Source organism: Pseudomonas sp. 18173 (assembly GCF_050432945.1).
Lineage (GTDB): Bacteria > Pseudomonadota > Gammaproteobacteria > Pseudomonadales > Pseudomonadaceae > Aquipseudomonas.
In genome coordinates, this window is record NZ_JBKFTN010000012.1 from 111,354 (window position 1) to 167,808 (window position 56,455).

A 56,455-nucleotide genomic window follows, 5' to 3' on the forward strand; every position below is an offset into this window, starting at 1 on the left:
CCATGCTGGGAACTGTAACGGAGCTGGATCTGCGTCTGATCCGGGTATTTCTGACCGTCGTCGAAGCAGGCGGCATCTCGGCGGCACAAACCGCCCTCAACACCACGCAACCCACGATCAGCGCGCAACTGGCAACGCTGGAAGCACGGGTCGGTTTCCGCCTGTGCGAACGCGGACGCGGCGGGTTTTCGGTCACGCCCAAAGGCACTCAATTCATCGAGGCGGCCCGACGCCTGCTGGCGGCGGCCGAGGGTTTCCGGGTTGAAGTGCAGCACATCAACCGCAAGGTCTCGGGCAGTATCAACATCGGTTTGCTGGGGCAGATCGACCCGGTGGCGAACAAGAAAATCGGCCAGGCCATTGCCCGTTTGCGGGCTCGGCACGAGGGGTTGTACTTCCACTTCACCGAGCTGTCGTCGTCCCTGCTGGAAGAAAAAATCATCAACGGCCATATCGACCTGGCCATCGGTTACTTCTGGCACCGCTTGCCCAACATCGACTATTTCCCGCTGTTCCCGGAAACCCAGATTGCCTACTGCGCGCCCTCGCATCCGCTGTTCGGTCAGGTCGGCGCGCTGACCCGCGAAGATGTCAGCGGCTTTGACTGGGTCTGGCCGAGCCATCCGCTGCCGGAAATGCCGGCCCCCACCTCCATCGAGCGCCTGACCGTGCTCACCGACAGCATGGACGGCGCGGCCCTGCTGATTCTGTCCGGCCAGCACCTGGGGTTTCTGCCGCAGCACTACGCGACCCGCCATGAACAACTGGGGCAGTTGCACCCGCTGAACCCGGACCTGCTGCGCTATGAAGTGAGTTTTCATGCGGCGGTGCGGCATTCCTCGCGGCAGCGGGACCTGGTGAGTGCGTTCCTGAACGAGCTGATCGAGATTTTCGCACCGATGTAGAGCAATCGTCGCCGAGCGGTGTGCTCAACGCTGGCTCTAGCGCTATATAGTTTTGTATATTGCGAAACTTATTTTTCCCAGATCGCCCCATGAGCCGTATCCGCCAGCACAATCTGCACCTCATCCTGCAAGCCGCCAGCGCCGAGTTCGCCGCCAAAGGCTTCGACGGCACGCAAACCCGCGATATCGCGTCCCGGGCCGGGGTGCCAAAAGCCAATCTGTACTACTACTTCCAGAGTAAAGAGAACCTCTACGCCCAGGTCCTGCTCGGCTTCGTCAAGCCGTTGCTGCAAGCGTCTGCCGTCCTGCGCGAGAGCGACGACCCGGCGTCGGGTCTGCAGGCCTACATCAGCGCCCGCATCCGCATTGCCCGGGAGCATCCGCACATTGCCAAGGTGTTCAGTGGCGAGTTGTTGCTGGGGGGCAAGCAGTTGCCCGAAGAATGCCGCGACCTGCTGTATGCCGAGGCCCGGCGCAATGTCGAATGCCTGCGCAGCTGGATCGATCGGGGCTTGATCGCACCGGTCGACCCGCAGCACCTGATGTTGTTTATCTGGTCAGCGACCCGGACCTACACCAATCTGGGCTGGCAGATGGCGCACATCACGGGGTGCGCGACGCCACAGGATGAGGATTACGACAACGCAGCAGCCACCATTACCCGACTGGTGCTGGACGGCGTGGCCCCGGCTGCGGTGCGCGAGGACAGGGTCTGGCTGTTTGCGACTTGAGGTGGCCTCATCGCGGGCAAGCCTGCTCCCACAGGGTTAACCTGCAAGCTACCGAAAATACTGTAGGAGCGAGCCTGCTCGCGATGGACTTCCGGGCACCGCTGGGTATCTGGCCCCCCGCGTTATCGTTAACGTCCATCGCGAGCGGGCTCGCTCCTGCAAGGGAGCGCAAAGGTGTTATCAGAAGCGGATTGCAGCAGCCGGGACCACATCGATCCGCGCCACCGAACCGCTCAGGTCGGCCCAATCCCTGTTGTGTTCGGCAATGATGTCTTCGGCAGTGGTATTGCCATTGTCGACGGTGGAATGCGCGTCGGCGGCCAGCACCACGTCGTAGCCCAGTTGATGCGCCTGGCGCAGGGTTGCATTCACGCAGTAATCGGTTTGCAGGCCACAGATGACGAGGCGTTCGAAGTCCTGCACCGGCACCAGGTTTTGCAGGTTTGTCTGATAGAACGAATCACCGGTGGTTTTACGTACGCGATGATCGTCGGGTGAAGTGTGCAGTCCTTCGGCCAATTGCCAGCCTGGAGCGCCGTGTTTCAGGAGATCGCCCTCTTCTTCGTGCTGGATCAGCACCACCGGAACGCCGGCCTTGCGCGCCCGGGCAGAAAGGTCATTGATGGTGTCGATGACCCGTCCGATCTCGAAGCACTCGTACTCACCGGAACACAATGCCTGCTGGACATCGATGATTAACAACGCAGTGGTCATGATTTCCTTCCTTGAAGTGTCGAGGGATCAGGGGACGAACATAAGCCCGTCCCCCGCCAGATACAACCCTCAATAACCCAGCGACAACCCGGTATTGCGCCGTGGATCGTTGGCCCCGTAGAAACGGTTCTTGCCTACCGGCTTGCCACCCAGGGATGGCGCGCCGACCAGGATCGCCGCCAGGTGGTTGGCGTCCTGGGGACCGGTAAACTTGTGCCCCCAGCTTTCGAGGATCTTCACCGTGTCCGGGCTGGTGGTGAAGGCTTCCAGGTTGGTCTCTTCCGGCAGCCACTGTTGGTGGAAACGCGGCGCATCCACCGCTTCCTGGATGTTCATGCCGTAGTCGATCACGTTGAGCATGGTCAGCAAGGTCGCGGTGATGATGCGGCTACCGCCCGGCGTGCCGACCACCATCACCACTTTGCCGTCCTTGGTGACGATGGTCGGGCTCATGGACGACAGCGGCGCCTTGCCGGGTGCGATGGCATTGGCCTCGCCCTGCACCAGGCCGTACATGTTCGGTACGCCGATCTTCGAGGTGAAGTCGTCCATTTCATCGTTGAGGATGACCCCGGTCTTGCTCGCCATCACACCGGCACCGAACCAGTCGTTGAGGGTGTAGGTCACCGACACCGCGTTGCCCCACTTGTCGACGATGGAGTAATGCGTGGTGTTGTTGCCTTCATGGGGCGCCACGCCCGGCTTGAGTTCACTGGATACCGCGGCCTTTTGTGGCTTGATCGCTTCGCGCAGCTTGGTCGCGTAGTTTTTATCCAGCAGGTGGGCAATCGGGTTCTTCACGAAGTCCGGGTCGCCCAGGTAGCTGTTGCGGTCCACATAGGCATGGCGCATCGCTTCGATCTGGTAGTGCATGCCCTGGGCCGAGTGATAGCCCAAATCCTTCATCGGATAACCTTCGAGGATGTTCATGATCTCGCAGATCACCACGCCACCGGAGCTTGGCGGCGGTGCCGAGACCACGTGGTAGCCACGGTAGTCGCACTCGATGGGCGCCAGTTCGCGGGTCTTGTATTTGTCGAGGTCGGCCTGGGTGATGATGCCCTTGTTGGCCTGGCTGGAGGTGACGATGGCGTCGGCCACCCAACCTTTATAGAAACCGTCGGCGCCTTTCTCGGAGATTTCCCGCAGGGTCTTGCTCAGGTCCTTTTGCACCAGTTTCTGGCCGACCTGCATCGGCTCGCCGTTGCTGAGGAAGATCGAGCCGGAATCCTTGATGTCCTTCTTGAACATGTCGGTGGCGTAGTCCAGCAGATCGACGTCACCCTGCTCCAGCACGAAACCGTCTTCGGCCAGCTTGATGGCCGGGGCGATGATTTCCTTGCGCGGTTTGGTGCCGTACTTGGACAGCGCCAGTTCCATGCCCGATACCGTGCCCGGCACACCCACGGCCAGGTGGCCACGGGTACTCAAGTCGGGAACGACGTTGCCTTCCTTGTCCAGGTACATGTTGGCGGTGGCGGCCAGCGGCGCCTTTTCACGGAAGTCGAGGAAGGTCTTGCGCCCGTCCGCCAGTTGAATCGTCATGAAACCGCCGCCACCGAGGTTACCGGCCGCGGGGTAGACCACCGCCAGCGCATAGCCGACCGCGACCGCCGCGTCGACGGCGTTGCCGCCGTTCTTGAGCACATCCACACCCACATGGCTGGCCAGGTGCTGGGCGGTGACCACCATGCCGTTTTCCCCGGTCGCCGGGGCCACGGAGGCGGCATGGGCGGTCAGGCAGCTGAGTGCCAATGAGGTCGCTATCAGCGATTTGGCAAAAGGTTCGTACTTCATGAGTCGGTCTCTTCTTGTTATTTCGTAGGAAAACGCTTCAAAAGCCGTAGCCAAGTATGGTCGGGATTACGTATTGCGCCTCCCCATCGAGACAGTATCCTTAACGCCTGTTCAGCAATTTCGCACGAGCCCTGACATGACCTATACCTGCATCACCGTGGCGTCCCCGGTCGGCCAGTTGAAGCTGGTCGCGAACGGTTCACGACTGGCGGCCATCCTCTGGGAAAACGACAAACCCGGCCGGGTGCGCCTCGGACCGATGAGCGAAGCGCCGGACAACCCGATCCTGGTGCGCACGGCTGCGCAGTTGCGCGAATATTTTGCCGGCCGCCGCGAACGCTTCGAACTGGACCTGGATTTTGCCGGCACGGAATTTCAGAAGCAGGTTTGGGCGGCGCTGCTGACCATCCCGTTCGGCGAGACCCGCAGCTACAGCCAGATCGCCGAACAGATCGGCAACCCGACCGCGGTCAGGGCCGTGGGTGCGGCGAATGGCAAGAACCCGATCTCGATCGTGGCACCCTGTCACCGGGTGATAGGCGCGTCGGGCAAGCTCACCGGGTTTGCCGGTGGGCTTGAGGCCAAGGAGCTGTTGCTGACCCTGGAAGGTGGGCAATGGCCCGGCACGGCACGCCTGCCAGGCTTTTGATCATGCCTGGGCGAAGAGGTTTTTCATCGCCGCATACTGCAACAGCATGATGGTCTTGGCGTCGCAGATCTCGCCGCGGTAAAACGCTTCGAGCGCGTCCTCGAATGCCCACTCCAGCACTTCGAGCTCCTCGGTTTCCGCCTCCAGCCCACCGCCGTCGCTGACCTTGGACTTCGCGTCGTATTCGGCAATGAAGAAGTGCAGCTTTTCCGTCACCGACCCCGGGCTCATGTACGCCTCGAATACCTTCTGCACATGGTGCACGCGATATCCCGTCTCTTCCTCCGCTTCATCGCGGATGCGATCTTCAGGCGTCGCGCCTTCCAGCAGCCCCGCCGCCACTTCGATCAACAGCCCGTCGTGACCGTTGACGAACACCGGCAGGCGAAATTGCCGGGTCAGTACCACGGTTCGCTTTTCGCGGTTGTACAGCAGAATCGCCGCGCCATTGCCACGGTCGTAGACTTCGCGGGTCTGGCGTTGCCACTCGCCGTTGTTGCGTTGGTAATCGAAGGTGATTTTCTTGAGCAGGTACCAGTCGTGGGACAACACCTGAGACTCGACGATGTTGACCCGTTCGGCTGTGTTCGACATGACAACGCGTCCTGTTACTGGTCTGAGAGGGCGCATGATAATTGAAAAGGAACAGCGCTTGCCCCCCCTCAAGCAAGCTGCGCGTTGGCGACGGTTCAACTTTTCCGGGGATGGAACAATCGCTGCAACCGGGATAGGCTGCGGCTTCAATGCCATAAGGACATAGCCATGAACCTGCGTATCGAACTGTCGCAAAACCCCACGGAAGAACAACGCCAGGCCATCCTCAAGCCACTGCGCGCCTACAACGGCTCGAAGGCCGAAGGCAACGTGCCCGAGCACATCGCCTTGCTGGTGCGCGACGACAACGACGAAATCCTCGGCGGCCTGCATGGCCGGTTGTTTTACCAGTGGCTGTACATCGACTTGCTGGTGGTGCCGGAACAGGCGCGGGGACAGGGGATGGGTTCGAAACTGATGCAGATGGCCGAGGACCTGGCGCGGGAACGGCGCTGCGTCGGGCTGTGGCTCGACACCTTTGAATTCCAGGCGCCGGATTTCTACAAGAAGTGTGGCTACTGCGAGATCGGGCACATTGCCGACTATCCACCGGGCCACAAGCATTTCTTCTTCCAGAAGCGCCTGAGCTACTGACCCATACCGCCCCCCCCCCTGTAGGAGCGAGCTTGCTCGCGATGGTCGTCAACGAAAACGCTGGATGCCTGACACCCCGCGGCGTTCCGATTTTTTTCGCGAGCAAGCTCGCTCCTACAGGGGGAACAGCGTCAGATCACAGGCAAGTCGCCAACGCCGCCAGCCGGCGCTTGGCCACGAAATCATCCTTCTGTGCGTAGTAGCTCAACACCGTGCCCGAGGCATCGGTGGTCACGTCGACGAAAGACTCCGCCGAGCGGGTATAGACTGTCGTGCCGCCCTTCTCGCCAGCTTGCAGATAGGCAGCGGCATCGACGCCGAACACGGCCTCGTCCTGCCAGGAAAACTGCACGCACTGGGCGACGTCTTTTCCCGGTTTTTCCGACTTCAGGGTCTTGTAGGGGGCCTTGGTGCGGGCATCGTTCATTGCCGAGCCGGCGCATCCCGCCAGCAACGTCACGGCCAGCGCCACCATCAGAATTCGCATTGCATTCACTCATCAGGAAAAAGCGGACTTTATCACCCTGGCAGCCCGTATCGTTCTGCTTTACTTCATTTATACCGCGACACCGCGCAACGATTCGCGCACCCTGTCGCGCCAATACCGCCGCATCGCGCCTATCACTGGAATTCTGATGACACCCAATGCCGAGTTTTACAAACCGACCGCTGAATACGCCGACAAGCTGATCAGCCAGATCGGCCAGACGCCTTCCTGGATCGCCAAGCGAATCGGCGTCACCGACAAGCGGATTCGTTACATCCTCAACGGCGAAAGAACCGTCAAAGGCGAAACCACGCCGATCCAGATGACCTACACCGAACAGTTCGCCCTCGAATGCCTGGCGGCCGCCGCCAAGGCCAGCAAGCAGAAGTCTTCGTAACCATTCTCAAGGAGTGACCATGGCGACAACCGAACTGCAGCATGAGCAAGCACTGAAGCGGTTTCTTGATGCGCGCCCCGAATTGCGCGAAGAGCTCGACCACCTCAACCCGCTGTTGGCTCAGGCCAAGGGTGAAACGGCGGCACAGTATCGTGAGGAACGACTGCACGAAGCCTTTGAAGCTGAAGCAGAACGCCAGCAATTGTTCGCTTGGGAACTGACGTTGCAGTTAACTGCCGCCACGCCCTTGGACTACGAAGCGCAACGCCTGGAAGTGCACCGGGAAGTGGCGGAAATGGCCGGCATGGACTGGCTGGAATATTGCGAGTTGAACGGGATAAAACCCTAAGCACTGTTCAGGGAAACCATCACCGATGCTGCCCAACACCGCCAGGACCCACGCCAGCCCCGGTCACTTGCACACGCAGAAATGGCGCGGGCGCATAGGCCTGAGCCTGGTGGCCATGCTCTCGGTACTCGCCGGCATGACCGACGCCATCGGCTTCATGGCCAGCGGCGACTTCGTTTCGTTCATGAGCGGCAATACCACCCGGATGGCAGTCGCCATCAGTGCTGGTGACCTTGGGTTGACCCTGCGCCTGGTGATCCTCGTCGCCACTTTCATCGTCGGCAACGCGCTGGGCATTATCGTCAGCCGGCTGGGTGGCCGCCGGGCCCTGCCTCTGCTGTTGTGCATCGCCACCCTGCTGTGCGCCGCCGCGGCCTGGCCCTATGACGCGCAACTGCCGGCCCTGCTGGCGGCGATCATCGCAATGGGCATGCTCAATGCCGCGGTGGAAGAAGTGAACGGCCTGCCGGTTGGCCTGACTTACGTTACCGGCGCCCTGTCGCGTTTCGGCCGCGGGCTGGGCCGCTGGATGCTCGGCGAGCGTCGTAACGGCTGGCGCGTGCAACTGATCCCCTGGACCGGCATGTTCGCCGGCGCGGTACTCGGTGCCGTGCTGGAACATCACCTGGGGCTCAAGGCGTTGTTTGCCAGTGGCCTGCTGGCTGCCGGGCTCGGGGTGTTGTCGTTGAAGATCCCGCGGCGCTGGCAGTTGGGGTATATGCCGCGCTGAGTGTTGCATCGCCTGTACGACCGCCTTCGCGGGCAAGCCCGCTCCCACAGGTTTTGTGGTCATACCGCAATCTTTGGCATGGCACAGATCACTGTGGGAGCGGGCTTGCCCGCGAAGAGGTCCGCGCAGACAACATCACTTTAGCCGACCCGCCGATAAAGCATTATCATGGCCGCAGTTTCGCTGATCGAGTCCGTCATGAAGTTCGCCATCGCCGTGTTTTCCGCCGCCCATGCGCCCTCCTCGCGCCGCGCCCTGCTGTTCGCCCAAGCGGCGCTGGCCGGCGGGCACGAGATTGTCCGGCTGTTTTTCTATCAGGACGGCGTCTACAACGCGTCCGCCAGCGTGGTCACGCCCCAGGATGAAGCGGACTTGCCCAGGCAATGGCGCACCTTTGTCAGCGACCATCAACTTGATGGCGTGGTGTGCATCGCCGCCGCCCTGCGTCGTGGCGTGTTGAACGAGGAAGAAGCCAGGCGCTATCAGCGCGAGGCTGTTGCCGTCGGTGCGCCGTGGGAATTGTCCGGACTCGGCCAGTTGCATGACGCGGCGCAGGATGCCGACCGCCTGATCTGTTTCGGAGGCGCATGACATGGCCAAATCCTTGTTGATCATCAGCCGTCAGTCGCCATGGTCCGGCCCGGGCGCGCGCGAAGCGCTGGATATCGTACTGGCCGGTGGCGCCTTCGATCTGCCGATTGGCCTGTTGTTTCTCGATGACGGCGTGTTCCAGTTGGCCGCCAATCAGAACGCCAGGGCCTTGCAACAGAAAGACCTGAGCGCCAACCTGCAAGCCCTGCCGATGTTCGGTGTCGAGGAGTTGTTCGCCTGCGGCGACAGCATCAGCCAGCGTGGCCTGGACCCGGACGGTCTGTCGCTGGAAGAAGCCCGGGTATTGGCCGCCGACGAAATCACTGCCCTCATTGACCGTTACGACCAGGTGATCACCCTCTGATGTCGACTTTGCATGTGTTGTCTCATTCCCCGTTCGGCGACGATCGCCTGACCAGTTGCCTGCGCGTGATCGGCGCCAACGACGGCTTGCTGCTGTCCGGTGATGCGGCCTATGCGTTGCAGCCCGGCACCGCGCCGTTCACCGCGCTCAGCGCCCGTGGCCTGAAGCTGTTCGTCCTCGCCGAAGATGCCCAGGCCCGTGCGCTTGCGGTACCTGACTGGGCCGAGGCCATCGATTACCCGGCCTTCGTCGAACTGTCGATTCACTACGACAAGGTCAACAGTTGGCTATGAATGCATTGACGGTTGGCGCCCGCGCCATCGAGCTGGACAAGGACGGTTTCCTGGTCGAACTCAGTGACTGGTCCGCCGATGTCGCCAGCGCCCTGGCCGCTGCCGAAGACATCGAGTTGACGCCCGAACACTGGGAAGTCCTCGAACTGCTGCGCAGCTTCTACGCCGAGTTCCAGCTGTCACCGGCCACCCGCCCGTTGATCAAGTACACCGCCTTGAAGCTCGGCCCGGAAAAAGGCAACAGCCTGCACCTGAACCGACTGTTCAAAGGCACTCCCGCCAAACTCGCCGCGAAACTGGCGGGCCTGCCCAAACCGACGAATTGCCTATGACCGACTATCCAGCACTGACACTCGAAACACCTGCCGAGCATCCGTTCGCCCAATTCGTGCGGATCCTTGGCAAAGGCAAACGCGGCGCCCGTGACCTGACCCGGGCCGAGGCTCGCGAGGCCATGGGCATGGTGCTCGATGAAAGGATCGAGGAAACCCAGCTCGGCGCCTTCCTCATGCTGTTGCGGCACAAGGAAGAAAGCGCAGAGGAGATGGCGGGCTTCACCGAGGCATTGCGCGACCGCCTGAGTCCTCCGGCGCTGGCGGTAGACCTGGATTGGCCGACCTATGCCGGCAAGAAGCGGCACCTGCCGTGGTATCTGTTGGCGGCCAAGTGCCTGGCACAGAACGGCGTGCGGATTTTCATGCACGGCGGCGGCGCCCACACGGCCGGTCGCCTGTACACAGAGCAACTACTGGGCGAATTGAACATCCCGCTGTGCCGCGACTGGCAACAGGTCGGCTCGGCGCTGGATAACGGCGGCCTGGCCTTCATGCCGCTGGTGGACTGGGCACCGCAGTTGCAACGGATGATCGACCTGCGCAACACCCTCGGCCTACGCTCGCCGATCCACTCGCTGACGCGGATTCTCAATCCGCTGGGCGCACGTTGCGGCCTGCAGAGCATTTTCCACCCTGGCTATCAGGCGGTGCATCGCGATGCCAGCGGGCTGCTCGGTGATACCGCCATCGTGATCAAGGGCGATGGCGGCGAGATCGAGATCAATCCTGACGCCGACAGCCACCTGTACGGCACCACCGGCGGCGAGAGCTGGGATGAGGAATGGCCACAGATGTCCGCGCAGCGTCACGTCAAACCCGCCGCGCTCGATCCCGGGCACCTGAAAGCGGTGTGGCGTGGTGACGTGGTCGACAGCTACCCGCAAATGGCCTTGATTTCGACCATGGCCCTGGCACTTCGCGGCCTCGGACAGAGCCGCGAACAAGCCTTCGAAACCGCCGAGCAATACTGGGCCGCTCGCGACAAATCGATTTAACCGATCATTCGCGCCCGATCTTTGCGCTTTTTGTTCGAACTCATCGGAATAGACTCAACTCCAACGATTATCGGTTTCGGGAGTCTTGAACATGGGTTTGTTAGTGGATGGCCGCTGGCAGGACAAGTGGTACGAAAGCAGCAAGGACGGCGCGTTCCAGCGTGAACAGGCGCAGCGCCGCAACTGGCTGACCGCAGACGGCAAGCCGGGACCGACCGGCGTCGGTGGTTTTGCGGCCGAACCCGGGCGCTATCACCTGTACGTGTCCCTGGCCTGTCCATGGGCCCATCGCACGCTGATCCTGCGCAAACTCAAAGGCCTCGAAAACCTGATCGACGTTTCGGTGGTCAGTTGGTTGATGCTGGAAAACGGCTGGACCTTCGACCAAAACCTGGGTTCGACCGGCGACAAGCTCGACCACTTCGAGTTCATGCACCAGCGCTACACCGCCGACACCGCCGACTACACGGGCCGCGTCACCGTACCGGTACTGTGGGACAAACAGCTCAAGCGCATCGTCAACAATGAATCATCGGAAATCATCCGCATGTTCAATGGTGCCTTCGACGATTTGACCGGTAACGACCTGGACTTCTACCCGGCGCCGCTGCGCGCAGATATCGACGCATTGAACGAGCGGATTTATCCGGCGGTGAACAATGGCGTGTACCGCGCCGGGTTTGCCACGTCGCAACAGGCTTATGAAGAAGCGTTCGATGATGTATTCGCCGAGCTGGACCGACTGGAGCAACTGCTGGGTGCCAATCGCTATCTGGCGGGCGAATACCTGACCGAAGCGGACATCCGCCTGTTCACCACGCTGATTCGCTTCGACGCGGTGTACTACGGGCACTTCAAGTGCAACCTGCGCCGGATTGCCGATTATCCGAACCTGTCGAACTGGCTGCGGGAAATCTATCAGTGGCCGGGGATTGCCGAGACGGTGGACTTCACCCACATCAAGCACCACTACTACGCCAGCCATCGGACCATCAACCCGACTGGAGTGGTGCCGAAAGGTCCGGCACAGGACTTCGACGCGCCCCATGACCGGGAGCGGTTGAGCGGGAAAGGGGTTTGGCGCAAGCGCCGGGTTTGATCCGGATATTGCAGAGCTTTCAAGGGCCTCTTCGCGAGCAAGCCCGCTCCCACATTCGACCGAGTACTTCCTGAAGAACACGGTTAAATGTGGGAGCGGGCTTGCTCGCGAATGGGGGCGACCCGATTTCTAGACCTGCCCCTGAGCCCCTTCGAACCACGCCAGTTTCTCGCGCAATTGCACCACCTCGCCCACGATCACCAAGGTCGGCGCATGCACTTCATGCTCCGCCACCAGTCGCGGCAAGTCCGCCAGGGTGCCGGTAAACACCCGCTGGTTGATCGTGGTGCCCTGCTGGATCAACGCTGCCGGGGTATCTTTGCCGCGACCATGCTTGATCAACTGCTCGCAGATGATCGGCAAACCCACCAACCCCATGTAGAACACCAGAGTCTGTGCGGGTGCGACCAGATCGGCCCAAGGCAAATCGGTGGAACCATCCTTCAGATGCCCGGTGACAAAGCGCACCGATTGCGCGTAATCGCGGTGCGTCAGCGGAATCCCGGCATAGGCCGCGCAACCGCTGGCCGCCGTGATCCCCGGCACCACCTGGAACGGAATGCCCTGGGCCGCCAGTTCCTCGATCTCTTCACCACCACGACCGAAGATGAACGGATCGCCGCCCTTCAGGCGCACCACACGCTTGCCCTGTTTGGCCAGATCCACCAATTGCTGGTTGATCTGATCCTGCGGCACCGCATGATCGGCTCGGCGCTTGCCGACGTAAACCCGCTCGGCGTCGCGACGGCACAACTCGAGAATCGCCGGCGCTACCAAACGGTCGTACAGCACCACGTCGGCTTGCTGCATCAGGCGCAAGGCGCGGAAGGTCAGCAGGTCGGGATCACCTGGGCCGGCGCCCACCAGATAGACTTCGCCGGTGGCAACCGGCGCTTCGCCATCGATCTTCGCTTGCAACAAACGCTCGGCTTCGGCGCCCTGCCCGGCCAGTTGCCGATCGGCAATCGGACCCTGGAAAACATCTTCCCAGAACGCCCGGCGCTGCTGCACATCCGGAAACAGGCCTTTGACCTGATGCCGAAAACGCGCCGCCAACCCGGCCAGATGACCGTAGGTGGAAGGAATCCAGGTTTCGATCTTGGCACGGATCAGGCGTGCCAGCACCGGCGCATCGCCGCCGCTGGACACCGCGATGATCAGCGGAGAACGGTCGACGATCGCCGGGAAGATCACGCTGCACAGGGCCGGCGCATCCACCACGTTGACCGGCACGCAACGCCGATGGGCATCGGCGGAGACTTGCGCGTTCAGCGCCTCGTCGTCGGTGGCGGCAATGATCAGCCCGCAACCGTCCAGGTCCGTTTCGGCGTAGCCACGCAACAGGCACTCGCCACCGCTGCCGGCAACCAGTTCGCGCAGTTGCGCTTCGATTTCAGGTGCAACCACCCGCAGCAGCGCACCGGCATCGGCCAGCAGGCGGGATTTGCGCAAGGCAATCTCCCCCCCACCGACGACCAACACACGACTGCCGCGAAGGTTGTGAAACAGCGGCAGATAGTTCATTTAACCGATGACCTCAAGGCCACCCATGTAAGGCTTGAGAACTTCCGGCACACGGATCGAACCGTCGGCCTGCTGATAGTTCTCCAGCACCGCGACCAGGGTACGACCGACTGCCAGACCAGAGCCGTTCAGGGTGTGCACCAGTTCCGGCTTGCCGGTTTCCGGGTTGCGGAAACGCGCTTGCATGCGACGGGCCTGGAAGTCGCCGCAGTTGGAGCACGACGAGATTTCGCGGTATTTGTCCTGGCTCGGGATCCACACTTCCAGGTCGTAGGTCTTGACCGCGCTGAAGCCCATGTCGCCGGTGCACAGCGCCAGGGTGCGATAAGGCAGTTCCAGCAACTGCAGGACTTTCTCGGCGTTGGCGGTCAGGCCTTCCAGTGCTTCCATCGACTTCGACGGCTCGACGATCTGCACCATTTCAACCTTGTCGAACTGGTGCTGGCGGATCATGCCGCGGGTGTCGCGACCGGATGCACCGGCTTCGCTACGGAAGCACGGGGTATGGGCAACGAACTTGATCGGCAGCAGTTTCGAATCGACGATTTCGCCAGCAACGATGTTGGTCAGCGACACTTCGGCGGTCGGGATCAGGTACAGGTCGGCTTCGCCTTCGCGGGCGATCTTGAACAGGTCTTCTTCGAACTTCGGCAGCTGGCCAGTGCCTTGCAGCGCCGGCGCCTGGACCAGATAAGGCGTGTAGGCCTCTTCGTAGCCGTGCTCGGTGACGTGCAGGTTGATCATGAACTGCGCCAGGGCGCGGTGCAGACGGGCAATCGGGCCGCGCAGCAGGGCGAAACGGGCGCCAGACAGCTTCGCGGCGGTTTCGAAGTCCAGCCAGCCGAACTTCTCGCCCAGGGCCACATGGTCCTGGACCGGGAAGTCAAAAGCCTTCGGCGTGCCCCAGCGGCGCACCTCGACGTTGCCGTCTTCGTCATCGCCTACCGGCACCGATTCATGCGGCAGGTTGGGAATGCCCAGCACGATCGAGTCCAGTTCGGTCTGGATCGCGTCCAGTTCGACTTTACCGGCGCTCAATTCACCCGCCATGCGCTCGACGTCCGCCATCAGCGGCGCGATGTCTTCGCCGCGCTGCTTGGCCTGGCCGATGGATTTGGAGCGCGCATTACGTTCAGCCTGCAGTGCTTCGGTGCGGGTCTGGACGGTCTTGCGCTGTTCTTCCAGCGCTTCGATGCGCGCAACATCCAGCACAAAGCCACGGGATGCCAGGCGGTCCGCTACGTCCTGAAGGTTGCTACGTAACAGTTTGGAATCGAGCATGTCGGTTTCTCGTTTATCAAAGTTTGGTCAAGGACAGGCCGGCCCAGGTGGCAAGCAGCCCGCCGAATACGCTGAGCGCCGCATAGCCCAGGGCCAGCGGCACTTGCCCGCTTTCCAGCAGGCGCACCGTATCCAGTGAAAAGGATGAAAAAGTCGTCAGCCCCCCGAGGAAGCCGACCATCAACCCGGCACGCACCTCGATGGGCACCTCCGGGCGTATCAAAAACAGACCGTATAGAACGCCGATCAGCAAACAGCCCACGATATTAACGGCCAGCGTCGCGGTATAGAAGTGCCGCGGCCAATTCGCGTTGACCCAATTGCCGGTGGCGAAGCGCAACAATGTACCGGCTATCCCGCCGGCGGATACCGCAACGATCAAAGGAAGCACTATTTTCTCCGCTGCCTTGGGCTTAAACGGTCGAGTTTCGCCAGGTGATTGAGTTTTTCGCCGATTTTCAGCTCCAGGCCACGGGGCACCGGCTGGTAAAACGGAATCGGCTCGAGCTCTTCCGGGAAGTAATCTTCCCCGGCGGCATAGGCGTCCGGTTCATCGTGGGCATAACGGTATTCATCGCCATAGCCCAACTGCTTCATCAGCTTGGTCGGCGCATTGCGCAAGTGCAGCGGCACTTCCAGCGAGCCATGTTCGGCGGCGGCGCGCAACGCGGTCTTGAAGCCCATGTACACCGCGTTGCTTTTCGGCGCGCAGGCCAGATAGGTGATGGCCTGGGCTACCGCCAGTTCGCCCTCGGGGCTGCCAAGGCGTTCCTGCACTTCCCACGCCGCCAGGCACAGGCTCAGGGCGCGGGGGTCGGCATTGCCGATGTCTTCGCTGGCCATGCGCACCACGCGCCGGGCCAGGTACAGCGGGTCGCAACCACCGTCGATCATCCGCGCAAACCAGTACAGCGCGCCATCGGGGTTGGAGCCGCGCACTGACTTGTGCAGCGCGGATATCTGGTCGTAGAACGCTTCGCCGCCCTTGTCGAAACGCCTGCGGGTATCGCCGAGCAGGCTTTGCAGCAGGTCGGTGCCCATCTCGCTGTTGTCTTCGGCCAGATCCGAGGCGTTCTCGAGCAGATTCAGCAGGCGCCGGCCATCGCCATCGGCGGCGGACAGCAGCATCTGGAAGCCCTCATCGCTGAGGGTCAGGTTGCGCTTGCCCAGGCCCCGTTCCTCGGTCAGCGCACGCTGCACCAGCTTGCGCAGCGCCGCTTCGTCGAGGCTCTTGAGCACATAGACCCGTGCCCGAGACAGCAAAGCGTTGTTCAACTCGAACGAAGGGTTCTCGGTGGTGGCGCCGATGAAAATCAGCGTACCGTCTTCGACATAGGGCAGGAACGCATCCTGCTGGGACTTGTTGAAACGGTGCACTTCGTCGACGAACAGGATGGTGCGCTTGCCGTATTGCCCGGCCTGCTGCTTGGCGATTTCCACCGCCTGACGGATTTCCTTCACGCCGGCGAGCACCGCCGACACCGTTTCGAAGTGCGCATCCGAGACTTCCGCGAGCAGTCGCGCCAGCGTGGTCTTGCCCACGCCCGGCGGCCCCCAGAAAATCATCGAATGCAGGGCACCCTGCTCCAGCGCTTCGCGCAAGGGCTTGCCGCGAGCGAGCACGTGTTCCTGACCGACGTACTCGTCCAGATTGGTCGCGCGCAAACGGGCGGCCAAGGGCTGGGCGATGGGGGCACTGCGAAACAGATCCATGACTACTTGTGAAACCTCACTGGTTCTCTATCCCCTGTAGGAGCGAGCTAGCTCCGGGCGGCGTTCCGACGATGGTCGTCAACGATAACGCTGGCGACCTGACACCCAGCGGCGCGCTCAGGTTCATCGCGAGCGAGCTCGCTCCTACAGAGGTTTTGCGACTTATTCCTGGATTACATCGGCACCCTTGGGGATGTCGAACTTGAACCTGGACGCCGGGATCGGCTCGTTGGCCTTCACCCCGGTGAACAGGATATTGGTGCGCTGGCCGACGCTGTCAATCATCTGCATATCATTGACCAGGCCATTGCGGAACGACAGGCGCAGGCTGTCGAACAAGGTGTCCTTGGTTTTCGGTTTCAGGGTGAAATCGATCACACCACCGGCTTCCTTGGCACTGATGTCGAAGCTCTGGCTGATCTTCGACACGTCACCGGACAGCAGCAACGCGGGCGTCTGGGTCAGACGCTCATCGAGTTTCTTGATGGTGGCCTGCTCCAGGTCCGGGTCCCACAGGGTGACCTTCTTGCCGTCGGAAACCATGGTTTGCTCGGCTGGCGCATTGGTGTGCCAGTAGAACAACCCCGGACGTTGCAGCGACATGTCGCCAGCGGTTTCCTGCAACTGGGTGCCGGTGCCGTCGAGGGTCAGCTGAGAGAAACGTGCGGTCAGGGTCTGGGATTTTTCCAGCAATTGGGTCAGGCGTGCCACGTCCTTGTCATCGGCGTTAGCCTGGAGCGTGGTCAAGGCCAGTACCGGCAGCAACAGCATGCGGATCAGACGCATGGGAGTCCTCATAACATTCGTGGGAGTGCGAGCGGTGCCACGGGCACCGCCCCTTTCATACTCGGGTCAGTCGCGCACCGGGCCCGGGGCCAGGACTTCTCGCGAACCGTTGGTGTTCATGGACGTCACGACCCCGGCCATTTCCATGGCTTCGATCATGCGCGCGGCGCGGTTGTAGCCGATCTTGAGCTTGCGCTGAACCGCGGAAATGGAGGCGCGACGGCTTTCCAGCACGAACTGGACCGCTTCGTCGTACAAGGCGTCGGCCTCGGGATCGTCTCCGTCGCCGCCACCGCTGCTGCCTTCGAAGCCGCTACCCGCCTCTTCGACGCCATTGAGAATGTCGTCGTTGTATTCCGGCGCGCCGCGCAGTTTCCACGCCTCCACCACGCGGTGAACCTCATCGTCGGACACGAAAGCACCGTGAACACGAATCGGCAGGCTGGTACCCGGCGGCATGTAGAGCATGTCACCGTGGCCCAGCAGTTGCTCGGCACCGCCCTGGTCGATGATGGTCCGCGAGTCGATCTTGCTCGATACCTGGAACGCCATGCGGGTCGGGATGTTGGCCTTGATCAGGCCGGTGATCACATCCACCGACGGACGCTGGGTCGCGAGGATCAAGTGAATACCGGCCGCACGGGCCTTTTGCGCGATGCGTGCGATCAGTTCTTCAACCTTCTTGCCGACGATCATCATCATGTCGGCGAATTCGTCGACCACCACCACGATGGTCGGCAGCTTGCTCAGCAGCGGCGCTTCGTCGTGGATGCTCTCGCGCTTGTACAGCGGATCGCTCAACGGCTCGCCGGCATCCTGGGCTTCCTTGACCTTGGCATTGAAGCCCGACAGGTTGCGCACGCCCATCTTGGCCATCAGCTTGTAGCGGCGCTCCATCTCGGCAACGCTCCAGCGCAGGGCGTTGGCGGCGTCCTTCATGTCGGTGACCACCGGGCACAGCAGGTGCGGAATGCCTTCGTAGATCGACAGTTCCAGCATTTTCGGGTCGATCATGATCAGCTTGGCGTCTTCCGGGCCGGACTTGAACAGGATCGACAGGATCATCGCGTTCACGCCCACCGACTTACCGGAACCGGTGGTACCGGCCACCAGCAGGTGCGGCATCTTGGCCAAGTCGGTGATGACCGGCTTGCCGCCGATATCGTGGCCCAGGGCCAGGGTGACCGGGGATTTGAAGTTGTCGTACTCGGGGGTCGACAACACCTCGGAGAAACGCACGATCTGCCGGTCTTCGTTGGGAATCTCGATACCGACCGTGGTCTTGCCCGGAATCACTTCCACCACGCGCACGCTGGTCACGGCCAGGGAACGGGCCAGGTCCTTGGCCAGGTTGGCGATGCGGCTGACCTTGACGCCGGCGGCCGGCTGAATTTCGTAACGGGTAATCACCGGCCCCGGATGAATCGAATCCACGGTGACTTCGACGCCGAATTCCTTGAGCTTGATTTCCAACAGGTGGCCAACCGCCGCCAGGGATTCAGGCGAATAATTGAGCTGTTTCTTTTCCGCGGGATCGAGAATCGAGATCGGCGGCAAGGTGCCTTCCACGGCGCTGTCGACGAACAGCGGCGCCTGTTTCTCTTTTTCGACGCGCTTGCTCGGTGCGGCAGGCTTCGGTGGCGCGGGCGCGATCACCGGCGGCACCTGCTTCTCGCGATCGGACATGTGCTTGCTCAGGGCTTGCTCACGCTCAATCAGGCGTTCCTTGACCTTGGCCTGCTCGCGCTTGTCGGAGACGCTCGGCGCAACCACTTCATCCATACGGTCGTCGACTTCACGCAACTGGGCGACCAGCTGTTTGCGCTCGGTACGGGCCGCCCACCAGCGATTGGCCGCGCCCTGGAACAGCTCGAACAGATCGAGGGTGATCTTGCCGGTGACATCCATCACCTTGAACCACGACAGGTCGGTAAACACCGTCAGGCCGAACAGGAACAATGCGATGAACAACAGGGTGCTGCCCTGGATATTCAGGGCGTTGCGGGCCAGGTCGCCGAGGCTTTCGCCCAGCGCACCGCCAGCGCCGGCCGGCAGACCGGTCGCGGCATGGAAATGGATATGGGCCAGCGCCGCGCCCGACAGTACCAGGAACACCAGGCCGATCAGGCGCCAGGAGAACAGCCAACCGCTCCATTGCCACGGCTCGTGACGCTGGCGGAAGATCTGGTACGCCTTGATCGCCAGCAGCAACGGGAAGATGTAGGCGAAGTAACCCAGCACCATGAACAGGATATCGGCGCTGTAGGAACCCGCTGGCCCGCCGAAGTTCTGCACGTCGTCGATCTTGCTGTTATGGCTCCAGCCCGGATCATCCTTGCCATAGGTCAACAAGGCCATCATCAGGAACAGGCACAAGGCACCGATGGCGATCAGCGCACCTTCCTTGAGTCGGTAGTGCAAATGCTGGCGCCAGAGCGGAACGACGGCTGGTTTGGGTGCTGCGGTGGATTTCTTCAAAACGCTTCTTTTCCTGCGCCCATGGCGCGTCCATCTGTTGAATGTCTATAAAAACCGGCAAAAAAACTGCCCAATCCAGGCAGGTAAAAAAGTTAACACGCGTAACCGGGACTACTTTTAACACTGCGCCCCGGTTTTTATAAACACGGCGCGCACTGAATATATGTAACACGCAGGGCATTGTACGGGTTTGTACGCACGACGCCATGCTTGAGACCCTTGGGTGTAGCATAGTCAACAGCACATGACATGCTGTTCAATTTGAGCATGCATTCTCTTTTGTGACAAAGGCTTATGAGGTGTTTTTATGAGCGCAGCGAAGCATTCCCGCCTGATTATCCTGGGCTCAGGCCCTGCCGGTTACAGCGCAGCCGTTTATGCCGCCCGCGCCAACCTCAAGCCCGTTGTCATTACCGGCATACAGGCAGGTGGCCAGCTCACCACCACAGTCGAGGTCGATAACTGGCCAGGCGACGTCGAAGGCCTGACCGGACCGGTCCTGATGGAGCGCATGCAAAAACACGCCGAACGCTTTGCCACCGAGATCGTTTACGACCACATCCATACGGCCAAGTTGCAACAAAGGCCGTTTGAACTGATTGGCGATGGCGCAACTTACACCTGCGACGCACTGATCATTGCCACCGGCGCTTCCGCGCAATATCTGGGCCTGCCGTCGGAAGACGCGTTCGCCGGCAAAGGCGTGTCGGCGTGCGCAACCTGTGATGGCTTCTTCTATCGCAACCAGGTGGTTGCAGTGGTCGGCGGCGGCAACACGGCGGTCGAAGAAGCGTTATACCTGTCGAACATCGCCAGGGAAGTGCACCTGATCCATCGGCGCGACAAACTGCGCTCGGAGAAAATCCTCCAGGACAAACTCTTCGAAAAGGCCGCCAATGGCAATATCCGCCTGCACTGGAACCAGAACCTGGACGAAGTGCTTGGCGATGCCAGCGGCGTGACCGGCGCCCGCCTGCGGGACAGCCATACCGGCGAAACCAGCGAACTGCCGCTGGCCGGAGTGTTTATCGCCATCGGCCACAAGCCCAATACCGACCTGTTCACCGGACAACTGGAAATGCGCAACGGGTATCTGCTGGTCAAGGGTGGCAGCGAAGGTGATGCCACCGCCACGGCGATTGCAGGCGTGTTTGCCGCCGGCGACGTGGCCGACCACGTCTATCGCCAGGCCGTTACGTCTGCCGGAGCCGGTTGCATGGCAGCACTGGACGCCGAAAAATACCTCGACGACATTCCTGCCGTTTGAAGGCAAACTTTACGGCGGGCCAACACCCCGCCACTGCCCTCCCCTTCTGCAAGCCCGGATGCCATGCTGACTTGGTTACAACGCAATACCTTGCATTTCCCGCCGCTGGAAAAGGCCATGCGCGACCCCAACGGGCTCCTGGCTGCCGGCGGCGACCTGTCCGCCGACCGGCTGGTCTCGGCCTATCGCCATGGCTGTTTCCCATGGTTCTCCGAGGGCCAGCCGATCCTCTGGTGGTCTCCGGACCCGCGCACGGTTCTGTTTCCCGACGAACTGCACGTCTCGCGCAGCCTGAACAAACTGCTGCGCCAGCAACGCTATCAAGTGACCTTCGACGCGGATTTTGCCGCCGTCATCCGCGCCTGTGCGGCCCCCCGGGATTATGCCGACGGCACCTGGATCACCGAGGCGATGCAGGATGCCTACATCGAACTGCACAGGCGCGGTCACGCGCACTCGGTGGAAGTGTGGGACGGGGACGAACTGGTCGGCGGGCTGTATGGCCTGGCGATGGGTCGGTTGTTTTTCGGCGAGTCCATGTTCAGCCGCGTCGACAACGCCTCGAAATTCGGCTTTGCCACACTGGTGCGCCATCTGAAAGACTCGGGTTTTGTCCTGATCGATTGCCAGATGCCCACCGATCACCTGCACAGCCTGGGAGCGCGGGCGATACCCCGCCGCGAGTTTGCCGGCTATCTGGCCAGATATCTGGATCAGCCTAACGCCGCCACCTGGGTTTGCTGAGCGTCTTTTGCGCACGTGGCTTACAATTAACAAAAGCATTATCCCGAGGGTTGATCATGACCGAGTTGGCGCGCTTGAAGTTCTATGCCACTCAGCCGCACTCTTGCAGTTATCTGCCCGATGAACAGGCCACTACCCTGTTCCTCGACCCTAGCCAGCCCATGGATGTGCATGTCTATGCAGACCTGTCGGAGATGGGGTTTCGTCGCAGCGGCGATCATCTCTACCGGCCGCATTGCCAGAACTGCAATGCGTGCGTACCGGCGCGCATTCCCGTGGGGCAATTCAAGCCCAACCGGCAACAGAAACGCATCTTCAAGCGCAACACGGATTTGCAGGTGCGCCCGGCCAAGCCCCGCTTCAACGAAGAGTACTTCGACCTTTACCAGCGCTATATCGAGCAGCGTCACGCCGATGGCGACATGTACCCGCCAAGTCGCGACCAGTTTTCGACATTCCTGGTGCGGGACCTGCCGTTTTCACGTTTTTATGAGTTCCGCCTGGACGGCCGGCTGCTGGCCGTCGCCGTCACTGACTTGCTGCCGAACGGTATTTCGGCGGTCTACACCTTCTACGAGCCCTCCGAAGAGCGTCGCAGCCTTGGGCGCTACGCAATCCTCTGGCAAATCGCCGAGGCCAGCCGGCTTGGACTGGAAGCGGTCTACCTCGGCTACTGGATCAAAAACTGCAAAAAAATGAACTACAAGACTCAATATCGCCCCATTGAACTGCTGATTAATCAGCGCTGGGTGGTTCTAAACTAGAGCCGGCCCTAAACCCCTTGGCTTAAACCCCACTTTTCGGGCACAATGCACGCCGCTTTTGCCTGGCGCAGTTGCACCGGGCCATTCATTGGACACCGAGGGCTTTACTGCATGTCGAAAGAAGACAGCTTCGAAATGGAAGGCACTGTCGTCGACACCCTGCCCAACACCATGTTTCGTGTGGAGTTGGAAAATGGGCACGTCGTAACCGCGCACATCTCCGGCAAGATGCGCAAGAACTACATCCGTATTCTTACCGGCGACAAAGTGCGCGTCGAGCTGACTCCCTATGACTTGAGCAAAGGGCGCATCACTTACCGCGCTCGCTAATCAGGTCAATACAAGACGCCCGGCTTATGCCGGGCGTTTTTGTTTGCGCACAATTTCCGACCATCACCGCAAAACCCTGTGGGAGCGGGCTCGCCCGCGATTACGATGGATCAGCTTGCATAGATGTTGAACATGCGGCCGTCTTCGCGGGCAAGCCCGCTCCCACAAGGATCAGCTGTGATTACCCAAATTCGGGCAGACAACAAAAAGGCGCCTCTCGGCGCCTTTCTGTTTTGCTTTTGAACGTCAGGCCATCTCGGCCGTGGTCTCGAACTCGAAGGTCAGCTCGCCGTCCTTGATGTCGATGTGCACCACACCGCCATGTTCGGCCAGTTCGCCAAAGAGAATCTCCTCCGCCAGCGGACGCTTGATCTTGTCCTGGATCAGGCGCGCCATTGGGCGAGCACCCATCGCTGCGTCGTAGCCACCTTCGGCGAGCCAGCTGCGGGCCGCATCGGTGACTTCCAGCAACACTCGCTTGTCTTCCAGCTGCGCCTGAAGCTCGGTAAGGAACTTGTCCACCACGCTCTTGATGACCTCATGGCTGAGGCGACCAAACTGGATGATGGTGTCCAGGCGGTTGCGGAACTCCGGCGTGAAGCTCTTCTTGATCACTTCCATCGCATCGGAGGAGTGATCCTGATAGGTGAAACCGATCGAAGCGCGGGCTGCAGTTTCGGCACCGGCGTTGGTCGTCATGATGACGATCACGTTACGGAAATCCGCCTTGCGCCCGTTGTTATCGGTCAACGTACCGTGATCCATGACCTGCAACAGCAGGTTGAAGACTTCCGGATGTGCCTTCTCGATCTCATCGAGCAACAGCACGCAGTGTGGCTGCTTGGTGATGGCTTCGGTGAGCAGACCGCCCTGATCGAACCCGACATAACCTGGAGGCGCACCGATCAGACGCGATACGGTGTGGCGCTCCATGTACTCGGACATGTCGAAGCGAATCAACTCGACACCGAGCGCCTTGGCCAACTGACGCGCCGCTTCGGTTTTACCGACACCGGTAGGCCCGGCGAACAGGAACGAACCGACTGGCTTGTCAGGGGACTTGAGGCCGGCACGGGACAGCTTGATCGCAGTAGCCAGCGAGTCGATCGCGGCATCCTGACCGAACACGGTCAACTTCAGGTCGCGCTCGAGGTTACGCAGCAGCTCCTTGTCGGAACTGGTGACGTGCTTTGGCGGAATCCGCGCGATTTTCGCGACGATGTCCTCGACCTGGGGCACTTCGATGCGCTTGACGCGCATCTCGACCGGCTGCAGGCGCTGGTAGGCCCCTGCCTCGTCGATCACATCGATCGCCTTGTCCGGCATGTGCCGGTCATTGATATAGCGCGAAGCCAGTTCGGCGGCGGCGCGCAGGGCTTCGTCGCTGTACTCGATGTTGTGATGCTGTTCGAAGCGCCCCTTCAGACCGCGCAGGATACCGACAGTGTCTTCCACCGAAGGCTCCGACACATCGACCTTCTGGAAGCGCCGGGCCAAGGCACGATCCTTCTCGAAAATGCCGCGGAATTCCTGGAAGGTGGTCGAACCAATGCAACGGATATCACCCGAGGACAGCAGCGGCTTGAGCAGGTTCGAGGCATCCATGACGCCACCGGACGCGGCACCCGCACCAATGATGGTGTGGATTTCGTCGATGAACAGGATCGCCTGCGGACGTTTTTTCAGCTCACCGAGCAGCGCCTTGAAGCGCTTCTCGAAATCACCGCGATACTTGGTGCCCGCGAGCAGGGCGCCCAGATCGAGGGAATAGACAACGCTGTTAGCCAGCAGATCCGGCACTTGATTGTCGACAATGCGCTTGGCCAGGCCTTCGGCAATCGCGGTTTTACCCACGCCCGCCTCGCCCACCAGCAGCGGGTTGTTTTTGCGACGACGCGCCAGGATCTGCGCGACACGCTCGACTTCCAGCTCACGCCCCACCAACGGATCGATTCGACCCTGGCGCGCGAGTTCATTGAGGTTGCTGGCATAAGCATCCAGTGGATTGCCAGAGGAAGAAGACTCACCGCCCTCGTCGTCCTGCATATCTTGCTCACCTTCAGAATGATCGCCATGCCCCGGCACCTTGGAAATGCCATGGGCGATGTAGTTGACGACATCTATACGGGCGACGCTCTGCTGTTTGAGCAGGAACACCGCCTGACTCTCTTGCTCACTGAAGATCGCGACCAGCACGTTTGCACCAGTCACTTCGCGTTTGCCCGAGCTCTGTACGTGAAACACAGCACGCTGCAGTACACGCTGGAAGCCCAGGGTTGGCTGGGTTTCGCGATCCTCGTCATGCACGGGGATCAATGGCGTGGTGGAGTCGATGAACTCCTGCAGGTCATGCTTGAGTTTGTCGAGGTTTGCACCGCACGCACGCAAAACGGTGGCGGCAGCCTCATTGTCCAATAGGGCCAGCAAGAGGTGTTCGACGGTCATGAACTCATGACGCTTCGAACGGGCTTCCTTGAAGGCAAGATTGAGGGTGACTTCGAGCTCGCGGTTTAACATAGCTTCACCTCATACCCAAGTGGTCGGCGATTAACCGTCCTTCTCGATTTCACAGAGTAGCGGATGCTGGCTTTCCCTGGCGTACTGGTTGACCTGCATGGCCTTGGTCTCGGCGATGTCGCGGGTAAACACTCCACATACTGCCCGCCCTTCCGTGTGGACGGCCAGCATGACCTTGGTCGCCAGCTCGCGATTCAGGTTAAAAAACACCTCGAGCACTTCGACCACGAAATCCATCGGTGTGTAGTCATCATTGAACAAAACCACCTTGTACATCGGCGGCGCCTGTAGTGCAGGCTTTGCCTCCTGAACAGCAATGCCTGTGGAATCGTCGTCGTGTAAATCAGGGTGATCCTGATTGAATGTTAGTCGAATCTGGCTGATTGCATGCATGGAAAGAAAGGTTCGTCAGTTGTGCAAATACAGTGGTGGGGGCGGCTATCAGCGTTTTCAACTCCGAGTGCCTGGTCAGCTTGACTATCGGCAAAACGGTGTTACAACCAATAGAGCCCACAGTGGGTAAAAAAGGTCCGCGGAGTCAATCTTATTTACAGATTCGACTGCGGATGTACTGGATGATACTCCAGTGATGGAGTCTGTTGCAGAGGGAGTTGGGTATGGCTGTCGGCAAGGTGAAGTGGTTCAACAATGCCAAGGGTTACGGATTCATCAACGAGGAAGGCAAGACAGAAGATCTGTTTGCCCACTACTCAGCCATTAAAATGGATGGTTATAAAACCCTGAAAGCCGGGCAAGCTGTCGTATTCGACATCATCCAGGGCCCCAAAGGCCTGCACGCGGTCAACATCGGCAACCCGGTTGACGCTTCGACAGCGACGACACCCCCCGTGCAACAGACCGTTACGGTGTAAGTCCACACTGCCATCCCGCCATAAAAAAACCGCCTGACTCAAATGCTTGAATCAGGCGGTTTTCGTGTGCCTGCGTTTTCTTACATGTGCGAGATCAGCGCATCACCGAAACCGGAAGACGACACCAGTTTCGCCCCTTCCATCAGGCGCTCGAAGTCATAGGTCACGGTCTTGGCGGAAATCGCTCCATTGGTGCCCTTGATGATCAGGTCGGCCGCTTCGGTCCAGCCCATGTGGCGCAGCATCATTTCAGCGGACAGGATCAGCGAACCCGGGTTGACCTGGTCCTTGCCGGCGTACTTCGGCGCCGTACCGTGGGTGGCTTCGAACATGGCCACGGTGTCGGACAGGTTGGCACCCGGCGCGATACCGATACCACCCACTTCTGCCGCCAGGGCGTCGGAGAGGTAGTCGCCGTTCAGGTTCAGGGTCGCGATCACATCGTACTCGGCCGGGCGCAGCAGGATCTGCTGAAGCATGGCGTCGGCGATGGCATCCTTGACGACAACGTTCTTGCCGGTTTTCGGATTCTTGAACTGCATCCACGGACCACCGTCGAGCAGGGTCGCGCCGAACTCTTCAGCCGCCACTTCGTAGGCCCATTCCTTGAAGGCACCCTCGGTGAACTTCATGATGTTGCCTTTGTGCACGATGGTCAGCGAATCGCGATCGTTGTCGACCACATATTGCAGGGCCTTGCGCGCCAGACGCTTGGTGCCTTGCAGCGACACCGGCTTGACGCCGATACCGCAGTTCTCGTCGAAACGGATCTTGGTAACGCCCATTTCTTCCTTGAGGAACTTGATGACCTTGGTGGCTTCCGGCGTACCGGCCTTCCACTCGATGCCAGCGTAGATGTCTTCGGAGTTCTCGCGGAAGATGGTCATGTCGACGTCGCCCGGCTTCTTGACCGGGCTAGGCACGCCTTCGAACCAGCGCACCGGGCGCAGGCAGACGTACAGGTCGAGCTGCTGACGCAGGGCCACGTTCAGGGAGCGGATGCCGCCACCGACCGGAGTGGTCAGCGGGCCCTTGATGGAAACCACGTAATCCTTGACCGCGTCCAGGGTTTCCTGAGGCAGCCAGGTGTCCTGATCGTAAACCTGGGTCGCTTTCTCCCCGGCGTACACTTCCATCCAGGAAATCTTGCGCTCGCCACCGTAGGCCTTCTTAACAGCAGCATCGACAACCTTGATCATGACCGGGCTGATGTCGACACCAATGCCGTCGCCTTCGATGAAGGGGATGATCGGGTTATTAGGAACATTGAGAGAATGGTCTGCATTGACGGTGATTTTGTCGCCGACGGCTGGAACCTGAATCTTCTTGTAACCCATGCTGAACTCCATTGATTGGATTGAACATCTGGCTTGGTTCGAGCGTAACCCAGTTGAATCGGCGCGCAAACCCTATGTTCCGTCCAACTGCCGCAAAGCCTTGCATCTCGCGCGCTACAAGCCTGAATGCAAAGGGAAAAGCGCCAAACTCAAGCACGACGAATGACCTTACGCCCTGCTCGCCCCTGCGACCTTTAGACCAATGGACGACATTCGTTGCGTATGAACCATCGGCAGATTGCCAGCTACCTATGTATAATGCCGCCGCTGACTAAAGGGTCACGACGGGCCGAGCAGCTCTACGATGAGTGTTTACGCCCGATAAGCCGGTCTGTTACCGCAGCCCGGCTGCTTGACACCCTACTGATGCACCCAACATCACAGCAACGAAACCTCGATATTCGGCTCATGGATGACTTTGAACGAACGCGCTTACCCGGCGCCCTCGAGTTTCTGCGCACGCTTTAGCAAAGAAGAGAGAGTTAATCCGAATATGCCCACCCGCTCGAAGATCATCTATACCTTCACCGACGAAGCTCCTGCCCTCGCCACCTATTCACTGTTGCCTATCGTAGAGGCCTTCACCGCCTCGGCTGATATCGCCGTTGAAACCCGCGATATCTCTCTTGCAGGGCGCATCCTGGCCAGCTTCCCCGAGCAACTGGGCGACAAAGCCGTAGCCGACCACCTCGCCGAACTGGGCGCCCTGGCCGTTACGCCTGAAGCCAACATCATCAAGCTGCCGAACATCAGCGCTTCGGTTCCACAGCTGCAAGCGGCGATCAAAGAACTGCAAGCCCAGGGCTACAACCTGCCGGACTACCCGGAAACCGTGACCTGCGACGCCGACAAAGAAGCCAAGGCGCGCTACGACAAGGTCAAGGGCAGCGCCGTGAACCCGGTTCTGCGCGAAGGCAACTCCGACCGTCGCGCTCCGCTGTCGGTCAAGAACTACGCTCGCAAGCACCCGCACAAAATGGGTGCCTGGGCCAAGGACTCCAAGTCCCACGTCGCGCACATGAGCACCGGTGATTTCTACGGCAGCGAAAAAGCCGCCCTGATCGACGCCGCTGACGCCGTGAAAATCGAACTGATCGCTCAGGACGGCACCACCACCGTCCTGAAAGAAAAGACCAGCGTACAAGCCGGTGAGATCCTCGATTGCGCGGTCATGAGCAAAAACGCCCTGCGCAGCTTCATCGCAGCCGAAATCGAAGACGCCAAGGCACAGGGCGTGCTGCTGTCGGTTCACCTGAAAGCCACCATGATGAAGGTCTCCGACCCGATCATGTTCGGCCAGATCGTTGCCGAGTTCTACAAGGACGCACTGGCCAAGCACTCCGACGTGCTGGCACAGATCGGCTTCAACCTGAACAACGGCATTGGTGACCTGTACGCTCGCATCAAGGCCTTGCCTGCCGAGCAGCAAGCCGCCATCGAAGCTGACATCCAGGCGGTCTATGCCGCCCGCCCTTCCCTGGCGATGGTCAACTCCGACAAGGGCATCACCAACCTGCACGTGCCAAGCGACGTGATCGTCGACGCCTCGATGCCGGCCATGATCCGTGACTCCGGCAAGATGTGGGGCACCGACGGCCAGCTGCACGACACCAAGGCGGTGATCCCGGATCGCTGCTACGCCACCATCTACCAGGCCGTGATCGAAGATTGCAAAGCCAATGGCGCTTTCGATCCAACCACCATGGGCAGCGTGCCGAACGTTGGCCTGATGGCGAAAAAAGCCGAAGAGTACGGCTCCCACGACAAGACGTTCCAGATCAAGGCTGACGGCGTTGTTCGCGTCACCGACAGCAAGGGCAACCTGCTGCTGGAGCAGTCGGTTGAAGCCGGCGACATCTTCCGCATGTGCCAGACCAAAGACGCGCCGATCCAGGACTGGGTCAAACTGGCCGTCAACCGTGCTCGCGCCAGCAGCACCCCGGCGATTTTCTGGCTGGACCCGCTGCGCGCCCACGACGGCGTGGTGATCGAGAAAGTTCAGGCCTACCTGAAAGATCACGACACTGCCGGCCTGGACATCCAGATCATGTCCCCGGTCGACGCCATGAAGTACACCCTGCAGCGCACCCGTGAGGGCAAGGACACCATCTCGGTGACCGGCAACGTACTGCGCGACTACCTGACCGACCTGTTCCCGATCATGGAACTGGGCACCAGCGCCAAGATGCTGTCGATCGTGCCGCTGATGAACGGCGGTGGCCTGTTCGAAACCGGCGCCGGCGGTTCGGCTCCGAAGCACGTTCAGCAATTGCTGGAAGAAAACTTCCTGCGCTGGGATTCGCTGGGTGAATTCCTGGCCCTGGCTGCGTCCCTCGAACACCTGGGCGTGACCTACAACAATCCAAAGGCGCTGGTTCTGGCCAAGACCCTGGACCAGGCCACCGGCCAGTTCCTGGACAACAACAAGTCGCCATCGCGCAAAGTCGGCAACATCGACAACCGCGGCAGCCACTTCTACCTGGCGCTGTACTGGGCTCAGGCCCTGGCTGCCCAGACCGAAGACACTGCACTGCAAGCGCAGTTCGCGACCCTGGCCAAGACCCTGACCGAGAACGAGGCGACCATCGTTGCCGAGCTCAACGCCGTTCAAGGCAAGCCAGTGGACATCGGCGGTTACTACCACGCCGACGCCGAGCTGATCAACAAGGCCATGCGCCCAAGCGCAACCTTCAACGCGGCTGTCGCTGCGCTGGTTTAAGGTTGTAAGGGAACATCACAAACCCCGGCCAAGTGCCGGGGTTTGTGTTTTTTAGCGTTCACACAAATTTATCTGTGAAATCCGATCCATGTGGGAGCGGGGGGGGGGGGGGGGGGGGGGGGGGNGCTGCGCTGGTTTAAGGTTGTAAGGGAACATCACAAACCCCGGCCAAGTGCCGGGGTTTGTGTTTTTTAGCGTTCACACAAATTTATCTGTGAAATCCGATCCATGTGGGAGCGGGCTTGCTCGCGAATGCGGTTTATCATTCAACATCGATGTTGACCGACCCACCGCATTCGCGAGCAAGCCCGCTCCCACATTGACCGCATTCCAACATCTGAAGTTGAGGAAACCCCATGGACTGGCAACCCCACATCACCGTCGCCACCATCGTCGAAGACAACGGCCGCTTCCTGATGGTCGAAGAATCCAAGCACGGACGCGTGGTGCTCAACCAGCCCGCCGGCCATCTGGATCCGAACGAAACCCTGACCGAAGCCGCTGTCCGCGAAACCCTCGAGGAAACCGGCTGGGACGTCGAACCGACCGGCGTGCTGGGGATTTACCTCTATACCGCCCCCAGCAACGGCGTAACCTACCAGCGGGTCTGCTTCATCGCCAAAGCAGTGAAACACCACCCCGATTATCAGCTGGACGACGGCATTGTCGGCGCCAAGTGGCTGACCCGCGAGGAATTAATCGAACAGCGTGACAACTGGCGCAGCGAGCTGATCATCCGCTGCATCGATGATTATCTGGACGGCAAACACTTCGGCCTCGAATTGATCCGTCCTTCTCTTTAGCCTTGCAGGCTGGAGCCTGTTAGAATCGCGTCCTTTTTCAAGACACTCATTGAATCCCTATGCGTGATCCAGCCCCTTCTGACACACAAAAGAAGCGCGTCATTGTCGGCATGTCCGGCGGCGTGGACTCTTCCGTTTCCGCCCTCCTGCTGATCGAGCAGGGCTATGAGGTGGAAGGCCTGTTCATGAAGAACTGGGAAGAAGACGATGGAACGGAATACTGCACCGCCATGGACGACCTGGCGGACGCCCAGGCCGTGTGCGACAAGATTGGCATCAAGCTGCACACCGCCAACTTCGCCGCCGAGTACTGGGACAACGTGTTCGAGCATTTCCTGGCCGAATACAAGGCCGGACGCACGCCGAACCCGGACATCCTGTGCAACCGTGAAATCAAGTTCAAGGCGTTCCTCGACTACGCCATGATGCTCGGCGCCGACCTGATAGCCACCGGTCACTACGTGCGTCGCCGCGACATCGACGGACGCACTGAACTGCTCAAGGGCCTGGACCCGAACAAGGACCAGAGCTACTTCCTGCACGCCGTCGGCTTTGAGCAGATCGCCAAGACCCTGTTCCCGGTCGGCGAGCTGGAAAAACCGCAAGTGCGCGCCATTGCCGAGAAATACGAGCTGGCGACCGCGAAGAAAAAGGATTCCACCGGGATCTGCTTTATCGGCGAGCGCCGCTTCAGCGATTTCCTCAAGCAGTACCTGCCGGCGCAACCGGGCGAGATCAAGACTACCGAAGGCGAAATCATCGGCCGTCACCACGGCCTGATGTATCACACCATCGGCCAGCGCCAGGGCCTGGGCATCGGCGGGCTGAAAGATGCCAGCGATGAGCCGTGGTACGTGCTGATCAAGGACCTGGAGCACAACGAACTGATCGTCGGCCAGGGCAACGATCACCCGTGGCTGTTCTCCCGCGCCCTGCTCGCCTCCGATATCTATTGGGTCAACCCGATCGAGCTGAGCCAGCCGCGCAGACTGACCGCCAAGGTCCGTTATCGCCAGGGCGACCAGCCCTGCACCCTGGAAAAGACCGCCACGGGTTATCGCGCCACCTTCGATGATCCGCAACGCGCGGTTACTCCAGGCCAGTCCGTGGTGTTCTACGACGGCGAAGTCTGCCTTGGCGGCGGCGTGATCGAAGTGGCCGAGCCATGGACCAGCAAGGACACGGCTAAGGGCGGGCAGCAATGAGCCCCATTCAGGAGCAATTGACAGCACTGGGCGGCGTGTTTCTCGCTGCCGTGCTGGTGGACAGGATCGCCAAGACCGGCCAGACCAACGAGGCCGGCCTGACCTGCATGCTCGGCAGCCTGCTGATTCGCGACCCCAAGGACACCCTGGAGGTCTACGGCGGCGATGACATCAACCTGCGTGAAGGTTATCGCGCCCTGATCGGCGCTCTCGAACGCGACCCGAGCGCCCTGCAGCGCGAGCCGCTGCGCTACGCCCTGGCCATGCTCGGTCTCGAGCGCCAATTGGCCAAGCGTAACGACATGCTCGACGTGATCGGCAAACGCCTGCCGCAGATCCAATCCCAGGTCGAACACTTCGGCCCGGCGCACGAAAACGTCATCGCCGCGTGCGGCGCGCTGTATCAGGACACCCTGAGCACCCTGCGCCAACGCATCCAGGTGCACGGCGACATGCGCAACCTGCAACAACCGAGCAACGCCTCGAAAATTCGCGCCCTGCTGCTGGCCGGCATTCGTTCGGCACGCCTGTGGCGGCAACTGGGCGGTCATCGCTGGCAGCTGGTGATCAGCCGCCGCAAATTGCTGAAAGAGCTTTACCCATTGATGCGTAACGAATAACCCGCATCGACAGAACCGAACTTAGCAATACGCGTAATACGCCGGTCAGTTGGCGACGGACCGGCGGATTTTTTCATGTATGATACGCGCCCCATTTCGTTGCCCGACTGTCCGAGAACACCCCATGCAGCTCTCTTCGCTCACTGCGGTTTCCCCTGTTGACGGCCGCTACGCCGGCAAAACCCAGGCCCTGCGCCCAATTTTCAGCGAGTACGGCCTGATCCGTGCCCGCGTCCTGGTTGAAGTGCGCTGGCTCCAGCGCCTGGCCGCTCACCCTGCCATCAGCGAAGTGCCGGCGTTCTCCGCCGAAGCCAACGCTGTGCTCAACACCCTGGCGGAAAACTTCTCTCTGGAGCACGCCGAGCGCGTCAAAGAGATCGAGCGCACCACCAACCACGACGTCAAAGCCATCGAATACCTGCTCAAAGAGCAAGCGGCCAAGCTGCCGGAACTGGCCAAGGTCAGCGAATTCATCCACTTTGCCTGCACCAGCGAGGACATCAACAACCTGTCCCACGCCCTGATGCTGCGCGAAGGCCGTGATGACGTGATGCTGCCGCTGATGCGCCAGACCGCCAACGCCATCCGCGAACTGGCCATCCGTTTTGCCGACGTGCCGATGCTGTCGCGTACCCACGGTCAACCGGCCTCGCCGACCACCCTGGGCAAAGAACTGGCAAACGTGGTCTACCGCCTGGAGCGTCAGATCGCCCAGGTCGCTGCCATTCCACTGCTGGGCAAGATCAACGGCGCTGTCGGCAACTACAACGCACACCTGTCGGCCTACCCTGAGATCGACTGGGAAGCCAACGCCCGCGCCTTCATCGAAGACGAGCTGGGCCTGGGCTTCAACCCGTACACCACGCAGATCGAACCGCACGACTACATTGCCGAGCTGTTCGACGCGATCGCGCGCTTCAACACCATCCTGATCGACTTCGACCGCGACATCTGGGGCTACATCTCCCTGGGTTATTTCAAACAGCGCACCATCGCTGGCGAAATCGGTTCGTCGACCATGCCGCACAAGGTCAACCCGATCGACTTCGAAAACTCCGAAGGCAACCTGGGCATCGCCAACGCACTGTTCCAGCACCTGGCGAGCAAGCTGCCGATCTCCCGCTGGCAGCGCGACCTGACCGACTCCACCGTATTGCGCAACCTCGGTGTTGGCTTCGCCCACAGCGTGATCGCGTACGAAGCAAGCCTCAAAGGCATCAGCAAGCTCGAGCTCAATGCCGACAAAATTGCTGCCGACCTGGACGCTTGCTGGGAAGTGCTGGCCGAGCCGATCCAGACCGTGATGCGTCGCTACAACATCGAAAACCCTTACGAAAAACTGAAAGAATTGACTCGCGGCAAGGGCATCAGCCCTGAGGCGCTGCAAACTTTCATCGACGGCCTGGACATTCCAGCCGCGGCCAAGGCCGAGCTGAAATTGCTCACCCCGGCCAACTACATCGGCAACGCTGTAGAACAAGCCAAACGCATCTGATCGACCGCTAGACCCTTTTAAGACGCCCGGCCGCGCCGGGCGTTTTTATTCCCGTCTGAAAAGTGCATTTTTTCAATAGGTTACACATGAATCCTGATATTCCTCTTCAACTTCTGGGCGGCATCACGGCACGGGAATTCCTGCGCGACTACTGGCAGAAAAAGCCGCTATTGATCCGTCAGGCGATTCCTGATTTCGAAAGCCCGATCGACGCCGACGAACTGGCCGGCCTGGCGCTGGAAGAAGAAGTCGAATCGCGCCTGATCATCGAGAATGGCGAGCGTCCGTGGGAACTGCGTCGTGGCCCGTTCGCCGAAGATGAATTCAGCAAGCTGCCCGAGACTGACTGGACCCTGCTGGTTCAAGCGGTGGATCAGTTCGTCCCGGAAGTCAGCGAACTGCTGGAAAACTTCCGCTTCCTGCCGAGCTGGCGCATCGACGACGTGATGATCAGCTATGCCGCTCCGGGTGGCAGCGTTGGTCCGCACTTCGACAACTACGACGTCTTCCTGCTGCAAGGCCACGGCAAGCGCAACTGGAAAATCGGCCAGATGTGCAACACCGAGAGCCCGCTGCTGGCTCACGCCGACCTGCGTATCCTCTCCGAATTCGAAGCCACCGATGAATGGGTGCTGGAACCGGGCGACATGCTCTACCTGCCGCCGCGCCTGGCCCATTGCGGCGTCGCCGTCGATGAGTGCATGACCTACTCGGTCGGCTTCCGTGCACCGAGCGCCGCTGAAGTGCTGACCCACTTCACTGACTTCCTCAGTCAGTTCCTGTCGGACGAAGAACGCTACACCGACGCCGACGCCGTGCCGACAGCCGATCCTCACCAGATCCAGCGCGACGCACTCGACCGATTGAAAGGCCTGCTGGCCGAACACATGAGCGACGAGCGCCTGCTGCTGACCTGGTTCGGCCAGTTCATGACCGAGCCGCGCTACCCGGAACTGGTGGTGGGCCCGGAAGACGTCGCAGAAGACGACTTCATGTCCGCACTGGAGCAAGGCGCGATCCTGATTCGCAACCCGAGCGCGCGCCTGGCGTGGTCCGAAGTCGACGACGACCTGCTGCTGTTCGCCAGCGGCCAGAGCCGTTATCTGCCGGGCAAACTGCGTGAACTGCTGAAGATGATCTGCGCCGCCGACGCGCTGCACGTCGACAACCTCGGCGAATGGCTGAGCGATGAAGACGGCCGCGGCCTGCTGTGTGAACTGGTCAAGCAAGGAAGCCTGGGGTTTGCCGATGAATAAGATTCACGTACGTGTCGCAGACTGGCAAAAGGACAACGCCGAGATCCGGCGCATTCGTGAAACGGTGTTCGTCGCCGAGCAGTGCGTTCCACCTGAACTGGAATGGGATGCCGACGATGTAACCGCCGTGCATTTCCTCGCGTTCGAAGGCGACTTTCCGATTGGCACCGCCCGCTTGCTGCCCGATGGTCACATCGGCCGAGTGTCGGTGCTCAAGGACTGGCGCGGCCTGAAAGTCGGCGACGCGCTGATGCAAGCGGTGATTGGTGAAGCTGAAGAGCGCGGGCTGAAGCAGCAGATGCTCAGCGCCCAGGTGCAAGCCACGGCGTTCTATGAGCGCCTGGGCTTCAACATGGTCAGTGAGGAATTCCTGGAAGCCGGGATTCCACATGTGGACATGGTGCGGCACTCGGCCTGATACCGAGGTGAACTCTTCGCGAGCAGGCTCGCTCCCACAGTAGTTACGCACTACCCTGTGGGAGCGAGCCTGCTCGCGAAGAGGCCCTGAAGAACACCCCAAAACGCCCCGTCATTTCTCAATGCCGGGGCGTTTTGCTGTCTACGATTCAACTTACCCCACCCCGAGCCGACAAACCTGTAGGAGCGAGCCTGCTCGCGAAGAGGCCCTGAAGAACACCCCAAAACGCCCCGTCATTTCTCAATGCCGGGGCGTTTTGCTGTCTACGATTCAACTTACCCCACCCCGAGCCGACAACCCTGTAGGAGCGAGCCTGCTCGCGAAGAGGCCCTGAAGAACACCCCAAAACGCCCCGTCATTTCTCAATGCCGGGGCGTTTTGCTGTCTACGATTCAACTTACCCCACCCCGAGCCGACAACCCTGTAGGAGCGAGCCTGCTCGCGATGGACGTGAACGATAATGCTGGAAGCCTGACACCCCGCGGCGTCCTCAAGACCATCGCGAGCAAGCTCGCTCCTACAAAAAACGCCGGGCCGACAACGTGGCAATATCAAGCCTTTAGAACGCGGAGATAACGGACATGTCCCTACGCACCCTGCTCACCACCCTGCTGCTCGGCTGCAGTTTTTCGGTGATGGCAGCCACAGAAATCATCCCCCTCAAATACCACACCAGTGCCGACCTGCTGCCGGTGGCGCAGGACTTCGTCGGCAAGGAAGGCCAGGTCAGCGCCTACGGCAGCCAACTGATTGTCAACGCCGATCAGCGCAAGATCGACGAACTTAAAGCCCTTCTTTCGCAACTCGACACAGCACCCAAGCGGCTGCTGATCACCGTCGACACCAGCGACAACAATTTCCAGGGTGACCAGGGCCAGACTGTGAACGGCGCCAAGCCAAGCCAGACCCGCATCATCAACTACAGCACCGACAGCCGCGAGGGCGGCATTCAGCAGGTGCAGGCCAGCGAAGGCGCACCGGCACTGATCCAGGTCGGCCAGAGCGTGCCGGTCACCAGCAGCCAGAGCGATTCCTATGGCGGCTACAGCAGCCAGACCGAGTATCGCAATGTCACCCAGGGTTTCTACGTCACCGCAAATGTCACGGGCGACATCGTTCACCTGTCGATCAGTACCAACCGTGACCGTATGAGCCAGGAACGTCCCGATGTAGTGAACGTACAAAGCACCGACACAACCGTCACCGGCCACCTCGGTGAGTGGATCCTGCTGGCCGGGGTCAATGGCCAGACCCAGGCCGACAAACAGGGCCTGGGCCGCAGCTACTCAACCCAGAGCCGCAATGACATGACTTTGCGGGTTAAAGTCGACACCCTGGACTAAAGCACCAAAAACTGACTGCCGAGTCGCATTAGACCAAAGATGTAGTGCTCTAAAAAAAGCACTACAAAACGTTTGACGAGTCAAAAAAGCGAAGGCATGATGGCCTCGCTCCCGCTAATCAGGGGCCCTGGCAAGGGCCTTCGAGGCGATGTTCGCAACCTACCCCCGCGAACCGCTTCGTGTCTGTACCGCCCACAAGGTGTGTTTGACGAGGTTGTCGACTGGAACGAAGTTGTCCCGAGGGACGGAAGCGTAATTAGGTAACCCGGCAGCACACTGATGTTCGTACCAAGGCCCACGACGCCCGAATGCGCCCGCAGTTCGCCTTTACCTGCTCACTTCCCCTCGAGCCGATCGTTCATCCCGTCGCCCTCCCCGCCGAATCCGACTTGACCACTAAAGCTTCTGGTCAGCGAGCGCAGGAATTTTCCACCGCAGAACAACTTTTCATAAAGACGCGACGAGGTTTATCTCCCATGGCACTGACACGCGAACAGCAAATTGCAGCCCTCGAAAAAGACTGGGCTGAAAACCCGCGCTGGAAAGGCGTGACACGCACTTACTCCGCTGCTGACGTCGTCCGCCTGCGTGGCTCGGTTCAACCTGAGCACACCTTTGCAAAAATGGGCGCCGAGAAGCTGTGGAACCTGGTTACCCAGGGTGCCAAGCCAGCCTTCCGTCCTGAGAAAGATTTCGTCAACTGCATGGGCGCCCTGACCGGCGGCCAGGCTGTACAACAAGTCAAAGCCGGCATCCAGGCGATCTACCTGTCGGGCTGGCAAGTGGCTGCGGACAACAACTCCGCCGAATCGATGTACCCGGACCAGTCGCTGTACCCGGTGGACTCGGTTCCAACCGTGGTCAAGCGCATCAACAACGCATTCCGTCGCGCCGACCAGATCCAGTGGAAAGCCGGCAAGAACCCGGGCGACGCAGGCTACATCGACTACTTCGCACCAATCGTGGCTGACGCCGAAGCCGGTTTCGGTGGCGTTCTGAACGCTTACGAGCTGATGAAGAGCATGATCGAAGCAGGCGCCGCCGGCGTTCACTTCGAAGACCAACTGGCTTCCGTGAAGAAATGCGGCCACATGGGCGGCAAGGTACTGGTTCCTACCCAGGAAGCCGTACAGAAGTTGACCGCTGCCCGTCTGGCGGCTGACGTTGCCGGCACTCCGACCATCATCCTGGCCCGTACCGACGCCAACGCCGCTGACCTGCTGACTTCCGATTGCGACCCGTACGACCAGCCATTCGTGACTGGCGAACGCACCCAGGAAGGTTTCTACAAGGTTCGCGCCGGTCTGGACCAGGCCATCGCCCGCGGCCTGGCCTACGCGCCGTACGCCGACCTGATCTGGTGCGAAACCGCCAAGCCGGACCTGGAAGAAGCCCGTCGCTTCGCCGAAGCGATCAAGAAGGAATACCCGGACCAACTGCTGTCGTACAACTGCTCGCCTTCCTTCAACTGGAAGAAAAACCTGGACGACGCGACCATCGCCAAGTTCCAGCGCGAACTGTCCGCCATGGGCTACAAGCACCAGTTCATCACCCTGGCCGGCATTCACAACATGTGGCACAGCATGTTCAACCTGGCGCACGACTACGCCCGCAACGACATGACTGCCTACGTGAAGCTGCAAGAGCAGGAATTCGCTGACGCCGCCAAGGGTTACACCTTCGTGGCTCACCAACAGGAAGTGGGCACCGGCTACTTCGACGACATGACCACCGTGATCCAGGGTGGCTCGTCCTCGGTAACCGCACTGACCGGTTCGACCGAAGAAGAACAGTTCCACTGATCTGCTTCGCTTGAGACATCAGCCGCTGCGGACCGGATAAAAAGCTAACCGCAGCGCTGCACATCTGACGCCCCGACTGGTTCGGGGCGTTTTTTTTGCGCGTGATTGAACAAACACCGCAAAAACCCTTGTAGGAGCGAGCTTGCTCGCGATGACCCTGAGGACGCCACGGGGTGTCAGGCCCCCAGCGTCATCGTTGACCACCATCGCGAGCAAGCTCGCTCCTACAGGTACAGGGGATGGTGGTGACCTGGAAAAACATTGATCCAGAGCGACATCAACGTCAGAAAAATCCGCTAAAACGCACACCGCCGCTACTTGCTGTAACGCCCATATAAGACAACTTCCCGAGTATCCGACGGACAAACAGTTTGAAAACCCACCCAAACAATATTGATTATCATTTAGCTGCAACTATGTTCGTTACATTCCCTACAAAACATTATTTGCGAAAAGCCCCCTAATGCCCGCAACGCAAGGGCTACGGCGCTTTCGTCGCTCGCTATGTCCTTATTCCTATAAATAATTTCGCTATAGGAATTTTACTTGCCGGGTGTTTAGCCATAAAATCAGCTGGATTGATTGCTGCGACATATCGTCACTGCTTTGTTTCTTTTCAAGCTCAGAGACCTTTGCTCTCTGTTAAGGATTACCAGCATGCCCGAAGCGACAGGACTCATGGCCCACAACTGGGGCTTTGCCATTTTCCTTCTAGGCGTTGTCGGCCTCTGCGCCTTCATGCTGGGCGTTTCCAGCCTCCTCGGGTCAAAAGCCTGGGGCCGCAGCAAAAACGAACCGTTCGAGTCCGGCATGCTACCTACAGGTGGCGCCCGCTTGCGGCTCTCTGCCAAATTCTATCTGGTCGCGATGCTCTTCGTGATCTTCGATATCGAAGCCCTCTTTCTCTTTGCATGGTCTGTGTCCGTCCGCGAAAGCGGCTGGACCGGATTCGTCGAAGCTCTCGTTTTCATAGCAATTCTGTTGGCAGGCCTTGTCTACCTATTCCGAGTGGGCGCCCTTGACTGGGCTCCGGAAGCTCGGCGCAAGCGGCAAGCGAAGCTGAAACAATGAGGCTTTGGCAATGCAATACAATCTCACCAGGATCGACCCCGATGCTCCTAACGAGCAGTATCCGATTGGCCAACGGGAAACCGTTTCCGATCCGTTAGAAGATCAAGTCCACAAAAACATTTTCATGGGCAAGCTCGAAGACGTGCTCAACGGCACGATCAACTGGGGGCGCAAGAACTCCCTGTGGCCGTATAACTTCGGTCTTTCGTGCTGCTACGTGGAAATGACCACCGCCTTCACGGCGCCCCACGACATCGCGCGCTTTGGCGCCGAGGTTATCCGGGCATCGCCGCGCCAGGCGGATTTCATGGTTATCGCCGGTACCTGCTTCATCAAGATGGCGCCGATCATCCAGCGTCTCTACGAGCAAATGCTCGAGCCTAAATGGGTCATCTCCATGGGTTCGTGCGCCAACTCCGGTGGCATGTACGACATCTACTCCGTCGTTCAAGGGGTGGACAAGTTCCTGCCCGTGGACGTCTACGTGCCTGGCTGCCCGCCCCGCCCTGAAGCTTTCCTGCAAGGCCTGATGCTGTTGCAGGAGTCGATTGGCCAGGAGCGTCGCCCGCTTTCCTGGGTCGTTGGCGATCAAGGCGTGTACCGCGCCGAGATGCCTTCCGAAAAGGAAAAGCGCCGCGAACAGCGAATCGCAGTCACCAACCTGCGCAGCCCCGACGAAGTCTGATCCAGTTCTGCTGTTTCAAAGAAACGAACAACTGGCTTCATTCTTTACGTTGACCGAAAGCGATAAATAACCATGACTACAGGCAGTGCTCTGTACATCCCGCCTTACAAGGCAGACGACCAGGATGTGGTCGTCGAACTGAACAACCGTTTTGGCCCGGAGGCGTTCACCGCCCAGCCTACCCGCACCGGCATGCCGGTGCTTTGGGTTGCCCGCGCCAAACTCGTCGAAGTCCTGACTTTCCTGCGTAACCTGCCCAAGCCGTACGTCATGCTCTATGACCTGCACGGCGTGGACGAGCGTCTGCGCACCAAGCGTCAGGGGCTGCCGAACGGCGTCGACTTCTCCGTGTTCTACCACCTGATGTCGATCGAACGTAATAGTGACGTGATGATCAAGGTCGCCTTGTCCGAGAGCGACCTCAGCTTGCCGACCGTCACCAGCATCTGGCCGAACGCCAACTGGTACGAGCGTGAAGTCTGGGACATGTACGGTATCGACTTCAAAGGCCACCCTCACCTGTCGCGCATCATGATGCCGCCGACCTGGGAAGGTCACCCGCTGCGCAAGGACTTCCCGGCCCGCGCCACCGAGTTCGATCCGTTCACCCTGAACCTGGCCAAGCAACAGCTCGAGGAAGAGTCTGCGCGCTTCAAGCCTGAAGACTGGGGCATGAAGCGTTCCGGCCCGAACGAGGACTACATGTTCCTCAACCTCGGCCCGAACCACCCGTCCGCGCACGGTGCGTTCCGCATCATCCTGCAGCTGGACGGTGAAGAGATCGTCGACTGCGTCCCGGACATCGGCTACCACCACCGTGGTGCCGAGAAGATGGCCGAGCGTCAGTCCTGGCACAGCTTCATCCCGTACACCGACCGTATCGACTACCTCGGCGGCGTGATGAACAACCTGCCGTACGTGCTCTCGGTCGAGAAGCTGGCCGGCATCAAGGTGCCGGAGAAGGTCGACGTCATCCGCATCATGATGGCCGAGTTCTTCCGGATCACCAGCCACCTGTTGTTCCTGGGTACCTACATCCAGGACGTCGGCGCCATGACCCCGGTGTTCTTCACCTTCACCGACCGTCAGCGCGCGTACACCGTGATCGAAGCCATCACCGGTTTCCGCCTGCACCCGGCCTGGTACCGCATCGGTGGCGTCGCCCACGACCTGCCGCGCGGCTGGGAAAATCTGGTCAAGGATTTCGTCGAGTGGATGCCCAAGCGTCTGGACGAATACCAGAAGGCCGCCCTGGACAACAGCATCCTGCGTGGCCGGACCATCGGCGTCGCCGACTACAACACCAAAGAGGCCCTGGAATGGGGCGTCACCGGTGCTGGTCTGCGTTCGACCGGTTGCGATTTCGACCTGCGTAAAGCGCGCCCGTACTCGGGCTACGAGAACTTCGAATTCGAAGTACCGCTGGCGGCCAATGGCGATGCCTACGACCGCTGCATCGTGCGTGTCGAGGAGATGCGCCAGAGCATCCGGATCATCGACCAGTGCCTGCGCAACATGCCGGAAGGCCCGTACAAGGCGGATCACCCGCTGACCACGCCGCCGCCGAAAGAGCGCACCCTGCAGCACATCGAAACCCTGATCACGCACTTCCTGCAAGTTTCGTGGGGCCCGGTCATGCCGGCCAACGAATCCTTCCAGATGATCGAAGCGACCAAGGGCATCAACAGTTATTACCTGACGAGCGATGGCGGCACCATGAGCTACCGCACCCGGATTCGTACCCCAAGCTTCCCGCACCTGCAGCAGATCCCTTCGGTGATCAAAGGCAGCATGGTCGCGGACTTGATTGCGTACCTGGGTAGTATCGATTTCGTTATGGCCGACGTGGACCGCTAAGCATGAACAGCACGCTTATCCAGACAGACCGTTTCGCCTTGAGCGAAACCGAGCGCTCGGCCATCGAGCACGAGCTGCATCACTACGAAGACCCGCGCGCGGCGTCCATCGAAGCCCTGAAGATCGTCCAGAAGGAACGCGGCTGGGTGCCGGACGGCGCCTTGTACGCCATCGGCGAGATCCTCGGCATCCCGGCCAGCGACGTTGAAGGCGTGGCGACGTTCTACAGCCAGATCTTCCGTCAGCCAGTGGGCCGTCACATCATTCGCGTCTGCGACAGCATGGTCTGCTACATCGGCGGCCACGAGTCGGTGGTCAGCGAGATCCAGAGCAAGCTGGGCATCGGCCTGGGGCAGACCACTGCCGACGGTCGTTTCACCCTGCTGCCGGTGTGCTGCCTCGGCAACTGCGACAAGGCGCCGGCGTTGATGATCGACGACGACACTTTCGGTGATGTGCAGCCAGCAGGCGTTGCCAAATTGCTCGAGGGCTACGTATGACCCTGACTTCCTTCGGTCCTGCCAACCGCATCAAGCGTTCGGCCGAGACTCACCCGCTCACCTGGCGTCTGCGTGACGACGGCGAAGCCGTCTGGCTCGACGAATACCAGGCCAAGAACGGTTACGCCGCTGCGCGCAAAGCCTTCGCCGACATGGCCCAGGACGACATCGTCCAGACCGTGAAAGACTCCGGCCTCAAGGGCCGCGGCGGTGCAGGCTTCCCCACTGGCGTGAAGTGGGGCCTGATGCCGAAAGACGAATCCATCAACATCCGCTACCTGCTGTGCAACGCGGATGAAATGGAGCCGAACACCTGGAAAGACCGCATGCTGATGGAGCAACTGCCCCATCTGCTGATCGAAGGCATGCTGATCAGTGCCCGCGCACTGAAAACCTACCGTGGCTACATCTTCCTGCGTGGCGAGTACACCACCGCCGCCAAGCACCTGAACCGTGCCGTGGAAGAAGCCAAGGCTGCAGGCCTTCTGGGCAAGAATATCCTGGGCAGCGGCTTCGATTTCGAGCTGTTCGTCCACACCGGCGCCGGGCGTTACATCTGCGGTGAAGAAACCGCACTGATCAACTCCCTCGAAGGCCGTCGCGCCAACCCGCGCTCCAAGCCGCCCTTCCCTGCCGCCGTAGGCGTGTGGGGCAAGCCGACTTGCGTGAACAACGTCGAGACCCTGTGCAACGTGCCGGCGATCATTGCCGACGGCGTGGACTGGTACAAATCGTTGGCCCGCGAAGGCAGTGAAGACATGGGCACCAAGCTCATGGGCTTCTCCGGCAAGGTGAAGAACCCGGGCCTGTGGGAACTGCCATTCGGCGTCACCGCTCGCGAGCTGTTCGAAGACTACGCCGGTGGCATGCGCGACGGTTACAAGCTCAAGGCCTGGCAGCCAGGCGGCGCCGGTACCGGCTTCCTGCTGCCTGAGCACCTGGACGCACAAATGTACGCCGGCGGCATCGCCAAGGTGGGCACCCGTATGGGGACCGGCCTGGCCATGGCGGTGGACGACAGCGTCAACATGGTGTCCCTGCTGCGCAACATGGAGCAGTTCTTCGCCCGCGAATCCTGTGGTTTCTGCACCCCTTGCCGTGATGGCTTGCCATGGAGCGTCAAGCTGCTGATGGCCATCGAGAACGGCGAAGGCCAGCCAGGCGACATCGAGACCCTGCTGGGTCTGGTCGGTTTCCTCGGCCCGGGCAAGACCTTCTGTGCTCACGCACCGGGCGCCGTGGAGCCGTTGGGCAGCGCAATCAAATACTTCCGTCCAGAGTTCGAAGCCGGTATCGCGCCTGTCAGCGCCGCCGTCCCGCCTCTGGCAAGGCCGATCGTAGTCGGCGCGTAAATGCTTAAAAAGGCGAAGGGTCCGTGCCCTTCGCTTTTCGTGTGATGACGCCTTTACCGGCTGTGTTGATTCACGCGGATAACAAGATTCCATTAGCCACGCCCGCTGACACCGGGCCAACGAAGAACTTTGAACCATGGCCACTATCCACGTAGACGGCAAAGCGCTCGAAGTCGATGGGGCAGACAACCTGTTACAGGCATGTCTGTCTCTGGGCCTCGATATTCCGTATTTCTGCTGGCACCCTGCCCTTGGCAGCGTTGGCGCTTGCCGCCAGTGCGCGGTCAAGCAGTACACCGACGAGAACGACACCCGTGGTCGTATCGTCATGTCCTGCATGACGCCTGCCACCGACAACACCTGGATCTCCATCGACGATGAAGAGTCCAAGGCGTTCCGCGCCAGTGTTGTCGAATGGCTGATGACCAACCACCCTCACGACTGCCCGGTCTGTGAAGAAGGCGGTCACTGCCACCTGCAAGACATGACGGTAATGACCGGCCACAACGAGCGCCGTTACCGCTTCACCAAGCGCACTCACCAGAACCAGCAACTGGGCCCGTTCATTTCCCACGAAATGAACCGCTGCATCGCTTGCTACCGTTGCGTGCGCTTCTATAAGGACTACGCCGGCGGCACCGACCTCGGCGTGTACGGCGCCCACGACAACGTGTACTTCGGTCGCGTTGAAGATGGCGTGCTGGAAAGCGAGTTCTCCGGCAACCTCACCGAGGTCTGCCCGACCGGTGTGTTCACCGACAAGACTCACTCCGAGCGCTACAACCGCAAGTGGGACATGCAGTTCTCGCCGAGTATCTGCCATGGCTGCTCCAGCGGTTGCAACATCTCCCCGGGCGAGCGTTACGGCGAACTGCGTCGCATCGAAAACCGCTACAACGGTTCGGTGAACCAGTACTTCCTGTGCGACCGTGGCCGTTTCGGTTATGGCTACGTCAACCGCACCGACCGTCCACGTCAGCCGCTGCTGGCCAACGGCGCCAAGCTGAGCCTCGACGAAGCGCTGGATAAAGCCGCCGACCTGCTGCGCGGCCGCAACATCGTCGGTATCGGTTCGCCACGCGCCAGCCTCGAAAGCAACTACGCGTTGCGCGAGCTGGTCGGTGCCGAGCACTTCTACTCCGGCATCGAAGCCTCCGAGCTGGAGCGCATCCGTCTGGTCCTGCAAGTGCTCAAAGACAGCCCGCTGCCTGTACCGAACATGCGCGACATCGAAGACCACGACGCCGTGTTCGTCCTCGGTGAAGACCTGACCCAAACTGCTGCGCGCATGGCCCTGGCCCTGCGTCAATCGGTCAAGGGCAAGGCTGAAGACATGGCCGACGCCATGCGCGTCCAGCCTTGGCTCGATGCCGCTGTGAAGAACATCGGCCAGCACGCGCTGAACCCGCTGTTCATCGCCAGCCTGGCTGAAACCAAGCTCGACGACGTCGCCGAAGAGTGCGTTCACGCCGCTCCCGACGACCTGGCCCGCATCGGTTTCGCCGTGGCTCACGCCCTCGACGCCAGCGCTCCAGCCGTTGAAGGTCTTGATGCTGAAGCCCTCGAACTGGCCAAGCGCATTGCCGACGCCCTGCTCGCGGCCAAGCGTCCATTGATCATTGCCGGCACCTCGTTGGGTTCCAAGGCGCTGATCGAAGCCGCCGCGAACATCGCCAAAGCCCTGAAGCTGCGCGAGAAAAACGGTTCCATCAGCCTGATCGTGCCTGAGGCCAACAGCCTCGGCCTGGCCATGCTCGGTGGCGAATCGGTCGACGCCGCGCTGCAAGCCGTGATCGACGGTCGTGCCGACGCCATCGTCGTGCTGGAAAACGATCTGTACACCCGCACCGATAAAGCCCGTGTCGACGCTGCCCTGGCCGCCACGAAAGTGCTGATCGTTGCCGACCATCAGAAAACCGCCACCAGCGATCGCGCCAACCTGGTCCTGCCAGCCGCCAGCTTCGCTGAAGGCGACGGCACCCTGGTCAGCCAGGAAGGTCGCGCCCAGCGCTTCTTCCAGGTCTTCGATCCGAAGTACATGGATGCAAGCATCCTGGTTCATGAAGGCTGGCGCTGGCTGCATGCCCTGCGCGCAACCCTGCTGAACCAGCCGATCGACTGGACCCAACTGGACCACGTCACCGCTGCCGTCGCTTCCAGCACCTCGATCCTGAACCGCATCGTCGATGCCGCACCGTCCGCCGCGTTCCGCATCAAGGGCATGAAACTGGCCCGTGAGCCGCTGCGTTACTCCGGTCGTACCGCCATGCGCGCCGACATCAGCGTACACGAACCGCGTACCCCGCAGGACAAGGACACCGCGTTCGCCTTCTCGATGGAAGGTTACTCGGGTTCGGCCGAACCGCGTCAGCAAGTGCCATTCGCCTGGTCTCCGGGCTGGAACTCGCCGCAAGCCTGGAACAAGTTCCAGGACGAAGTCGGTGGTCACATCCGCGCTGGCGACCCGGGCACCCGCCTGATCGAAAGCAGCGGTGACTCGCTGAACTGGTTTGCCGCTGTTCCGCGTGCGTTCAACCCGGCCCAGGGCACCTGGCAGGTCGTACCGTTCTTCCACCTGTTCGGCAGCGAAGAGAACTCTTCGAAAGCCGCTCCGGTTCAGGAACGCATTCCAGCCGCCTACGTCGCACTGGCCAAGTCCGAAGCCGACCGCCTGGGCGTCAACGATGGTGCCATGCTGAGCTTCAACGTCGCCGGCCAGACCCTGCGTCTGCCGCTGCGCATCAATGAAGAGCTGGGCGCTGGCCTGGTGGCACTGCCTGCGGGCATCGCCGGCATTCCACCGGCAATCTTTGGCAAATCCGCTGACGGTCTGCAGGAGGCAGCTCAATGACCTGGTTCACTCCTGAAGTGATCGACATCATCATCGCGGTCCTCAAGGCCGTGGTGATCCTGCTCGCCGTGGTGGTCTGCGGCGCCCTGCTCAGCTGGGTCGAGCGTCGTTTGCTCGCCCTCTGGCAGGACCGTTACGGCCCGAACCGCGTGGGTCCGTTCGGTGCGTTCCAGATCGCTGCCGACATGATCAAGATGTTCTTCAAGGAAGACTGGACGCCGCCGTTTGCCGACAAGGTGATCTTCACCCTGGCACCGGTCGTGGCCATGAGCGCCCTGCTGATTGCCTTCGCGATCATCCCGATCACCCCGACCTGGGGTGTGGCGGATATCAACATCGGCATCCTGTTCTTCTTCGCCATGGCGGGTCTGTCGGTCTACGCGGTGCTGTTCGCCGGCTGGTCGAGCAACAACAAGTTCGCCCTGCTGGGCAGCTTGCGGGCCTCGGCACAAACGGTGTCGTACGAAGTGTTCATGGGCCTGTCGCTGATGGGCATCGTGATCCAGGTCGGCTCGTTCAACATGCGTGACATCGTTGAATACCAGGCGCAGAACATGTGGTTCATCATTCCGCAGATCTTCGGTTTCCTGACCTTCTTCATCGCTGGCGTCGCCGTGACTCACCGTCACCCGTTCGACCAGCCGGAAGCGGAACAGGAACTGGCCGACGGTTACCACATTGAATACGCCGGCATGAAATGGGGCATGTTCTTCGTCGGTGAGTACATCGGCATCGTGTTGATTTCTGCGCTACTGGTGACCTTGTTCTTCGGTGGCTGGCACGGCCCGTTCGGCATCCTGCCGCAGATCCCGTTCATCTGGTTCGCACTGAAAACCGCGTTCTTCATCATGTTCTTCATCCTGCTGCGCGCCTCGATTCCGCGCCCACGGTATGACCAAGTGATGGATTTCAGCTGGAAGTTCTGCCTGCCGCTGACCCTCGTCAACATGCTGGTGACCGCTGCGATCGTGTTGCTCAACACGCCCGCCGTCGCGGCTCAGTGAGGATAGAGAATCATGAAGTACATATTTGACATCGTGCATGGCCTCTACACCCAGCTTCGCAGCCTGGTGATGATCTTCGGCCACGCCTTCCGCAAGCGCGACACGCTGCAGTACCCGGAAGAACCGGTCTACCTGCCGCCGCGCTACCGTGGACGTATCGTCCTGACCCGCGACCCCGACGGCGAAGAGCGTTGCGTAGCCTGCAACCTGTGCGCCGTGGCATGCCCGGTCGGTTGCATCTCGCTGCAGAAAGCTGAAACCGAAGACGGTCGCTGGTACCCGGACTTCTTCCGCATCAACTTCTCGCGCTGCATTTTCTGCGGCCTCTGCGAGGAAGCCTGCCCGACCACCGCGATCCAGCTGACGCCGGATTTCGAAATGGCCGAGTTCAAACGTCAGGACCTGGTTTACGAGAAAGAAGATCTGCTGATCTCCGGCCCCGGCAAAAACCCTGATTACAACTTCTATCGTGTTGCAGGTATGGCGATTGCCGGTAAGCCGAAGGGCTCCGCGCAGAATGAAGCCGAACCGGTCAACGTGAAGAGCTTGCTGCCTTAAGGAAGAAAGATGGAATTCGCTTTCTATTTCGCATCGGGTATCGCTGTGGTGTCCACGCTCCGCGTGATCACCAACACCAACCCCGTGCACGCCCTGCTCTACCTGATCATTTCGCTGATCGCCGTGGCGATGACGTTCTTCGCCCTCGGCGCACCGTTTGCCGGTGTCCTGGAAGTGATCGCCTACGCTGGCGCCATCATGGTGCTGTTCGTGTTCGTGGTGATGATGCTGAACCTGGGCCCGGCCTCGGTTCAGCAAGAGCGCGTCTGGCTCAAGCCCGGTATCTGGGGCGGCCCGGTCGCCCTCGCCGCCTTGCTGCTGGTTGAACTGCTGTATGTGCTGTTCTCCCACCAGACCGGCCAGGCCGTCGGCCACACCACCGTAGACGCCAAGGCCGTGGGCATCAGCCTGTTCGGTCCTTACCTGCTGGTGGTCGAACTCGCCTCGATGCTGCTGCTTGCCGCAGCCGTCACGGCGTTCCATCTGGGCCGTAACGAAGCCAAGGAGCAATGACGATGCCTGCTATCCCTATGGAGCATGGTCTGGCGGTTGCCGGCATCCTGTTCTGCCTCGGTCTGGTCGGCCTGATGGTCCGCCGCAACATCCTCTTCGTGCTGATGAGCCTGGAGGTCATGATGAATGCCTCCGCCTTGGCGTTCATCGTTGCCGGTAGCCGCTGGGCGCAGCCGGATGGGCAGATCATGTTCATCCTGGTGATCAGCCTGGCAGCCGCCGAGGCCAGTATCGGCCTGGCTATCCTGCTGCAACTGTATCGCCGCTTCCACACGCTCGATATCGACGCTGCCAGTGAGATGCGCGGATGAACCTACTCTTTCTGACTTTCGTATTCCCTCTTATCGGTTTCCTGCTGCTGTCGTTCTCGCGCGGCCGCCTCTCGGAAAACCTGTCGGCGCTGATCGGCGTTGGTTCCGTCGGCCTGTCTGCCATCGTCGCGGCTTACGTGATCTGGCAATTCAACGTCGCGCCACCGGAAGGCGGTCACTACACCCAGGTGTTGTGGCAGTGGATGGCGGTGGAAGGCTTCAAGCCGAACTTTGCGCTGTACCTGGACGGTCTGTCCCTGACCATGCTGGGTGTAGTCGTCGGCGTGGGCTTCCTGATCCACCTGTTCGCGTCCTGGTACATGCGCGGTGAAGACGGTTACTCGCGTTTCTTCGCCTACACCAACCTGTTTATCGCCAGCATGCTGTTCCTGGTGCTGGGCGATAACCTGTTGTTCCTGTACTTCGGCTGGGAAGGCGTGGGCCTGTGCTCGTACCTGTTGATCGGTTTCTACTACAGCAACCGCAACAACGGTAACGCGGCACTCAAGGCCTTCATCGTGACCCGTATCGGCGACGTGTTCATGGCCATCGGCCTGTTCATCCTGTTTGCCCAACTGGGCACGCTGAACGTTCAGGAACTGCTGGTGCTGGCACCGCAGAAGTTCCAGGCGGGCAATATCTGGATGGTCCTGGCCACCCTGATGCTGCTGGGCGGCGCTGTCGGTAAATCCGCGCAACTGCCGCTGCAAACCTGGCTGGCGGACGCGATGGCCGGTCCTACCCCGGTTTCGGCACTGATCCACGCCGCAACCATGGTGACCGCCGGTGTCTACCTGATCGCCCGTACCCACGGCCTGTTCACCCTGGCGCCGGAAATCCTGCACCTTGTAGGCATCGTCGGTGGCGTGACCCTGGTCCTGGCCGGTTTCGCCGCCCTGGTCCAGACCGACATCAAGCGTATCCTCGCCTACTCGACCATGAGCCAGATCGGCTACATGTTCCTGGCCCTGGGCGTCGGTGCCTGGGATGGCGCGATCTTCCACCTGATGACCCACGCGTTCTTCAAGGCCCTGTTGTTCCTTGCCTCCGGTGCGGTGATCGTTGCCTGCCACCACGAGCAGGACATCTTCAAGATGGGCGGTCTGTGGAAGAAACTGCCTCTGGCCTACGCCAGCTTCATCGTCGGCGGCGCGGCCCTGGCGGCCCTGCCACTGGTGACCGCAGGCTTCTACTCCAAGGACGAAATCCTCTGGGAAGCGTTCGCCAGCGGCAACCACGGTCTGCTCTACGCAGGTCTGGTCGGCGCGTTCATGACCTCGCTGTACACCTTCCGCCTGATCTTCATCGCGTTCCACGGTGAAGCGAAGACCGAAGCCCACGCCGGTCACGGCATCGCCCACTGGCTGCCACTGTCGGTGCTGATCGTATTGTCCACCGCCATCGGCGCGATGATCGTTCCGCCACTGCACGGCGTACTGCCGGAAAGCGTCGGCCATGCCGGCGGCGAAGCCAAGCACAGCCTGGAAATCGCCTCGGGCGCCATCGCCCTGTCCGGTATCCTGCTGGCCGCGCTGCTGTTCCTCGGCAAGCGTCGCTTCGTGACCGCCATCGCCAACAGCGGCATCGGCCGTTTCCTGTCGGCCTGGTGGTTCGCCGCCTGGGGCTTCGACTGGATCTACGACAAACTGTTCGTCAAGCCATACCTGGCGATCAGCCACATCCTGCGCAAAGACCCGCTGGACCAGACCATCGGTCTGATCCCGCGTATGGCCAAAGGCGGTCACACCGCCCTGAGCCGTACCGAGACCGGTCAACTGCGTTGGTACGCCGCCTCGATGGCTGCTGGTGCCGTGCTGGTTATCGGCGCCGTCGTGCTGGTAGCGGTCTGATATGAACCTTGCGAACTTGCGAAAGGAATTGAGCCCGTCATGATTCTGCCTTGGCTAATCCTGATCCCCTTCATCGGCGGCCTGCTGTGCTGGATGGGTGAGCGCTTCGGCGCCACCCTCCCCCGCTGGATTGCGCTGATCACCATGTCCCTGTTGCTCTCCCTCGGCCTCTGGCTGTGGGCCAACGGCGACTATTCGTTTGCACCGGCACCGGGTGCCGATCCGACCTGGGCGCTTGAGTTCAAGCACGTCTGGATCCAGCGCTTTGGCATCAACGTGCACCTGGCCCTCGACGGCCTGTCGCTGTTGATGATCATGCTGACCGGCCTGCTGGGTGTCCTCTCGGTACTCTGCTCGTGGAAAGAGATCCAGCGTCACGTTGGCTTCTTCCACCTGAACCTGATGTGGATCCTGGGCGGTGTCGTCGGCGTGTTCCTCGCCCTCGACCTGTTCATGTTCTTCTTCTTCTGGGAAATGATGCTGGTGCCGATGTACTTCCTCATCGCGCTCTGGGGTCACAGTTCTTCGGACGGCAAGAAAACCCGGATCTACGCGGCGACCAAGTTCTTCATCTTCACTCAGGCTTCCGGCCTGATCATGCTGGTGGCGATCCTGGGCCTGGTACTGGTCAACTTCAACGACACCGGCGTGATTACCTTCAACTACGCCGACCTGTTGAAGACCAAGATGTCGACCACCACCGAGTACATCCTGATGCTCGGTTTCTTCATCGCCTTCGCGGTGAAGCTGCCAGTCGTGCCGTTCCACTCCTGGTTGCCTGACGCTCACGCCCAGGCGCCGACCGCAGGTTCCGTCGACCTCGCCGGTATCTTGCTCAAGACCGCGGCCTACGGCCTGCTGCGTTTCGCCCTGCCGCTGTTCCCGAATGCGTCGGCCGAGTTCGCGCCGTTCGCCATGACCCTGGGTCTGATCGGGATCTTCTACGGTGCGTTCCTGGCGTTCGCGCAAACCGACATCAAGCGTCTGATTGCCTTCTCGTCCGTTTCCCACATGGGCTTCGTCCTGATCGGCATCTACTCCGGCAGCCAACTGGCGCTGCAGGGCGCAGTGATGCAGATGCTGGCGCACGGCCTGTCGGCGGCGGCACTCTTTATCCTGAGTGGCCAGCTGTACGAACGCACCCACACCCGCGACATGCGTGAAATGGGTGGCCTGTGGTCGAAGATCGCCTACCTGCCGGCCCTCAGCCTGTTCTTCGCGGCCGCGTCGCTGGGCTTGCCGGGTACCGGTAACTTCGTCGGCGAGTTCCTGATCCTGATCGGTACCTTCCCGTTCGCTCCGTGGGTCACCATCATCGCGACGTCCGGCCTGGTGTTCGGTTCGGTCTACTCGCTGATCATGATCCATCGTGCCTACTTCGGCCCGGCCAAATCGGACGCGGTGATGCATGGCATGGACGGTCGCGAAATGATCATGGTGGTCGGCCTGGCAGCGCTGCTGATCTACATCGGCATCTACCCGCAACCGTTCCTCGATACCTCTGCCGCTACGATGCATGGCGTGCAGCAATGGCTCGGCACCGCCTTCACTCAACTCGCTTCGGCCCGGTAAGAGCGCTATGGAATTCACGACTCAACACTTTATCGCGCTAGCGCCGCTGTTGATTACCAGCGCCACGATCATCGTGGTGATGCTGGCAATTGCCTGGCGCCGCAACCACTCCCAGACCTTCCTGCTGTCGGTGGCGGGTCTGAACCTGGCGTTGCTGTCGATCCTGCCAGCCTTGAAGGTCGCGCCACTGGCTGTGACCCCACTGCTGCAAATCGATAGCTTCGCTTGCCTGTACATGGCGCTGATCCTGGTCGCCACCCTCGCCTGTGTCACCCTCGCCCACGCCTACCTCGGCGATGGCGGCACGGGTTACCCGGGCAACCGTGAAGAACTGTACCTGCTGATCCTGATGGCCGCCGCCGGTGGCCTGGTGCTGGTCAGCGCGCAGCACCTGGCCGGGTTGTTCGTCGGTCTGGAACTGCTGTCGGTGCCGGTCTACGGTCTGGTGGCCTATGCCTTCTTCAACAAGCGCTCGCTGGAAGCCGGCATCAAGTACATGGTGCTGTCGGCGGCCGGTTCCGCGTTCCTGTTGTTCGGTATGGCCCTGCTCTACGCTGACGCCGGCTCCCTGAGCTTCGTCGGCATCGGCCAGGCACTGGCGGCTACCGGCCTGCCAAGCTCGCTGGCACAACTGGGCCTGGGCATGATGCTGATCGGCCTGGCGTTCAAGCTGTCGCTGGTGCCGTTCCACCTCTGGACTCCGGACGTTTACGAAGGTGCTCCGGCACCGGTTGCAGCGTTCCTGGCGACCGCTTCCAAGGTTGCCGTGTTCGCCGTGATGGTGCGTCTGTTCCAGATCTCCCCTGCTGCGAGCAGCGGCGTGCTGAGCAACGTGCTGACCATCATCGCCATCGCGTCGATCCTGTTCGGTAACCTGCTGGCCCTGACCCAGAGCAACCTCAAGCGTCTGCTGGGTTACTCGTCCATCGCCCACTTCGGCTACCTGCTGATCGCCCTGGTGGCGAGCAAGGGCCTGGCCGTGGAAGCCATCGGCGTGTACCTGGTCACCTACGTGATCACCAGCCTCGGCGCTTTCGGCGTGATCACCCTGATGTCCTCGCCGTACAAAGGCCGTGACGCAGACGCCCTGTACGAATACCGCGGCCTGTTCTGGCGCCGTCCGTACCTGACCGCCGTGCTGACCGTGATGATGCTGTCCCTGGCCGGTATCCCGCTGACCGCAGGCTTCATCGGCAAGTTCTACATCATCGCCACCGGCGTCGAGTCCCATCAGTGGTGGCTGGTCGCCTCCCTGGTACTGGGCAGTGCCATCGGCGTGTTCTACTACCTGCGAGTGATGGTCACCCTGTACCTGATCGAGCCAAACCTGCGCCGCGTCGACGCTCAACTGCACTGGGAACAGAAGGCAGGCGGCGTGATGCTGCTGGCCATCGCGGTACTGGCTTTCTTCCTCGGCCTGTATCCGCAGCCGCTGCTGAACCTGGTTCAGCAATCGGGCCTGGCGGGTTGATCGCTTAGCGACACCTGGTAGCAAACAGAAACGGCACCTTCGGGTGCCGTTTTTGCGTTTGTGGGATTTTTTACCAGCACGCTCCCCTCCTCCGACAATCCCCGAAAGCTCTCGCCGTATTACCCACCTCGTCCTACATCAAGATCGAGCACCTGGTTTTATCTTTAATGACTGCTGGATCGAGAAACCAATACGAGAGCGAACAATGAACCGTGACATCTTTTCCGAACTGGCTCCTGCCACCCTTGAGAAACCACGCATTTTTGCCCTCCGTGAATATTCTGGCTATATTTGTCCAGAATATGGGAGAGAAATCATGATCGTCGTTCCGCTGGCCGAAGCAAAAAACAATCTATCAAAACTCGTTGATGACGCAGCCGCTGGGCAGATCATCACGATTGCCAAACACGGTCGGGCTCTCGCACGTCTGGTTCCGGTGGGGAAAACCTGTGGCCAGCGCATCGGAACGATGAAAGGCAAACTTGTACTTCCCGATGATTTCGACGCGCCACTGTCGGACGACATGTTCGATATGTTTGAAGGCGCTCACGAATGAGGCTTCTGCTCGACACGCACATTTTGCTCTGGACACTCAGTGATGATCCCAGACTCTCCGGAAAAGCCAGAAAGCTCATCGAGAACGCTGCCGACATATATGTCAGCGCAGCGTCATTCTGGGAGATGGCGATCAAGATCGGGTTGGGAAAGCTGAACGTTGATCTGGAGGAAATCCGGCAGTACTGCCTCGAAAGCGGGTTCATCGAATTGCCGGTAACGTCCGAGCATGCCATTGCCGTGAAAGACCTCGAACATCATCATCGTGACCCGTTCGACCGCCTCATTGTTGCGACAGCCATGACTGAACCCATGAAACTTCTCACCGCCGACCCGTTGGTTGCCAAGTACACGGATTTAGCTGTGTTGGTTTGACGGGTTCACCACAACGCTAGTGTTCAGCGGAATGACAAGGTTTTGCTTCGTTATCCTGGGAACTCCCATCGCGATAGCGGACGATCAGGCACAAAGGAAAACGGCACCTTCCGGTGCCGTTCGCGTTTCACATTACAACCACTTTACTTACGCGCCGCCTCCCACGATTTCAGCAATTCATTGTACTCACAGTTTCGCCTTTAGGCTTCTCGTTCGCCAGTTTCGGCTTCGGCGCGCGTGATTGATCGAACCAGTATTGTGTGTCGCGCTCGGGATTCATTTTCGGGGGGCTCGTTCACTGACCTCCGTACAAGCGGCTCCCGCCTCGACGTTACAGACCTCCAAAACACTCAGCCGCAAAGAAAGACATAAAAAAGGCGATTCTCCGCGAAGACGCATTGAAGTCTAAACTCAGGTTGTTTTATTCATGGCTGAGGGCATTCTTCTAATCGATCTGAATCGGTTCCACTAATGGAACTTTCGTCGAGAGTTCCATCCGCACCGATGTAAATGCTGGTCGTCGGCCACTTAGGATTCTTTATCATTATGCATTGACTTTTATTTGACGCCACCCAATCAAACCGCATAAAGAAATTATCATCGGGAAAAAGATGACCGGGCCCTCCTGTAGATTCGCCAGGAGAGATTTCCCCTCTAAAAATATCGTGCTGAGTATTAAGAACAAACTCCAACTTCCCGCTTCCTTTTTCTGAAAAATATATTTTCACCCTCGGAACGGCGACGTACCAGACAAAATATATCAACAGCAACAGCATTAGCAGTCTGCGCTTCAGATATAAGCTGTTCCTTTTATTTGCATCTGTGCACACTTATGCCTTTCCCCCAACCAGCAGGATCACCCGCAAGCACTTCATCCATAATAATCTTGGCGCTGACCCCACCGATTGAATAAATACGGAAAAGGCTCACGCCAATAGCTATCGACTTCCTGTCCGGTATGTCATCCCACGCCCTTAACCCCTTTATGTCCTCTGAGCGATGAGGCCCTGGCTTGTTTTCCCAATCTTGAAG

At 60.3% G+C, this 56,455-nt stretch carries 57 protein-coding genes (1 of these 57 running past the window's edge); 43 read left to right on the forward strand and 14 right to left on the reverse strand.

Going from position 1 to position 56,455, the window contains the following annotated elements; translation table 11 throughout:
• Positions 1-2: 2 nt before the first annotated feature.
• Positions 3-905, forward strand: a complete 903-nt coding sequence (locus ACLD1X_RS15375) for a LysR family transcriptional regulator (protein WP_429369017.1) — start codon at positions 3-5, stop codon at positions 903-905.
• Between the two features lie 89 nt (positions 906-994).
• Complete coding sequence (locus ACLD1X_RS15380) at positions 995-1,636, forward strand: TetR/AcrR family transcriptional regulator (RefSeq protein WP_429369019.1); 642 nt, start codon at positions 995-997, stop codon at positions 1,634-1,636.
• A gap of 180 nt (positions 1,637-1,816) precedes the next feature.
• Here the strand turns inward: ACLD1X_RS15380 and ACLD1X_RS15385 are convergent, their stop codons facing one another.
• Both ACLD1X_RS15385 and ggt read right to left on the reverse strand, forming a co-directional pair.
• Positions 1,817-2,350: a cysteine hydrolase family protein gene (locus tag ACLD1X_RS15385; protein ID WP_429369021.1), complete on the reverse strand. Its 534-nt coding sequence runs from the start codon at positions 2,348-2,350 to the stop codon at positions 1,817-1,819.
• Between the two features lie 69 nt (positions 2,351-2,419).
• Positions 2,420-4,147 carry a gamma-glutamyltransferase gene (gene ggt, locus ACLD1X_RS15390; protein ID WP_429369023.1) on the reverse strand — a complete coding sequence of 576 codons (1,728 nt, stop codon included), beginning with the start codon at positions 4,145-4,147 and terminating at the stop codon, positions 2,420-2,422.
• Between the two features lie 136 nt (positions 4,148-4,283).
• Here ggt and ACLD1X_RS15395 point away from each other — a divergent pair, with 136 nt between their 5' ends.
• Positions 4,284-4,796, forward strand: coding sequence for a methylated-DNA--[protein]-cysteine S-methyltransferase (locus tag ACLD1X_RS15395; RefSeq protein WP_429369025.1), 513 nt, complete (start codon positions 4,284-4,286; stop codon positions 4,794-4,796).
• Here ACLD1X_RS15395 and ACLD1X_RS15400 read toward each other — a convergent pair whose 3' ends face one another.
• Complete coding sequence (locus ACLD1X_RS15400) at positions 4,797-5,390, reverse strand: NUDIX domain-containing protein (protein WP_429369027.1); 594 nt, start codon at positions 5,388-5,390, stop codon at positions 4,797-4,799.
• Between the two features lie 168 nt (positions 5,391-5,558).
• On the opposite strand from ACLD1X_RS15400, the gene ACLD1X_RS15405 reads away from it, so the two are divergent.
• The gene (locus ACLD1X_RS15405; protein WP_429369029.1) at positions 5,559-5,984 is read left to right on the forward strand and encodes a GNAT family N-acetyltransferase; all 426 of its coding nucleotides are present in this window, start codon (positions 5,559-5,561) and stop codon (positions 5,982-5,984) included.
• A 136-nt stretch (positions 5,985-6,120) separates the two neighbouring features.
• Here ACLD1X_RS15405 and ACLD1X_RS15410 read toward each other — a convergent pair whose 3' ends face one another.
• Positions 6,121-6,471 (reverse strand): hypothetical protein, encoded by a 351-nt coding sequence (locus ACLD1X_RS15410; protein WP_429369031.1) that lies wholly within the window; start codon positions 6,469-6,471, stop codon positions 6,121-6,123.
• A gap of 148 nt (positions 6,472-6,619) precedes the next feature.
• On the opposite strand from ACLD1X_RS15410, the gene ACLD1X_RS15415 reads away from it, so the two are divergent.
• The 9 genes from ACLD1X_RS15415 (at position 6,620) to ACLD1X_RS15455 (ending at position 11,624) form a co-directional block, all read left to right on the forward strand.
• A complete protein-coding gene (locus tag ACLD1X_RS15415) occupies positions 6,620-6,868 on the forward strand; it encodes a hypothetical protein (RefSeq protein WP_429369033.1) in 249 nt (82 codons plus the stop codon).
• A 19-nt stretch (positions 6,869-6,887) separates the two neighbouring features.
• A complete protein-coding gene (locus ACLD1X_RS15420; protein WP_429369035.1) occupies positions 6,888-7,217 on the forward strand; it encodes a DUF6388 family protein in 330 nt (109 codons plus the stop codon).
• 25 nt (positions 7,218-7,242) lie between these two features.
• Complete coding sequence (locus ACLD1X_RS15425; RefSeq protein ID WP_429369037.1) at positions 7,243-7,947, forward strand: YoaK family protein; 705 nt, start codon at positions 7,243-7,245, stop codon at positions 7,945-7,947.
• Positions 7,948-8,145: 198 nt separating this feature from the next.
• The gene (tusD, locus tag ACLD1X_RS15430) at positions 8,146-8,538 is read left to right on the forward strand and encodes a sulfurtransferase complex subunit TusD (protein WP_429369146.1); all 393 of its coding nucleotides are present in this window, start codon (positions 8,146-8,148) and stop codon (positions 8,536-8,538) included.
• A 1-nt stretch (position 8,539) separates the two neighbouring features.
• The gene (gene tusC, locus ACLD1X_RS15435) at positions 8,540-8,902 is read left to right on the forward strand and encodes a sulfurtransferase complex subunit TusC (protein ID WP_429369039.1); all 363 of its coding nucleotides are present in this window, start codon (positions 8,540-8,542) and stop codon (positions 8,900-8,902) included.
• The gene (gene tusB, locus ACLD1X_RS15440; protein ID WP_429369041.1) at positions 8,902-9,195 is read left to right on the forward strand and encodes a sulfurtransferase complex subunit TusB; all 294 of its coding nucleotides are present in this window, start codon (positions 8,902-8,904) and stop codon (positions 9,193-9,195) included. Before tusC ends, tusB begins: the two co-directional genes overlap by 1 nt.
• Complete coding sequence (locus ACLD1X_RS15445; RefSeq protein ID WP_046037873.1) at positions 9,192-9,527, forward strand: TusE/DsrC/DsvC family sulfur relay protein; 336 nt, start codon at positions 9,192-9,194, stop codon at positions 9,525-9,527. Before tusB ends, ACLD1X_RS15445 begins: the two co-directional genes overlap by 4 nt.
• Complete coding sequence (locus ACLD1X_RS15450; protein ID WP_429369043.1) at positions 9,524-10,525, forward strand: glycosyl transferase family protein; 1,002 nt, start codon at positions 9,524-9,526, stop codon at positions 10,523-10,525. The genes ACLD1X_RS15445 and ACLD1X_RS15450 overlap by 4 nt, the downstream gene beginning before the upstream one ends.
• A 91-nt stretch (positions 10,526-10,616) precedes the next feature.
• Positions 10,617-11,624: a glutathione S-transferase family protein gene (locus tag ACLD1X_RS15455; protein WP_429369045.1), complete on the forward strand. Its 1,008-nt coding sequence runs from the start codon at positions 10,617-10,619 to the stop codon at positions 11,622-11,624.
• Positions 11,625-11,753: 129 nt separating this feature from the next.
• Here ACLD1X_RS15455 and cysG read toward each other — a convergent pair whose 3' ends face one another.
• The 6 genes from cysG to ACLD1X_RS15485 form a co-directional block, all read right to left on the reverse strand.
• Complete coding sequence (cysG, locus tag ACLD1X_RS15460) at positions 11,754-13,148, reverse strand: siroheme synthase CysG (RefSeq protein ID WP_429369047.1); 1,395 nt, start codon at positions 13,146-13,148, stop codon at positions 11,754-11,756.
• Positions 13,149-14,429, reverse strand: a complete 1,281-nt coding sequence (gene serS / locus ACLD1X_RS15465; protein WP_429369049.1) for a serine--tRNA ligase — start codon at positions 14,427-14,429, stop codon at positions 13,149-13,151.
• Between the two features lie 16 nt (positions 14,430-14,445).
• Positions 14,446-14,820: a fluoride efflux transporter CrcB gene (gene crcB, locus ACLD1X_RS15470; RefSeq protein ID WP_123462490.1), complete on the reverse strand. Its 375-nt coding sequence runs from the start codon at positions 14,818-14,820 to the stop codon at positions 14,446-14,448.
• Positions 14,820-16,142, reverse strand: coding sequence for a replication-associated recombination protein A (locus ACLD1X_RS15475; protein ID WP_429369051.1), 1,323 nt, complete (start codon positions 16,140-16,142; stop codon positions 14,820-14,822). Before ACLD1X_RS15475 ends, crcB begins: the two co-directional genes overlap by 1 nt.
• 162 nt (positions 16,143-16,304) lie before the next feature.
• Positions 16,305-16,928 carry an outer membrane lipoprotein chaperone LolA gene (lolA, locus tag ACLD1X_RS15480; protein WP_429369053.1) on the reverse strand — a complete coding sequence of 208 codons (624 nt, stop codon included), beginning with the start codon at positions 16,926-16,928 and terminating at the stop codon, positions 16,305-16,307.
• Positions 16,929-16,994: 66 nt separating this feature from the next.
• Positions 16,995-19,406, reverse strand: a complete 2,412-nt coding sequence (locus ACLD1X_RS15485) for a DNA translocase FtsK (protein ID WP_429369055.1) — start codon at positions 19,404-19,406, stop codon at positions 16,995-16,997.
• A 307-nt stretch (positions 19,407-19,713) separates the two neighbouring features.
• Between ACLD1X_RS15485 and trxB the strand changes: the two genes are divergently transcribed.
• The 4 genes from trxB to infA all read left to right on the forward strand — a co-directional run bounded on the left by trxB (position 19,714) and on the right by infA (position 22,511).
• Positions 19,714-20,673: a thioredoxin-disulfide reductase gene (trxB, locus tag ACLD1X_RS15490; protein WP_429369057.1), complete on the forward strand. Its 960-nt coding sequence runs from the start codon at positions 19,714-19,716 to the stop codon at positions 20,671-20,673.
• 63 nt (positions 20,674-20,736) lie between these two features.
• Positions 20,737-21,417, forward strand: coding sequence for a leucyl/phenylalanyl-tRNA--protein transferase (aat, locus tag ACLD1X_RS15495; protein ID WP_413704444.1), 681 nt, complete (start codon positions 20,737-20,739; stop codon positions 21,415-21,417).
• A gap of 56 nt (positions 21,418-21,473) precedes the next feature.
• Positions 21,474-22,181 carry an arginyltransferase gene (locus ACLD1X_RS15500; RefSeq protein WP_429369060.1) on the forward strand — a complete coding sequence of 236 codons (708 nt, stop codon included), beginning with the start codon at positions 21,474-21,476 and terminating at the stop codon, positions 22,179-22,181.
• Between the two features lie 111 nt (positions 22,182-22,292).
• Positions 22,293-22,511 carry a translation initiation factor IF-1 gene (infA, locus tag ACLD1X_RS15505; RefSeq protein ID WP_002553999.1) on the forward strand — a complete coding sequence of 73 codons (219 nt, stop codon included), beginning with the start codon at positions 22,293-22,295 and terminating at the stop codon, positions 22,509-22,511.
• Positions 22,512-22,757: 246 nt separating this feature from the next.
• Here infA and clpA read toward each other — a convergent pair whose 3' ends face one another.
• Both clpA and clpS read right to left on the reverse strand, forming a co-directional pair.
• A complete protein-coding gene (clpA, locus tag ACLD1X_RS15510) occupies positions 22,758-25,028 on the reverse strand; it encodes an ATP-dependent Clp protease ATP-binding subunit ClpA (protein ID WP_429369064.1) in 2,271 nt (756 codons plus the stop codon).
• A 30-nt stretch (positions 25,029-25,058) separates the two neighbouring features.
• On the reverse strand, positions 25,059-25,421 hold the full coding sequence (gene clpS, locus ACLD1X_RS15515; RefSeq protein ID WP_033052565.1) for an ATP-dependent Clp protease adapter ClpS: 363 nt from the start codon (positions 25,419-25,421) through the stop codon (positions 25,059-25,061).
• A gap of 224 nt (positions 25,422-25,645) precedes the next feature.
• On the opposite strand from clpS, the gene cspD reads away from it, so the two are divergent.
• Positions 25,646-25,900, forward strand: coding sequence for a cold shock domain-containing protein CspD (gene cspD / locus ACLD1X_RS15520; protein WP_429369067.1), 255 nt, complete (start codon positions 25,646-25,648; stop codon positions 25,898-25,900).
• Between the two features lie 80 nt (positions 25,901-25,980).
• Here the strand turns inward: cspD and icd are convergent, their stop codons facing one another.
• The gene (gene icd, locus ACLD1X_RS15525) at positions 25,981-27,237 is read right to left on the reverse strand and encodes an NADP-dependent isocitrate dehydrogenase (protein WP_057399856.1); all 1,257 of its coding nucleotides are present in this window, start codon (positions 27,235-27,237) and stop codon (positions 25,981-25,983) included.
• Between icd and ACLD1X_RS15530 the strand changes: the two genes are divergently transcribed.
• From ACLD1X_RS15530 to ACLD1X_RS15650, 25 genes are all read left to right on the forward strand, one after another.
• Positions 27,236-27,403, forward strand: coding sequence for a hypothetical protein (locus ACLD1X_RS15530; protein WP_429369069.1), 168 nt, complete (start codon positions 27,236-27,238; stop codon positions 27,401-27,403). The two genes, icd and ACLD1X_RS15530, sit on opposite strands and share 2 nt — an antisense overlap.
• Positions 27,404-27,730: 327 nt before the next feature.
• The gene (locus ACLD1X_RS15535; RefSeq protein ID WP_429369071.1) at positions 27,731-29,956 is read left to right on the forward strand and encodes an NADP-dependent isocitrate dehydrogenase; all 2,226 of its coding nucleotides are present in this window, start codon (positions 27,731-27,733) and stop codon (positions 29,954-29,956) included.
• A 356-nt stretch (positions 29,957-30,312) separates the two neighbouring features.
• Positions 30,313-30,759 carry an NUDIX hydrolase gene (locus ACLD1X_RS15540; RefSeq protein WP_429369073.1) on the forward strand — a complete coding sequence of 149 codons (447 nt, stop codon included), beginning with the start codon at positions 30,313-30,315 and terminating at the stop codon, positions 30,757-30,759.
• 59 nt (positions 30,760-30,818) lie between these two features.
• On the forward strand, positions 30,819-31,964 hold the full coding sequence (gene mnmA / locus ACLD1X_RS15545; protein WP_429369075.1) for a tRNA 2-thiouridine(34) synthase MnmA: 1,146 nt from the start codon (positions 30,819-30,821) through the stop codon (positions 31,962-31,964).
• Positions 31,961-32,584, forward strand: a complete 624-nt coding sequence (gene hflD, locus ACLD1X_RS15550; protein WP_057399860.1) for a high frequency lysogenization protein HflD — start codon at positions 31,961-31,963, stop codon at positions 32,582-32,584. The genes mnmA and hflD overlap by 4 nt, the downstream gene beginning before the upstream one ends.
• Positions 32,585-32,708: 124 nt before the next feature.
• Positions 32,709-34,079, forward strand: a complete 1,371-nt coding sequence (gene purB / locus ACLD1X_RS15555) for an adenylosuccinate lyase (RefSeq protein ID WP_429369077.1) — start codon at positions 32,709-32,711, stop codon at positions 34,077-34,079.
• A gap of 86 nt (positions 34,080-34,165) precedes the next feature.
• Entirely contained in the window at positions 34,166-35,335 is a 1,170-nt protein-coding gene (locus tag ACLD1X_RS15560; protein WP_429369079.1) for a JmjC domain-containing protein, read from the forward strand.
• Positions 35,328-35,753 (forward strand): GNAT family N-acetyltransferase, encoded by a 426-nt coding sequence (locus tag ACLD1X_RS15565; protein ID WP_429369081.1) that lies wholly within the window; start codon positions 35,328-35,330, stop codon positions 35,751-35,753. Before ACLD1X_RS15560 ends, ACLD1X_RS15565 begins: the two co-directional genes overlap by 8 nt.
• A gap of 581 nt (positions 35,754-36,334) precedes the next feature.
• Positions 36,335-37,096, forward strand: coding sequence for a secretin N-terminal domain-containing protein (locus tag ACLD1X_RS15570; RefSeq protein ID WP_429369083.1), 762 nt, complete (start codon positions 36,335-36,337; stop codon positions 37,094-37,096).
• A 476-nt stretch (positions 37,097-37,572) separates the two neighbouring features.
• Positions 37,573-38,898, forward strand: coding sequence for an isocitrate lyase (aceA, locus tag ACLD1X_RS15575; RefSeq protein WP_096510123.1), 1,326 nt, complete (start codon positions 37,573-37,575; stop codon positions 38,896-38,898).
• Positions 38,899-39,555: 657 nt separating this feature from the next.
• The gene (locus tag ACLD1X_RS15580; RefSeq protein WP_003223812.1) at positions 39,556-39,969 is read left to right on the forward strand and encodes an NADH-quinone oxidoreductase subunit A; all 414 of its coding nucleotides are present in this window, start codon (positions 39,556-39,558) and stop codon (positions 39,967-39,969) included.
• Positions 39,970-39,979: 10 nt separating this feature from the next.
• Positions 39,980-40,654, forward strand: coding sequence for a NuoB/complex I 20 kDa subunit family protein (locus tag ACLD1X_RS15585; RefSeq protein ID WP_046037844.1), 675 nt, complete (start codon positions 39,980-39,982; stop codon positions 40,652-40,654).
• A 72-nt stretch (positions 40,655-40,726) separates the two neighbouring features.
• Positions 40,727-42,511 (forward strand): NADH-quinone oxidoreductase subunit C/D, encoded by a 1,785-nt coding sequence (nuoC, locus tag ACLD1X_RS15590; RefSeq protein ID WP_429369086.1) that lies wholly within the window; start codon positions 40,727-40,729, stop codon positions 42,509-42,511.
• 2 nt (positions 42,512-42,513) lie between these two features.
• Positions 42,514-43,011 (forward strand): NADH-quinone oxidoreductase subunit NuoE, encoded by a 498-nt coding sequence (gene nuoE, locus ACLD1X_RS15595; protein ID WP_007970445.1) that lies wholly within the window; start codon positions 42,514-42,516, stop codon positions 43,009-43,011.
• Complete coding sequence (gene nuoF, locus ACLD1X_RS15600) at positions 43,008-44,363, forward strand: NADH-quinone oxidoreductase subunit NuoF (RefSeq protein ID WP_429369088.1); 1,356 nt, start codon at positions 43,008-43,010, stop codon at positions 44,361-44,363. The genes nuoE and nuoF overlap by 4 nt, the downstream gene beginning before the upstream one ends.
• Before the next feature lie 136 nt (positions 44,364-44,499).
• Positions 44,500-47,214, forward strand: a complete 2,715-nt coding sequence (gene nuoG / locus ACLD1X_RS15605; RefSeq protein WP_429369090.1) for an NADH-quinone oxidoreductase subunit NuoG — start codon at positions 44,500-44,502, stop codon at positions 47,212-47,214.
• Positions 47,211-48,218, forward strand: coding sequence for an NADH-quinone oxidoreductase subunit NuoH (nuoH, locus tag ACLD1X_RS15610; RefSeq protein ID WP_429369092.1), 1,008 nt, complete (start codon positions 47,211-47,213; stop codon positions 48,216-48,218). The genes nuoG and nuoH overlap by 4 nt, the downstream gene beginning before the upstream one ends.
• 12 nt (positions 48,219-48,230) lie before the next feature.
• A complete protein-coding gene (nuoI, locus tag ACLD1X_RS15615) occupies positions 48,231-48,776 on the forward strand; it encodes an NADH-quinone oxidoreductase subunit NuoI (protein ID WP_218191728.1) in 546 nt (181 codons plus the stop codon).
• Positions 48,777-48,785: 9 nt separating this feature from the next.
• Entirely contained in the window at positions 48,786-49,289 is a 504-nt protein-coding gene (gene nuoJ, locus ACLD1X_RS15620; protein WP_096510117.1) for an NADH-quinone oxidoreductase subunit J, read from the forward strand.
• A gap of 2 nt (positions 49,290-49,291) precedes the next feature.
• Positions 49,292-49,600, forward strand: a complete 309-nt coding sequence (gene nuoK, locus ACLD1X_RS15625) for an NADH-quinone oxidoreductase subunit NuoK (protein ID WP_007946416.1) — start codon at positions 49,292-49,294, stop codon at positions 49,598-49,600.
• Entirely contained in the window at positions 49,597-51,450 is a 1,854-nt protein-coding gene (gene nuoL / locus ACLD1X_RS15630) for an NADH-quinone oxidoreductase subunit L (protein ID WP_429369095.1), read from the forward strand. The genes nuoK and nuoL overlap by 4 nt, the downstream gene beginning before the upstream one ends.
• Before the next feature lie 39 nt (positions 51,451-51,489).
• Positions 51,490-53,022: an NADH-quinone oxidoreductase subunit M gene (gene nuoM, locus ACLD1X_RS15635; RefSeq protein ID WP_429369097.1), complete on the forward strand. Its 1,533-nt coding sequence runs from the start codon at positions 51,490-51,492 to the stop codon at positions 53,020-53,022.
• 7 nt (positions 53,023-53,029) lie between these two features.
• The gene (gene nuoN, locus ACLD1X_RS15640) at positions 53,030-54,493 is read left to right on the forward strand and encodes an NADH-quinone oxidoreductase subunit NuoN (RefSeq protein WP_429369099.1); all 1,464 of its coding nucleotides are present in this window, start codon (positions 53,030-53,032) and stop codon (positions 54,491-54,493) included.
• Between the two features lie 205 nt (positions 54,494-54,698).
• Positions 54,699-55,049, forward strand: coding sequence for a type II toxin-antitoxin system Phd/YefM family antitoxin (locus ACLD1X_RS15645; protein WP_429369101.1), 351 nt, complete (start codon positions 54,699-54,701; stop codon positions 55,047-55,049).
• Positions 55,046-55,423: a type II toxin-antitoxin system VapC family toxin gene (locus ACLD1X_RS15650; RefSeq protein ID WP_429369103.1), complete on the forward strand. Its 378-nt coding sequence runs from the start codon at positions 55,046-55,048 to the stop codon at positions 55,421-55,423. Before ACLD1X_RS15645 ends, ACLD1X_RS15650 begins: the two co-directional genes overlap by 4 nt.
• Positions 55,424-56,233: 810 nt before the next feature.
• Here the strand turns inward: ACLD1X_RS15650 and ACLD1X_RS15655 are convergent.
• A protein-coding gene (locus ACLD1X_RS15655; protein WP_429369105.1) for a polymorphic toxin type 44 domain-containing protein crosses the window boundary here: on the reverse strand, positions 56,234-56,455 show its 3' end. Its footprint extends 861 nt past the window's final position; the window shows 222 of its 1,083 coding nt (coding positions 862-1,083); the start codon falls outside the window, past its right edge — the gene reads right to left on this strand; it ends in the stop codon at positions 56,234-56,236.

Bases quoted from the DNA above. Each gene is read 5' to 3' on its own strand.
- nuoN (WP_429369099.1), top strand. From the start codon at position 53,030: ATGGAATTCACGACTCAACACTTTATCGCGCTAGCGCCGCTGTTGATT.
- ACLD1X_RS15385 (WP_429369021.1), bottom strand. From the start codon at position 2,350: ATGACCACTGCGTTGTTAATCATCGATGTCCAGCAGGCATTGTGTTCC.
- ACLD1X_RS15560 (WP_429369079.1), top strand. From the start codon at position 34,166: ATGAATCCTGATATTCCTCTTCAACTTCTGGGCGGCATCACGGCACGG.
- ACLD1X_RS15455 (WP_429369045.1), top strand. From the start codon at position 10,617: ATGGGTTTGTTAGTGGATGGCCGCTGGCAGGACAAGTGGTACGAAAGC.
- infA (WP_002553999.1), top strand. From the start codon at position 22,293: ATGTCGAAAGAAGACAGCTTCGAAATGGAAGGCACTGTCGTCGACACC.
- nuoF (WP_429369088.1), top strand. From the start codon at position 43,008: ATGACCCTGACTTCCTTCGGTCCTGCCAACCGCATCAAGCGTTCGGCC.
- nuoC (WP_429369086.1), top strand. From the start codon at position 40,727: ATGACTACAGGCAGTGCTCTGTACATCCCGCCTTACAAGGCAGACGAC.
- nuoM (WP_429369097.1), top strand. From the start codon at position 51,490: ATGATTCTGCCTTGGCTAATCCTGATCCCCTTCATCGGCGGCCTGCTG.
- ACLD1X_RS15445 (WP_046037873.1), top strand. From the start codon at position 9,192: ATGAATGCATTGACGGTTGGCGCCCGCGCCATCGAGCTGGACAAGGAC.
- ACLD1X_RS15475 (WP_429369051.1), bottom strand. From the start codon at position 16,142: ATGGATCTGTTTCGCAGTGCCCCCATCGCCCAGCCCTTGGCCGCCCGT.
- ACLD1X_RS15585 (WP_046037844.1), top strand. From the start codon at position 39,980: ATGCAATACAATCTCACCAGGATCGACCCCGATGCTCCTAACGAGCAG.
- ACLD1X_RS15565 (WP_429369081.1), top strand. From the start codon at position 35,328: ATGAATAAGATTCACGTACGTGTCGCAGACTGGCAAAAGGACAACGCC.
- ACLD1X_RS15645 (WP_429369101.1), top strand. From the start codon at position 54,699: ATGAACCGTGACATCTTTTCCGAACTGGCTCCTGCCACCCTTGAGAAA.
- tusB (WP_429369041.1), top strand. From the start codon at position 8,902: ATGTCGACTTTGCATGTGTTGTCTCATTCCCCGTTCGGCGACGATCGC.
- nuoE (WP_007970445.1), top strand. From the start codon at position 42,514: ATGAACAGCACGCTTATCCAGACAGACCGTTTCGCCTTGAGCGAAACC.
- ACLD1X_RS15535 (WP_429369071.1), top strand. From the start codon at position 27,731: ATGCCCACCCGCTCGAAGATCATCTATACCTTCACCGACGAAGCTCCT.
- ACLD1X_RS15395 (WP_429369025.1), top strand. From the start codon at position 4,284: ATGACCTATACCTGCATCACCGTGGCGTCCCCGGTCGGCCAGTTGAAG.
- aceA (WP_096510123.1), top strand. From the start codon at position 37,573: ATGGCACTGACACGCGAACAGCAAATTGCAGCCCTCGAAAAAGACTGG.
- clpA (WP_429369064.1), bottom strand. From the start codon at position 25,028: ATGTTAAACCGCGAGCTCGAAGTCACCCTCAATCTTGCCTTCAAGGAA.
- clpS (WP_033052565.1), bottom strand. From the start codon at position 25,421: ATGCATGCAATCAGCCAGATTCGACTAACATTCAATCAGGATCACCCT.
- ACLD1X_RS15420 (WP_429369035.1), top strand. From the start codon at position 6,888: ATGGCGACAACCGAACTGCAGCATGAGCAAGCACTGAAGCGGTTTCTT.
- ACLD1X_RS15410 (WP_429369031.1), bottom strand. From the start codon at position 6,471: ATGCGAATTCTGATGGTGGCGCTGGCCGTGACGTTGCTGGCGGGATGC.
- serS (WP_429369049.1), bottom strand. From the start codon at position 14,429: ATGCTCGATTCCAAACTGTTACGTAGCAACCTTCAGGACGTAGCGGAC.
- cspD (WP_429369067.1), top strand. From the start codon at position 25,646: ATGGCTGTCGGCAAGGTGAAGTGGTTCAACAATGCCAAGGGTTACGGA.
- aat (WP_413704444.1), top strand. From the start codon at position 20,737: ATGCTGACTTGGTTACAACGCAATACCTTGCATTTCCCGCCGCTGGAA.
- lolA (WP_429369053.1), bottom strand. From the start codon at position 16,928: ATGCGTCTGATCCGCATGCTGTTGCTGCCGGTACTGGCCTTGACCACG.
- ACLD1X_RS15415 (WP_429369033.1), top strand. From the start codon at position 6,620: ATGACACCCAATGCCGAGTTTTACAAACCGACCGCTGAATACGCCGAC.
- ACLD1X_RS15570 (WP_429369083.1), top strand. From the start codon at position 36,335: ATGTCCCTACGCACCCTGCTCACCACCCTGCTGCTCGGCTGCAGTTTT.
- purB (WP_429369077.1), top strand. From the start codon at position 32,709: ATGCAGCTCTCTTCGCTCACTGCGGTTTCCCCTGTTGACGGCCGCTAC.
- ACLD1X_RS15540 (WP_429369073.1), top strand. From the start codon at position 30,313: ATGGACTGGCAACCCCACATCACCGTCGCCACCATCGTCGAAGACAAC.
- ACLD1X_RS15400 (WP_429369027.1), bottom strand. From the start codon at position 5,390: ATGTCGAACACAGCCGAACGGGTCAACATCGTCGAGTCTCAGGTGTTG.
- ACLD1X_RS15425 (WP_429369037.1), top strand. From the start codon at position 7,243: ATGCTGCCCAACACCGCCAGGACCCACGCCAGCCCCGGTCACTTGCAC.
- ACLD1X_RS15405 (WP_429369029.1), top strand. From the start codon at position 5,559: ATGAACCTGCGTATCGAACTGTCGCAAAACCCCACGGAAGAACAACGC.
- nuoK (WP_007946416.1), top strand. From the start codon at position 49,292: ATGCCTGCTATCCCTATGGAGCATGGTCTGGCGGTTGCCGGCATCCTG.
- nuoG (WP_429369090.1), top strand. From the start codon at position 44,500: ATGGCCACTATCCACGTAGACGGCAAAGCGCTCGAAGTCGATGGGGCA.
- ggt (WP_429369023.1), bottom strand. From the start codon at position 4,147: ATGAAGTACGAACCTTTTGCCAAATCGCTGATAGCGACCTCATTGGCA.
- hflD (WP_057399860.1), top strand. From the start codon at position 31,961: ATGAGCCCCATTCAGGAGCAATTGACAGCACTGGGCGGCGTGTTTCTC.
- nuoI (WP_218191728.1), top strand. From the start codon at position 48,231: ATGAAGTACATATTTGACATCGTGCATGGCCTCTACACCCAGCTTCGC.
- icd (WP_057399856.1), bottom strand. From the start codon at position 27,237: ATGGGTTACAAGAAGATTCAGGTTCCAGCCGTCGGCGACAAAATCACC.
- ACLD1X_RS15580 (WP_003223812.1), top strand. From the start codon at position 39,556: ATGCCCGAAGCGACAGGACTCATGGCCCACAACTGGGGCTTTGCCATT.
- tusD (WP_429369146.1), top strand. From the start codon at position 8,146: ATGAAGTTCGCCATCGCCGTGTTTTCCGCCGCCCATGCGCCCTCCTCG.
- cysG (WP_429369047.1), bottom strand. From the start codon at position 13,148: ATGAACTATCTGCCGCTGTTTCACAACCTTCGCGGCAGTCGTGTGTTG.
- ACLD1X_RS15380 (WP_429369019.1), top strand. From the start codon at position 995: ATGAGCCGTATCCGCCAGCACAATCTGCACCTCATCCTGCAAGCCGCC.
- ACLD1X_RS15450 (WP_429369043.1), top strand. From the start codon at position 9,524: ATGACCGACTATCCAGCACTGACACTCGAAACACCTGCCGAGCATCCG.
- nuoH (WP_429369092.1), top strand. From the start codon at position 47,211: ATGACCTGGTTCACTCCTGAAGTGATCGACATCATCATCGCGGTCCTC.
- tusC (WP_429369039.1), top strand. From the start codon at position 8,540: ATGGCCAAATCCTTGTTGATCATCAGCCGTCAGTCGCCATGGTCCGGC.
- nuoJ (WP_096510117.1), top strand. From the start codon at position 48,786: ATGGAATTCGCTTTCTATTTCGCATCGGGTATCGCTGTGGTGTCCACG.
- mnmA (WP_429369075.1), top strand. From the start codon at position 30,819: ATGCGTGATCCAGCCCCTTCTGACACACAAAAGAAGCGCGTCATTGTC.
- ACLD1X_RS15650 (WP_429369103.1), top strand. From the start codon at position 55,046: ATGAGGCTTCTGCTCGACACGCACATTTTGCTCTGGACACTCAGTGAT.
- trxB (WP_429369057.1), top strand. From the start codon at position 19,714: ATGAGCGCAGCGAAGCATTCCCGCCTGATTATCCTGGGCTCAGGCCCT.
- ACLD1X_RS15530 (WP_429369069.1), top strand. From the start codon at position 27,236: ATGCTGAACTCCATTGATTGGATTGAACATCTGGCTTGGTTCGAGCGT.
- ACLD1X_RS15375 (WP_429369017.1), top strand. From the start codon at position 3: ATGCTGGGAACTGTAACGGAGCTGGATCTGCGTCTGATCCGGGTATTT.
- nuoL (WP_429369095.1), top strand. From the start codon at position 49,597: ATGAACCTACTCTTTCTGACTTTCGTATTCCCTCTTATCGGTTTCCTG.
- ACLD1X_RS15500 (WP_429369060.1), top strand. From the start codon at position 21,474: ATGACCGAGTTGGCGCGCTTGAAGTTCTATGCCACTCAGCCGCACTCT.